Genomic DNA, 46,122 nt, shown 5'->3' with positions numbered 1-46,122 from the left:
GAGGACAAGGGTTACCACAAGAACCTCAAGCCGCGGCAGATCCAGATGATCGCGATCGGCGGTGCGATCGGTACCGGCCTGTTCCTGGGTGCCGGCGGCCGGCTCAACGCCGCGGGCCCGTCCCTGGTCATCGCGTACGCGGTGTGCGGGTTCTTCGCGTTCCTGATCCTGCGCGCCCTGGGCGAACTGGTCCTGCACCGGCCTTCCTCGGGCTCGTTCGTTTCCTACGCCCGTGAATTCTTCGGCGAAAAAGCCGCGTTCGTCTCCGGCTGGTTCTACTGGATCAACTGGGCCACCACCACCATCGTGGACATCACCGCCGCCGCCCTCTACATGCACTTCTTCGGCAACTACATCCCCTGGATGGCCGACGTCCCGCAGTGGGCCTGGGCACTGACCGCCCTCATCGTGGTCCTGGCACTGAACCTGGTCTCCGTGAAAGTCTTCGGCGAAATGGAATTCTGGTTCGCCCTGATCAAGGTCGCAGCCCTGGTCGCGTTCCTGATCATCGGCACCTACTTCGTCATCTTCGGCACCCCCGTCTCCGGCCAGCCGGTGGGCATCAGCCTCCTGTCCGATAACGGCGGGATCTTCCCCAACGGCCTGCTGCCCATGATCATCCTCATGCAGGGCGTCCTGTTCGCCTACGCCTCCATCGAACTCGTCGGAACCGCCGCCGGCGAAACCGAAAACCCCGAAAAAATCATGCCCAAGGCCATCAACTCCGTGGTCTTCCGCATCGCCGTGTTCTACGTCGGCTCCGTGATCCTGCTGGCCCTGCTGCTGCCCTTCACCTCCTACCAAAAAGGCGTCAGCCCCTTCGTGACGTTCTTCGGCTCCATCGGCGTCCAGGGCGTGGACGTCATCATGAACCTCGTCGTCCTCACCGCGGCCCTGTCCTCGCTGAACGCCGGGCTCTACTCCACCGGCCGGATCCTGCGCTCCATGTCCGTCAACGGCTCGGCCCCCAAGTTCGCCTCCCGCATGAACAAGGCAGGCGTCCCCTACGGCGGCATCGCCATCACCGCCGTCGTGTCCCTCCTCGGGGTTCCGCTGAACTACCTGGTCCCGGCCGACGCCTTCGAAATCGTGCTGAACATCGCCTCCGTGGGCATCATCATGACCTGGGCCACCATCGTGCTCTGCCAGATCCAGCTCAAGCGCTGGGCCGACAAAGGCTGGGTCCAACGCCCCTCCTTCCGCATGTTCGGCGCCCCCTACACCGGCTACCTCTCCCTGCTCTTCCTGGTAGGGGTCCTCATCATGGTCTTCATCGACTCACCCCTGACCATGCTCGTCACCGCCATCGCCTGCATCCTCATGGTCGCCGGCTGGTACGCCTGCCGCACCCGCATCCGCCAAATCGCCGAAACCCGCGACGGCTACACCGGCACATCGCCCGTCATCGCCAACCGGACCCCCATCGCCTGACACCGTCCTTGCACACCAACCCCGAGCTGAAGAAAGATCATGACACCAGAGCCGCAGCCCACCCTGACCGAAACCCAGACCCAGCCCGCCGCCGTCGCCGGTGGCCGGCCGGCACTCCAACCGGAGTCGCCGGACCATGGGCAGCCGCCCCTTAAATCCGCCGGGCACGTCATCGTCGATTCGCTGGTGGCCCACGGTGTGGAACGCACCTACGTGGTTCCCGGCGAGAGCTTCCTCGACGTGCTGGACGGCCTGCACAACTCCGACATCGAAACCATCGTGTGCCGGCACGAGGGCGGGGCCGCCTACATGGCGGAGGCGGACGGCAAGATGCAGCAGCGCCCGGGCGTAGCGATGGTCACCAGGGGCCCCGGTGCCGCAAACGCGCATGTTGGCCTCCACACGGCCTGGCAGGATTCCACCCCCATGCTGCTCTTCGTGGGGCTCATCCCGTTCGCCCACCGGGACCGGGAGGCCTTCCAGGAATTCGACATCAAATCCTGGTTCGACACCGGCGCCAAACGGGTCATGGTCCTTGACCACCCGGAGCGGGCCTCCGAAATCGTAGCCGAGGCCATGTTCGCGGCCATGAGCGGACGGCCGGGTCCGGTCGTCGTCGGCCTGCCGGAGGACATCATCCGGCAGCAGATCAGCCCCGCGCTGCATCCGCCGATCCCCGTGGCCGCCGGCGGCATGAACGGCACGGATTCAGCGGCCCTGCAGGCTGCCCTGGCCGGGTCCAGCAAACCGCTCTTTGTCACCGGCGGCAATGACTGGACGCCGGAGGCTGCCCGGCGGCTCACCACGTGGCTGGAGCGGCACAACATTCCAGCCGCTGCCGAATGGCGGACGCAGGGAACAGTTCCCTTCGATTCACCCTCCTACGTGGGGCCCATCGGTTACGGCCGGCCGCGCCCCACATACGACCTGCTGGAGGAGACCGACCTCCTGGTGTTCGTGGGGACAGTCCCGGGGGATGTGATCACCGACGGGTTCGTCTGCCGGCAGGACTGGAGCAAGAAGAACTTCCTGGTGACGGTGGACCCGTCACTGCGGGGCCGCTCCGGCCCCGTGTCGCGGCAGATCCTGGCCAAACCGGACGCGTTCGTCCGCGACCTCGAGGACATCAGCCTGCCGGTCAAGGAAGAGTGGAAAGCCTGGACGGCGAAAATGCGGGCCGAGCAGGAAGCTTTCGCGGCGCTGCCGCCGGCCTCGCCCGGTCCCGGCAAGGCCAGGATGGACACCCTGATGGCCAACCTGGTGCCCCGGCTTCCCGAGGATGCCATGGTGACGTTCGGGGCAGGTGAGCACACCAACTGGGCCCACCGGTATTTCCCCACCCGCCGCTACGCGTCCATGATCAGCGCCCGCAACGGCTCCATGGGGTACTCAGTGCCGTCCGCCATCGCAGCATCGCTGGCAGAACCACGACGGCGGGTGGTCACCATTGCCGGCGACGGCGAGTTCCTCATGAACGGGCAGGAACTGGCCACTGCCGCCCAGTATGGCGCCACGCCCCTGGTGGTGGTCATGGACAACCAGGAGTACGGCACCATCCGGACGCACCAGGAGCGGCACTACCCCCAGCGGGTGTCCGGTACCCAGCTGAAGAACCCGGATTTTGCGCTGATGGCCAGGGCTTTCGGCGGCTTTGGCATCACCGTCACCGCGGACTGGGAAGTGCCGGCCGCCCTGGACGCAGCACTGGCAGCCATCGACCGGGACGGGATGTTCGCGCTGATCCACCTGCTCGTGGAGCAGCGCGTCAAGGCGTACTAGACCCACAGGGGAAGGCTGGCATGCAGGTGCCGGCCTTCCCTGTTGGGCCTCTCCGCTACAGCCGGTCCGTGCGGTCCTCGCCGCCCTTGTGGCCGGACCCGCGCAGGTTCTCCTGGACCTTCCCGAACAGGTCCTTGATGGTGGACTCAGCGTTGGAAATAACATCCACCGGAACGAAGACCTCATGCGTCACCGGCAGGTCGTATTCATCCTTCAGGTGGGTACCGTTCCCCACTCCGGTCAGGGACAAATAGACCATGGCCTCAGTCCGCGCGATCCCGGCAAGCTTTCCGAACACGACGGTGAACTCGTTCGGCTGGAAGCTGATGGTCTGGCCGATGTGGCTGCGGCCCAGTTCCCCGGCGGGAACGGTCTTTTCCGACTGGCTTCCGGTGTAGTCCATGAACTTCTCCTTCGATCGCCAACATGTACGCAGGCAGTCTAACCCTGCCCCTTCACGCCGTCACGGGCCCTGGCTGGAGGCCTGCACAAAGGTGTCCGCACGACGGTGGCCATTCCTCTATTGAGCCGCGCCCCTGCCCGACTGTTTGATGGCATCACAGGGCGGCAACGGCCGCCCGGCCAGCCCCGTGCAAAGGAACGAACCGTGACTTCAATGACGAGCCGCGTAAAAAGCCCCGTCCGCTGGGACGCCGTCGAACCCGGCGACTCCGTGGACCTGAAGAGGAATGGCCGCACCGTGTACAGCGGCGTCGTGGATACCAGGACGGACGACGGCGACGTTGTCTGGGTGACCGCCCCGGCAGGAGGCCGCCGCCTGTTCCATATCGCCGACGGCTACGACCTGGCGGGGGTGCCGGCATGATGGATTGCCCGGACGATTGCCACTACTGCAGCGGCCCGGAGACGGACTGACCGGGCGGTCCACTACTGGACGTGCGGACCGGACTGCCGCAACCTTCGCGACGTCCGGATCATCACGATCCGGGCATCAAATTGCCCCTGTGGCAGGTGGCATCGTTGACGCGGGCAACCGGTACAGCGAAGGTGGTGCCATGAGGTCTCAGAAAATGTCCCAGGGGTTTGCCATGACGACGGCGGCCGCAGCGGCAGCGCTGCTGTTCACCGCGTGCGGTCCAAGCCAGCCGCAGTCCCAAACCACCACTTCTCCCGCCACCGGGCAGTCCAGCCAGTCCCCCTCCTCGTCGGCATCAACGCCGCCGGCCTCCCCGGCCCCTGCCACGTCAACGCCTGCCACGGCGGATTCCCCCGCGCCCGCGACCACCGCCGGTGCTCCTGGCCTGTGCAAGGCGGCAGGGCTCACGGCGGCAACCGACGCTTCCGGTGGTGGCGCGGCAGGCAGCGTCTACATGAAGCTGAACCTCACCAACAAGGGCTCGGAGCCATGCATCCTGCGGGGTTTCCCGGGAGTCTCGCTGGTGGCTGACGCTGCGGGTGCCCCGATTGGTGCGCCCGCCACCCGGGACGAGTCAGCCGCCGTCGTCGACGTCCTGCTCGCTCCTGGCCAGACCGGCACCGCCGTGTTGCGCTACACCCAGGCCGGCAATTACATGGACTGCTCGCCAGTGGATGCTGCCGGCTACCGGATCTATCCGCCGGAGGACACGGACTCGCTGTTCCTGCCGCAGCCCACCAGGGCCTGCAGCAACGCCAACATCACCCTGCTCAGCATCGGGGCTTTCCAGCCCGCCTAATGACGGGCATTCCAGTCCGGAACAATCCAGAACAATCGACTTCCAGAACAATCCGTCCCCGGGCTCCCCACGCCCCGGAAAGTACTGAAGGCGGNCCGCCTTCAGTACTGTTGTGCCGCCGTCGGCCTTTCCTTATGGGCCGTCAGCGTGTGGTGCATGGTTACCTCGTTGCCGTGCTGGTGCGTCCGGCGGCAGCGGTGCCGCGGGACAGGACAAGGCCGAGGCCGATCATGGCGACGCCAAGGATGAAGTGCAGCCAGTTGTCGGCAGTATTGACCGGGACGAAGTTGCCTGCGCTGTCCTGGCCGATGAGCAGGCCGTACAGCCACAGCACCAAGTAGATGGCACCGCCCGCCACCAGATAGTTCTTCGACGCTGCCGCGCTGCGCGCCATGGCGATGCCGGCGATGCCGAACAGCAGGTGGACGATGTTGTGCAGGATTGACACCTGGAAAACGCCCAGCAGCAGGGCTCCGGATCCGTGCCCGGCAAATCCGAGGGATTCGTAGTTGGAGGTAATGCCTGGAATGAATCCCAGGATGCCTACAAGGAGGAAGACCACGCCCACGGCGAGGGTGGCTTTTTGGATATTGGTCCGGCCTACAGTGCGCCCGCCGGAATTCATGGTCGTCATGATTTCTCCTGCATGTGTCGTGGTGCGTTTTTGGCTGCCGGGCGATGCGTGACCGATAGTGCCTGACCGTAGACTTAAACCCCGACATCATAAGTATACTTATCAAATCCGCCGCGGATAGAAGGGGTCCATAACGGACCCATCACAAAACGGCCCTTCACAGGGCCCTGGACCGGAGGCAGGTTGGACTGGCATGGCGTCGATTTGGCTGGACCACAGGGATCCCTTCACGTCAGATCCGTTTGAACCGGATTCCAAATACGACACAGTAGTGGCCGGCGCCGGCCTGACCGGCCTGGTCACCGCCCTGCTGCTGGCCAGGTCCGGGCAAAGCGTGCTGGTGCTTGAAGCCCGCCATCCGGGCGCGGTCACCACGGGCAATACCACCGCGAAAGTCACCCTGCTGCAGGGGACCTTCCTGTCCCAGCTCGCCCGGCAGTATTCGCAGAAACAGGTGCAGGCCTACGTGGATGGGAACCGGGAGGGCCAGGCATGGCTGCTGCGCTACCTCGAGGAGCAGGACGTGCCGTTCCAGCGCCGGGACGCCTACACGTACGCTGCCTCAGCCCAGGGTACGGAGAAGTTGCGGGAAGAGGTCAGCGCCGCCGGCACGGCGGGTCTTGAGGTGGACTATGTGCGCGACGCGGGGCTGCCGTTTCCCGTCCACGGCGCCGTGCGCATGCGGGACCAGGCCCAAATCAACCCCATGGACGTCCTTGATGCACTGGTGGCGGACATCCGCAGCCGGGGTGGACGTGTCGTCGGAGGCGTCCGGCTCCGCGATGTGACCGGAGACGCCCCCTCGGCCGTGCGGACCAACCGGGGCAGCGTGAGGGCGGACAAGGTGGTCCTGGCCACCGGCATCCCGGTCCTTGACCGTGGCCTGTATTTCGCCAAGCTGACACCAAGCCGATCCTATGCGGCCGCGCTTGAACTGCAGGAGGACCAGGCCCCGCCACCGGGCATGTACATCTCCGTTGAGCAGCCCACCCACTCCCTCCGCGACTACCAGCTGGATGGACGGAGCCTGCTGCTGGTTGGCGGGCACGGCCACCACGTGGGCCGGACGGACTCTGAAAAGGCCCACCTCGCCGGCCTGCTGGACTGGGCCAGACAGCATTTCCCCGGTGCTGCCGCCACGCACACCTGGTCGGCGCAGGACTACATGCCCACCAACCTCATGCCGTTTTTCGGCAAGCTCCCGCGGGGCAAGGGCCAGATCTACTTCGGCACCGGCTACAACAAGTGGGGCATGACCAACGCCGTCGCGGCCGCCCTGGGCATCTCGGCGGACATCCTGGGCGGCCAGGTCCCGTGGGCAGACACCATCCACCACCGGATCACGTCGCCGTCCGGCGCCTTGTCCGCCGTGGCACTCAACGCCGGGGTGGCAGCGAGGCTGGCCTCTGACTGGGGGAAAGTGAGCGCCGAGGGCCGGAAGATTGACGGATTCAAGCGGGGGACGGACAGTTCCACCGCTCCTGTGCAACCCGCTCCGGCGGCCGCTGTTCCGCCCGAAGGCCAGGGCAGGGTCTACCGCGAGGGGAACCGGCCGGTGGCGGTGTCCACGGTCGGCGGAAGCACCTGCCGGTTGTCTGCGGTCTGCACCCACCTGGGCGGGATTTTGCATTGGAACGACAACGAAATGACGTGGGACTGTCCGCTGCATGGCTCCCGGTTCAGCAATGAGGGCACGTTGCTGGAGGGCCCCGCAACCAAGGACTTGCCGGAGGTCAACACTGCCTAGACAGGGGGCGGCCCGAACTGGGTGTCGGTGCCGTGGGGCATGATGGAGGCATGAACCAGGAACAGCGTCCTGCCGGCGGGAGCGCCTCGGTTACGGCTGCGCCCATGGGCCAGTTCAGCCGGCCCACCCGGGACTGGTTCCTGGGCGCATTTGCGGAGCCGACGCCTGCACAGGCGGGTGCCTGGAACGCCATCTCCTCCGGTTCCCATGCGCTGGTGGTGGCTCCCACAGGTTCCGGCAAGACCCTCGCGGCCTTCCTGTGGGCGCTGGACCGGCTGCTGGTCGCGTCGTCACACGCCCCTGTGGCTGCCGCTGAGGAGCCGCCCGCGAAAGGCAAGCGCACGCGGGCACCCAAGCGCAAAACCCGCGTTCTCTACATTTCGCCGCTGAAGGCTTTGGGCGTGGACGTGGAGCGGAACCTGCGGTCCCCGCTGATCGGCATCACGCAGACCGCCAAGCGGCTTGGGCTTCCCGCCCCGCTGATAACTGTCGGGGTCCGGTCCGGGGATACTCCCGCGGCTGAGCGCCGCGGGCTGCTGAGCAACCCGCCGGACATCCTCATCACCACGCCCGAATCGCTGTTCCTCATGCTCACGTCAAAGGCCCGGGAGACCCTGGCCGAGGTGGACACCATCATCATTGACGAGGTCCACGCCGTGGCCGGCACCAAGCGTGGAGCACACCTTGCTGTATCACTGGAACGGCTGGACGCGCTGCTGCCCAAACCTGCGCAGCGCATCGGGCTTTCCGCCACGGTGGAACCCCGGGATCTCGTGGCCCAGTTCCTTGCCGGCTCGGCCCCGGTGGAGATCGTTGCTCCGCCGGCCAGGAAGAACTGGGACCTGACGGTTTCCGTGCCGGTGGAGGACATGTCGGACCTGCAGGGCGCGGCCGGGGCGTTCGATTCCGGTCCCGCGTCCGGGCTTCAGCCGCAGGCGTCCATCTGGCCGCATGTGGAGGAAAAGATCGTGGACCTGGTGCTGGCCAACCAGTCCACCATCGTCTTCGCCAACTCCCGACGCCTCGCCGAACGCCTCACGGCCAGGTTGAACGAAATCTACGCAGAGCGGCAATTGATCGCCGTGGGCGGTGGCTGGGACGAGTCCGGTACGGAAGGGCAGGCGGCCGCACCCGGCGCGGCGGGGGGACCGGCGTCGGGCATTCCCGCCTCAACCGCCACCCCGGCACACATGATGGCCCAGGCCGGAAGCTCGGCGGGGGCGGACCCGGTGCTGGCCCGCGCCCACCACGGTTCCGTGTCAAAAGACCAGCGCGCGCTCATCGAGGACGACCTCAAGTCCGGGCGGCTGCGGTGCGTGGTGGCAACGTCATCCCTGGAACTGGGCATCGACATGGGCGCCGTGGACCTGGTGGTCCAGGTGGAGTCGCCGCCCTCGGTGGCCAGTGGCCTGCAGCGGGTAGGCCGCGCCGGGCACCAGGTGGGCGAAATCTCCCAGGGCGTCCTCTTCCCCAAGCACCGGGCAGACCTGGTCCACACGGCCATCACGGTGGAGCGGATGCTGGACGGCAAGATCGAGCGGCTCAGCATCCCTGCGAACCCGCTGGACATTCTGGCCCAGCAGACCGTGGCCGCCACCGCCTTGGGCAGCATCGACGTCGAGGAATGGTTCAGCACCGTACGGCGCTCGGCGCCCTTCGCGTCCCTCCCCCGGTCGGCGTTCGAAGCCACCCTGGACCTGCTGGCGGGCCGCTACCCATCCGACGAATTCGCAGAGCTCCGGCCAAGGATCATCTGGGACCGCAACGCCGGCACCATCGAGGGCCGGCCCGGAGCCCAGCGGCTGGCCGTGACGTCCGGCGGCACCATCCCGGACCGCGGCCTGTTCGGCGTCTACATCATCGGCACAGAACAGGAGGGGTCCGCTTCCCCCGCCGAGGACGGCAAATCGGCGCGCGCACCCAAGGGCGGCCGCCGGGTGGGCGAGCTGGACGAGGAAATGGTCTACGAGTCCCGGGTTGGTGATGTCTTTGCCCTGGGTGCCACCAGCTGGAAAATCGAGGACATCACGCACGACCGCGTCCTGGTCTCCCCGGCGTTCGGCCAACCCGGCAAGCTGCCGTTCTGGAAGGGTGATTCACTGGGCCGGCCGGTGGACCTGGGCCGGGCGCTGGGCGCGTTTGTCCGCGAACTGTCCGCGTCCGACGCCGGCCCTGCCATCGAGCGCTGCAAAGCCAGCGGCCTGGACGACTACGCCTCCAACAACCTCATCCAGTACCTGGGCGAGCAGAAGCAGGCCACCGAGGTGGTCCCGAGCGACACCACACTGGTGGTGGAGCGGTTCCACGACGAACTTGGCGACTGGCGCGTCATCCTGCACAGCCCGTTCGGCATGCCGGTGCACGCACCCTGGGCCTTGGCTGTGGGGCAGCGGCTCCACCAGCGCTACGGGCTGGACGGCTCAGCCATGGCCGCCGACGACGGCATCGTGCTTCGGGTGCCCATGATGGAGGACGAACCACCCGGCGCTGAGCTGTTCCTCTTCGACCCCGAGGAACTGGAGCAGATCGTCACCGCCGAGGTGGGTGGCAGCGCCCTGTTCGCCTCGCGCTTCCGGGAGTGCGCCGCCCGTGCGCTGCTGCTGCCCCGTCAAACGCCGGGCAAGCGCCAGCCGCTCTGGCAGCAGCGCCAGCGGTCGGCCCAGCTGCTGGACGTGGCCAGGAAGTACCCCACATTCCCCGTCGTGCTGGAAACTGTGCGGGAATGCCTGCAGGATGTCTACGATCTGCCGGCACTGAAGGACATCGCCGCGTCCGTGGAGCGGCGCGAACTGCGGATCGTGCAGACCACCACGCAGCAGCCCTCGCCGTTCGCCAAGTCCCTTCTCTTTGGCTACGTGGCCCAGTTCCTCTACGAGGGCGATTCCCCGCTCGCGGAACGGCGGGCCGCCGCCCTGGCGCTGGACTCCACCCTCCTCAACGAGCTGCTGGGCCGGGTGGAACTGCGCGAACTCCTGGACGCCAAGGTCATCGACGCCACCGAACGCGAACTGCAGAGGCTGGCCCCGGACCGGCGTGCACGCGGAGTGGAAGGCGTGGCGGACCTGCTGCGGCTGCTGGGGCCCTTGGATCCGGAAGAGGCCGCTTTGCGGTTGGAACCTGCAGAACCCCGGTTGGTTGAGCCCACGGAAACCTTGGTCAATGGGTCCGCCGAACCGGTGGGTGAGCCCGTGGAGTCCATGCCCGTGGAGACCACACCTGGCGCTTCCGCCACCGTGGCGGAAGCCGCAGCCCACCTGGCCGCCCTCCAACGCGCCAACCGCGCCATCAAAGTCAACATCGGCGGCGTTGAACGCTTCGCGGCCGTGGAGGACGCAGCCCGTCTCCGCGACGCCATCGGTGTGCCGCTGCCCATGGGTGTTCCGCTGGCGTTCATCGAACCGGTCGCCGACCCGCTGGGCGACCTCGTCTCCCGGTACGCCCGCACCCACGGCCCCTTCACCGCAGCCGAGGCGGCCGGGCGGCTGGGCCTCGGCGTCGCCGTTGTGGGCACCGCCTTGAAACGCCTCGCGGCGGACGGGCGGGTGGTGGAAGGCGAGTTCCGGCCCCACGTCACACCGCCGGAGGCACAGCCGCAGGAAGCGGCGCCCAAGGCTGCACCGGGTGACGCCCCAGTGGACGGGAATAGCCAGGCGGATGCGGGGGCAGATCCGGCCACCGGCGCCTCCGTGGCCGACGTTCCGCACACCATCGCCAGCGAATGGTGCGACGCCGAAGTGCTGCGCAAGCTTCGGCGCCGTTCGCTGGCCGCCCTCCGCGCAGAAGTCGAACCCGTGGACGCAGCCGCCTACGGACGCTTCCTGCCGGCGTGGCAGCACGTCAGAACCCCGGGCGGAGGCCGCGGCCAGCCAACCCTGCGCGGACTCGACGGCATCATCACCGCCATCGACCAGCTCTCGGGTGTGCCCGTTCCGGCCTCGGCGTGGGAACCGCTTGTGCTGGCCACCCGGGTCTCCAACTACCAGCCCGCCATGCTCGACGAGCTCATGGCAGCCGGCGAGATCCTGTGGTCCGGGGCCGGGGCGCTGCCCGGAAACGACGGCTGGATCAGCCTGCACCTGGCGGACTCCGCGGAACTGACGCTGAATCCGGCGCCCGAGTTCGAACCGGGGGACGCCAGCCGGCGGCTGCTGGACCACCTGCGGAACAACGGCGGCGGGTATTTCTTCCGGCAACTGACCGAGGTGGCCGGCGGCATGGACGCTGTCCTCAGCGACCAGGAAGTGGCCACGGCACTGTGGGACCTTGCCTGGGCCGGCAGGATCACCGGGGACACGTTCGCCCCCGTCCGGGCACTGATTGCCGGTGGCCACACAGCCCACCGCCAGGTGGCCCGCGCCCCCCGGGCCAGGGCGCCGAGGCTCAGCCGGTTGGGCCGTTCCCATGGCACGGGATTGATGGGGTCCCCCGGCCTGGGCGGGGGCCGGTACGGGGCACAGGGGGCCACTACCCCGCCCACTGCCGCGGGCCGCTGGTCTGCCCTGCCCGAACCTGAGCTCGATGCCACAATCCACGCCCGCGCCACCGCCGAACTGCTGCTGGACCGCTACGGCGTGGTGACCAGGGGCTCCGTTATGGCGGAACAGATTCTGGGCGGCTTCGGGCTGATGTACAAGGTACTGGCCCGGCTTGAGGAAGCAGGCCGCTGCCGCCGCGGCTACTTCATCGAGCACCTTGGCGCCGCCCAGTTCGCCGTTCCCGCCACCGTGGACCGGCTACGTTCCTACTCCGAGGACACGCAGCTGGCCAAGGCCGAACCTGTGGCCCTGGCACTGGCCGCCACCGATCCCGCCAACCCGTACGGCGCGGCGCTCCCCTGGCCCGCTGGGCAGGACGACGCCGGCACGGGCCACCGTCCCGGCCGGAAGGCGGGTGCACTGGTGGTCCTGGTGGACGGCGCACTGGTCCTGTACGTGGAGCGCGGCGGAAAGACACTCCTGGCGTTCAGCGACGACCACGCCGTCCTGGCGGCGGCGGGTGCGGCATTGGTGGGCGTGGTGGCCCGGGGAGCCGTGGACAAACTGATTATGGAAAAAGTGAACGGACACGGCATCCTGGACACCCCGGTTGCCGCCGCGCTCAGCGCCGCCGGCGCCTATTCCACCCCAAAGGGATTGAGGATCCGTGCCTGAGGGCGATTCCGTCTGGCGGGCCGCCCACCAGCTGCACGAGGCCCTGGCCGGACAGACGTTGCTGGCCTCCGACTTCCGCGTGCCGCGGTTCGCCACCCTGAACCTGGCGGGCTGGACCGTTGCCGAGGTCATTCCGAGGGGCAAGCACCTGCTGATGCGGGTGGTCAGCCCGGACGACAAGAGGTTGACCATCCACTCGCACCTGAAGATGGAGGGAGCCTGGCAGGTCTATCCACCGGGTGGGCGGTGGCGCAAGCCGGGTTTTACCGCCCGCTGCGTGCTCCGGACCGCCGCCGCCGATGCGGTCGGGTTCTCCCTCGGCATCCTGGAAGTGGTGGCCACTGCCAACGAGGACTCCATCGTGGGTTTCCTCGGTCCGGATCTCCTGGGCCCGGACTGGGACCTGGACGAAGCCGAACGCCGCATCCGCTCGCGCCCCGAGGTCCCGGTAGGGGTGGCGCTGCTGGACCAGCGGAACCTGGCCGGCATCGGCAACATCTACCGCTGCGAAGCATGCTTTCTCTCCGGGGTGCACCCCGCCACACCGGTTTCCGCCGTGCCGGACGTCCGCACCATGATGACCGATGCCAAGCAGCTCCTGGAGGTCAACCTGGGCCCCGGCCGCCGCGTCACCATCCTCAACGCCCGGGGCATGCCCGTGGGCAGGATGGCGGGCCGGCCCGGCTACTGGGTCTACGGGCGGGAACGCCAGCCCTGCCTCAAATGCGGCACACCCATCCAGCGCGGACTCCTGGGCAAACCGAACGGTGAAGAGGAGCGGGACATCTACTTCTGCCCCACATGCCAGCCGGCCCCGGCCTGAAACGCACCGGGGCGGCTGGACGTCAACAGGTGGCGGGAGCCGCGTTGTTTGCGGTCTTCGGCACCGCAGCCGGAACCGTAAAGCGTGGCAGCAGCACGTGGACCAGGGGGCCGATGGCCAAGGCGTAGATCACCGTGCCCACACCCACCGATCCTCCCAGCAGCCAGCCGACGGCCAGCACGGTCACCTCGATCAGCGTGCGCGACAACCGAACGGACCAACCCGTGCGCCGGGCCAGCCCGGTCATCAGCCCGTCCCGGGCCCCGGGACCGAAACGCGCGCCGATGTAGCAGGCGGAGGCGATGCCATTGAGCACGATGGCCCCGACCAGGAGTCCGAACTGGCCGGCGATCTGGGACACGGCCGGGATCAGCGCCAGCCCAATGTCAGCAAACACGCCCACCAGCACGGCGTTGCAGAGGGTCCCAAAACCAGGCCACTGCCGGAGGGGGATCCACAGCAGCAGGACCAGGAAGCTCACGATGATGACCACCACGCCGATGCTGAGGCCGGCCCGGTTGGCAAGGCCCTGGTGGAACACATCCCACGGGTCCAGGCCAAGCCCGGCGCGGATGAACATGGCCAGGGAGATGCCGTACATGGCAAGGCCAAGAAAGAGCTGGAGGAGTCTGCGGGTCATCATGGAGACAACCTTTCCACGAAACTGGCATTCGAAAACATAGCCAGTTTGAGATACTGGCTACATGTCCACCACCGTGAGCGCCACCGCCCTGTCCCGCCTGCTGGGCACATGGAACAACGGCACCGGGCCCGCCTACCGCGAGTTGGCGGACGTGGTCCGGCTCCTGATCCTTGACGGCCGGGTAGCCCTGGACAGCGCCCTCCCCAGCGAGAGGTCCCTGTGCGCAGCCCTCGGCATCAGCCGGACTACCGTCACCGCGGCGTATTCGAGCCTGCGCGACCAGGGCTTCCTTTACAGCCGCCCAGGCAGCAGGGCCAGGACCTGCATTCCGCAACTGGCCCGGCCCGGCCGGACCCGCTTCGCCGGAGACGGTTCGACGGGCCCGGGGGTAGGCGAAGCCGGCAGCACGCCGGGCGGACCACTGCCCGGCGCACCCGTCCGCGAGCGCCGGCAGGCTGGTCCGGAACCCGCCACCAGGACTCCCGCGCCCATCAGCACCCTTTCCGCACCGGGACTGGTGTCCCCGGAAGGCCTGATCGACCTGGCCTATGCGTCATTGCCCGCCAGCGGGGAACTTGTCCACCGGGCGTTTGCCGCTGCCGTAACCGAGCTCCCGGCCCTCCTTCCGGGGTTCGGCTACGACGCCGTCGGCCTGCTCCCGCTGCGCCAGGCAATCGCCGACCGGTACACCGCCGCCGGTGTCCCCACCGATCCGGCAAACATTCTGGTCACCTCGGGCGCACAGCACGCCCTGACCCTGGTCATCAGGACCCTGACCGACCGGCAGGACCGCGTCCTGGTGGAGCATCCGAGCTATCCCAATGCGCTGGATGCCATTCACGCCGCCGGATGCCGCCCGGTACCGGTGGCGTTCACCGACCACGGGTGGGACATGCCCGCCCTGGAGACGGCCCTGGCCCAGCAACGGCCCCGGATGGCCTACCTGGTACCGGACTTCCACAATCCCACCGGAATGGTCATGCCGGATCCGCAACGCCGGCGGCTGCTCAGGGCGGCTGCCGCCTCCGGAACAGTGCCCGTGGTTGACGAGACCCTCCGGGAGCTGAACCTGGACGGCATCGGCACCACCCACATGGCCGGTTTCAGCCCGTCGGTCATCACCATCGGCTCACTCAGCAAATCCCACTGGGGCGGCCTGCGGACGGGCTGGATCCGGGCGTCGCGGCCCATGATCCAGCGGCTGGCCGCTACCCGCACCACCGTGGACCTTGGCGGACCCATCATGGAGCAGCTTGCGGCGGCACACCTGGTCCGCGCCCTCGATGAACCACTGCCGGCCCGGCTGGACATGCTCCGCCGGAACCGGGCCGCACTGCTCGGACTGCTGGCTATGCACCTGCCGGAATGGGAGGTGCAGCCGCCTGCCGGCGGGTTGTCCGTCTGGTGCCGGCTGCCCGCACCCTCAAGCACTGCCCTGGCCGCGCTGGCCCCCGAGTACGGCATCCGGCTGGCTGCGGGCCCGCGGTTCGGCATCGGCGGAGCGTTCGAACGCCATCTGAGGGTGCCGTTCACCCTGCCGCCGGAGAAGCTGGAAGCCGCCGTCCTGGGCCTGCGGGCAGCCCAGGACCGGCTTGATGCGGCCCCCCAGCTGCGCAGGACCCTGAAGAAGGCCCCAGCCATGGCCATCGCCTGAGCTGGCGCCACTGGAATCGCCGGAGGTGTGCGTAACCGCCGGATAGGTACGGCGGCCCGGCACCGTTCCGGCCACTGGGGCGCTAAGCGGGAAGGAAGGGCTATCCGTACACGCGCTCCAGGAAGCCGCCCCAGGCCTTAGCAGTGGCCTCGGTGTCACCGGCGCCGCTGAAGTCGTGCACGGTCATGCCGACAGGTGCGCCAAACGCGTTGCGGCCGAAGAACCGGTAAAGGGCCTCCGCCGTACGCACACCCAGGAAGTTCTCGTTCGAGAAGTCCACCTCGCCGCTGAGCCGCCCCACGCCGTCGAGCTCCACATCCAGCGCAGCGCCCTGCCCGGCGGAACCGGCGCCCAACGCTTCGCGGAGCCGGGTGAAGCCGTCCGGGGCCTGGGACGCTCCGGGGCCCTGGATGTCGGTGAACACCACAGGCCGACCATCGAAGTACTTCAGGTACTGGCCCAGGGTGTGCAGGTAGAACCCGGTGTGGCGGCTGGCGCCGTCGTACTGCTGGTCCCAGTTGTCCGCGAAGATGCCGCTGTGGACGTAATGCAGCCGGGCGCGGCCCCCGTCCAGCGGCTCCAGCACGTGCTCGAGCTGGTTGAACCAACCGTCCGGACCGTCCATCCGGGAGACCAGGTGGTGGGGATACTCGTCCACTGTCCGGACCGCTGGCCACTGGTCCGTGGGGAACATCCAGCCGGGCGTCCCGTTGGTCACGGCCTCCCACACCCGTTCGGGGGTCGCGGGAAGCTCCGTGTCGGAGACGATTTCGAAGTTTCGTTTGTCGGTCATTGGTCCTGCTCCTTGCCTGCATTGGATGTGTTGGTTTGTTTGGAGGCGCCGGTTTCTTTGAGGGCCGGGTGCAGCGCCACCACCAGCCGGTGCCTGCGCCCCTGTGGTGACGTGCCGGCGTCGTGATACTTGTCCACCAGGTGCGTGACGGCCACGCCGAGCTCCTCGGCAAAGGCGGCACGGTCGGCGGCGGTGCGGAAGGTGATCTCGCCGTCGATGGCGAAAGTGGCCAGCTTTTGGCGGGCGACGGCTGCGCCGGCGATCAGTTTCCCGACCTCCTGGACCATGCGCCCGGCCAGTGCCAGCAGCCAAAACGCCGAAAAGCGGTCCGCGTACCGGCCCGGATCCGGCGCCACCGTGTTTAGCGCCAAAGGCGAAATGAGGTAGGAGGCGGCGGTAGCCTGCACCACGCGCTCGGTCACATTGCCCTTGCGGCGTTCCTCCACCAGTTCCACCAGGCCATGACGCTCCAGTGCCTTGAGATGGTAGTTCACCTTCTGCCGGGGCAGCCCGACGCGGACGGCCAGCTGGGTGGCGGAGGCCGGCTGGGCCAGTTCCCGCAGGATCCTGGCGCGGATGGGGTCCAGGGATGCTTCGGCGGCTGCCGGGTCCTCGATGACTGCAATGTCCTGCATGCCTCCAGTGTGCCTACCGACAACTTTTATTGTCAAGAACTTTTTTGTCGTCGGGCGCGGACCCGCCGGAAAGCGCCGGGATCGCCGGAACATTTCGGCGAGCTGGACGCGTTCCCACGATTCGGCGGCTGCAACCCCGGTAGCCAGGTGCGGCCACACCGCCGCCGGTAGAATGGACCGGTGATGCAATCCCCCCTCCCCGTGCGCGACGGCGTCAACGCCACCCGTCTGCGCCTCCCGGACGAGGGCCCGTGGGACACCGCAATGGACTACATGATGCACCGCTGGGGGCACATCGATCCGCAGGGCATCGAGGACCGGTTCGACGCCGGCGAGATCGTCGGCGAGGGCGGGGCTCCACTGGACCGCTCCACGCCCCTGCAGCAACACACCTTCATCTGGTACTACCGCACCCTCCCGCCGGAGACGCGCTTGCCTGTGGAGATCACCATCCTGCACCAGGACGAGCACCTGCTGGTGGTGGACAAGCCGCACTTCCTGCCCACCACGCCGGGCGGCACGTACATCCAGGAATCCGCCCTGGTCCGCCTCCGGAACCAGCTGGACCTGCCGGACCTGATTCCCATGCACCGGCTGGACCGCATGACGGCCGGCGTGCTGCTTTTCTCCACCAATCCGCAAACCAGGGGCAAGTACCAGGTGCTCTTCGAGAAGCGGCAGGTGCAGAAGGAATACGAGTGCGTGTCCGCCGCCGAGCCCGCGCCCGGGCATCCCGCCATCGAATTTCCCGTGGTGGTCCGCAACCGGATGACCAAGTCCCGCAGCTACCTGCTGGCAGAGGTGGTGGACGGCGACCCGAACGCTGAAACCAGGATCGAGCGGCTGGAAACGTTCGACGGCGGAACGGCGGCGGGTGCCTCAGGCACCGCCGTGAACGGCAACGGGCAGCGCCTGGCCAGGTACCGGTTGGAACCGCATACCGGCAAGACGCACCAGCTCCGCGTCCACATGGCCTCGCTGGGACTCGGGATCGTCAATGACGCGTTCTACCCGGACCTGCTGGACAAAGCCCCGGACGACTACGGCAAACCCCTCCAGCTCCTTGCCCGCGGGATCCGGTTCGTGGACCCGATCTCGGGCAACCCCGTGGAGTACCGCAGCACCCTGGAACTCAGCGAAGCGGTCCGAGCACGTCCCTGAACACCGCCTCCACCTCCGCTGTATGCAGCACGAATTCCACCAGCTCCAGGCCGCTGGCCGGATGCGATGCGCGGAAGCCTTCAAGGGCATCCAGTGCCGCCTGCGCCACGGCCGCCGGACTCCAGCCGTAGGCTCCGGCACCCACGGCGGGGAACGCGAGCGCGCCGGCTTCCAGGGTCTCGGCCAACCGGAGGCTTTCACTGAAGCAGGACACCAGCAGCGCCCGGTTGGTCTGTCCCGCATGGCGGTTGGGGCCCACGGTGTGGATCACCCAGCGGGCCGGCAGCCGGAACGCAGGTGTGGCCACAGCGGCACCGGTCTGCAGTCCGTGCGGCAACTCCCTGGCCCGCAGTTCCCGGCAGGCCGCCAGCAGTTCCGGCCCGGCTGCGCGGTGCAGGGCGCCGTCCACTCCCCCGCCGCCCAGCAGGGACGCGTTCGCGGCGTTGACCACCGCGTCCACCCGCCGCAACGTAATGTCACCCTGCAGAACCGAGACCCGCATGCCGCCAGTTTCCCAAGTGCGGTACCTTGTGGCAATGGACTTCGGCAGCGTTGACAGCTGGGGAGCGGCCCTTTACATCTGGGTTATCCCGCTGGTCATCGGCGACGCCATTTTTCCGCCCATCCCGTCCGAAATGGTGGTGATCACCGGCGGCGCGCTGTCCGCGGACGGCCGCGCGAACGTGTTCCTGGTGCTGGCGCTCGCCGCCCTGGCCTCCTGGCTGGGCGACATGGTGGTGTTCCAGCTTTTCCGGCGGCGGCTCAGCCACGTGCTGGACCGCTGGAAGTGGGGCCGCCGGGTCCACGCCGGGATCCATTCGGCGCTGGCCAAGGCAGGGCGTTCATCCACGTACGGGACCATCATCGGCGCCCGGTTCATCCCGGGTGGCCGGCTTGCGACGTCGGCCGCGTCCGGAATTGCGAACGTTTCCGTCCGGGGCTTCAGCCTGTGCGCCGGGCTGGGCGCGGTCCTATGGGCGTCCTGGCTGGTGGGCCTTGGCTACTTCACAGGGTCCGCCACGAGGCTGCCGTTCTGGGCCAGTTCACTCATTGGCGTTGCCGTGGGCCTGGTGATCGGCGCGGTGGTGGGGGTCCTGGTCACCCGGCGCCGCGGCAACCGCTCACCCGTGGAGGACGACCCCATCCCGGACGCAGGCTAGACAGGCAGCCACTTGCCGCGGCTGCGCCGCAGCACGCTGAGGGAAACCGTCAGCGCAACCCGTTCGACGGCGTCGCGCATCATGGCTGCCGACTCCACCGCCTGCCGGTTCTCGCCGCTGTACTCGCTCGCCTCCACGAGGAAGCGCAGGTTGAGTTGCGGCACACCGCCGGCGATCTGCAGCTGGTGCGCCTCCACGTGGTGCCGGGTACCCAGGGCCTCCACGGCCGCGTCCATCACGGCCTCCGGCGGATTGCCCGGCCGGAGCCCGGTGATCTTGAGGCGGGTCTGGAAGGAAGGCATGCGTTCAACCCTACCCAGACGCGCGCCCACTTGTGGCCGGCAAACGAGAAACGCCCGCTCACCGAGTGAGCGGGCGTTCGCGCAGAAGGGGCCTTATGTGAGCGGGGATTACCCGGTGTTGCGAAGGCCTGCCGCCACACCGTTGACCGTAATCAGCATGGCCCGCTGGAGGCGCTCATCGATTTCGGCTCCGCTGATTTCGCCTTCCGTGCGGATGCGGCGGAGCAGTTCCACCTGCAGGTAGCTGATGGGGTCCAGGTACTGGTCGCGGATCTCCAGGGAGCGCTTCAGCGTGGGCTGTGCGTCCAGGAGCAGGTTCTCGCCGGTCAGCTTCCGGACCTCTGCGACGGTGAGCTCGTACTCTTCCCGGATGGTCCGGAACAGGTGGTGCAGTTCCTCGGGGACCAGGGTGGAGACGTAGTAACCGGCGATGTCCATGTCCGTCTTGGCGAGCGTCATTTCCACGTTGGAGAGCACCGAGCGGAAGAAGTTCCACTGGTCCATCATTTCCACCAGCTGGGCGGAATGGCCGGCTTCACGCGCCGCCTTGAGCCCGGAGCCCACCCCGAACCAGCCGGGCACGATCTGCCGCGACTGGGTCCAGCCGAACACCCACGGAATGGCCCGCAGGCCACCCAGCCCGGCGCCGGAGTCCGGGCGCTTGGACGGGCGGGAGCCGATGTTCAGGGAACCGAGCTGCTCAACCGGCGTGGACGCCATGAAGTAGGCGGGCAGGTCCGGGTGGTCGATCAGCTTGCGGTAGCGGTCGAAGGCGGCGTCCGAGATGGCTTCCATGACGTGCCCGTAGCGCTCCCGCTGGTCCTCCGAGGTCCGCGGATCACGGTGCAGGGCCGAGCCCTGCAGCACCGCGGCCAGGGACAGCTCCAGGTTTTCCCGGGCCAGCTCCGGCAGCGAGTACTTGTCGGAGATGACTTCGCCCTGCTCGGTGAACTTGATTTCACCTTCCAGGACACCGTTAGGCTGGGCCAGGATGGCGTCGTAGGTGGGTCCGCCGCCGCGGCCCACCGAGCCGCCACGGCCGTGGAACAGGCGGACGCGCACGCCGTGCTTGGCGGCGACGTCACGCAGCTTGCGCTGGGTCTTGTGGATCTCCCACTGGCTGGTCATCACACCGGATTCCTTGTTGGAGTCCGAGTAGCCCAGCATGACTTCCTGGATATCGCCGCGCAGGCGCACCAGTTCACGGTAGGAGGGATCTGAGAGCAGCAGGTCGACGATTTCGGCGGAGGCCCGCAGTTCCTCCACCGTTTCCAGCAGCGGCGCGAAGCCGATCTTCGCGTACGGCTTGTCGCCGAAGAGGTTGATCAGACCGGCTTCACGGGCCAGGACGGCTGCGGCGAGCACATCGTCGGCCCCCCGGGTCATAGAGATGATGTAAGTCTCGATGACGTCGGGACCGTACATGCGCAGGGCCCGGCGGATCTCGCGGAAGACGTCGTACGTGCCGTCGGCGGCGCCGTCGAGCTTGATCGGGTGGCCGGACAGCGGGCGGCGGGAGGCAAGCTCGGAGCCGAGCACTTCGAAGCGTTCCTCACGGCTCAGCTCGGCGTAGCGCAGGCCAGGGCCGCCGATCCGGTCCATCAACTGGCCGACGGCGTCGTGGTGGTGGTCGGCGTGTTCGCGGATGTCCAAGGTGGCCAGGTGCAGCCCGAAAGAGGCGATGGCGCGACGGACGCGGGCCAGCGAGCCGTCCGCGGCCAGGGCAGCGGAGTGGTTCCGCAGCGAGAGCTCCAGCAGGTGCAGGTCGGCCAGGAGCTCGTCCGTTCCGCTGTAGTCACGGCCGTGCTCATGGTTGGAGTTCACGGCAACCCGCTTGCCGGTGTTGATGAGCTTGGCCTTGATGCAGGTGAGCTTCAGCCGGTACGGCTCCTGCGCGTTCAGCTCCAGGACCCGCTTGTCCAGGCCGGGCAGCTTCTTCAGGTCCTCGTCGATGGACGTGAGCAGTGCTTCGTCCGCCCCCGCCAGCGAGGTGGAGTTGGACAGGATGGAGATCAGCTCATCGATCATGCCGATGCTGATCCGGATGGCGCTTTGGTTCTGGATCTGCAGGATTTCGCGGGTGACGGCGGCGGTGACGTTCGGGTTGCCGTCGCGGTCGCCGCCGATCCAGGAGCCGAACCGGATGGGGGCGTCCTTGGAGGCGAGGGTTACTCCGTGTTCGCCGAGGAGTTCGGAGAATTCGGACAGCATTTCCGGCATGGCGTCGGTGAGGATGCCGCCCAGGTAGTAGATGGCATTCCTGGCCTCGTCGACCGGGGTGGGCCGGACCTGGCGCAGTTCGTCGGTCTGCCACATCTGGTCGATTATTTCGGCCAGCTGGCGGTCCTGCCTGCGCCGGCCCGTGGAACCCTCGACGGTGGGGCGGGACAGGACGTCGGAAAGTTTGCGGATCTTGTCCAGTACCGAGCGGCGGGAGGCCTCGGTGGGGTGGGCGGTGAAGATGGGGCGGACATCCAGTGCGTTGACCACTTCCTGGAGTACGTCCGGGCCGGCCTGCGTGGCGATCTCCGCCACTGTCTTGGCCAGCCAGCCGTCCTTCTCGGCACGCGTGCGCAGCCCGCGGACGCGGTGGACCTGCTCCGCGGCGTTGGCGAGGTGGAAGTAGAACGCGAAGGCACGCACCAGGTCGGTTGCCTGCTCGATGGGCAGGGAGCCGAGCAGCTCGCGGACCTGGGCGACGACGTCGTGCGCGCTCCAGGGCCCGGTGGCATGCGCGCCGCCGCGCGCAGCTTCCTTCGATTCCTTGGTGAGGAGCCGGACCTGCTCCACAAGGTCCAGCAGTTCCGGGCCGTGCTGGCGGACCAGGGACTCGCCCAGCAGCGTGGATACGCGCCGGACATCCGCGCGCAGTTCAGCGGCGAGGTCGGTTTCGGGCGGTGTTGCAGTGTGAGCCATGGAAGCAATCTTTCGAGGGTTTCGGGACTTGGCTCGTACACTGCGCTGGATACTGTGAGCCACGTTACTAGCTAAAGATGCTACCCCCGGTCCCGTTCAGCAGTGGAATCCGTCTCAAAAGATGTCGCGATACCCCACGTGGCGTTTGAGCGCGTCCACTTCAGCGCGGAGTTTCTCCACCTCGTTTTGCCAGGCTGCGGCCTCGGCCTTCCGGCGGCGGGCGTCCCGGGCCTGCACGGCGGCAGCCGCCAGCCCCACCGGAACCATGGCGGCCAGGGCCCACCCGGCGGCCGCGAAGAAACCCAGCGCCACGGGCAGGGCGGCCTGGAAGTCGATGAAATCGTTGGCCCTTCCCGCCAGGTCGGCCATCGCCGCGTTGAGCGGCTGCAGGAACTGGCCCACCACCGGCGTTCCGGAAAACGACGGCGGGTCAAGCCTGGCGTGCGCGTCCCCGCCCCAGCGCCCGTCGGCAAGGTGGTTCAGGACATAGATGCCGGCGCCAGTGTTCGCTGCCATAAAGACGGCGACGGCGGCCAGCGCTGCGAGGTCGGGCCGGCGTCGGCGCCAGAGCAGCACAGCCCCGCCTGCGGCAAGCGCCGCGAGCCAGGTCAGCGCTGCCAGCCATTCCCGGTTTACTCCTGCGAGGATGTCCACCCACCCATTCAACCCCGGCGGACCACCTTGAAGTTGAAGTCGGGGGTTCCCAGCGCGCCAAAGAGCCGCAGCCACAGCGGCAGCACCATTTCGGCACCGCGGGCACTGGTGATGTCGCCCAGGTCGATGATGTCCTTGTGGCCGAGCTCCGCCAGGAGTCCGGCCACGGTTTTCTTGGCGTCGGGGTCGTCGCCGGACAGGAACACGGAGTGCTCCCCGTCAGCCAGGCGCTGCGGGTCCACCATCAGCCCGGCGTTCATCGTGTTGAGCGTCTTCACCACCCGGGCTTCGGGAAACGCCCGCTGGATGCGCTCGGCGAGGCTCTCGGTGTTCACCGGGTTCAGCACCGGCGGCATGCCTTGCGTGGAGTCCAGCGGGTTGGAGACGTCCATGAGAATCTTCCTTGCCAGCCGTGCCTCGCCGGCCGCAGCCAGGGCCGCCAGTGATGCAGTTCCGTTCGTGGCGTTGACCACCAGTTCGCTGTCGGCTGCCGCTTCCGCGAACGTCGCCAGCCTGATGCCGGCGTGGCCTTCCAGCCATTGATTGAAGGGCGGGCCGCCCATGGCATCGGGGGCGCTGCGGGCGGCGGTTTCGCCGGGGTCCCGTGTACCCAGGACAACGTCGTGTCCCAGCCTGTTGAACGCTGCCGCCAGCGCCCGCCCTACGGTGCCCGTACCAAGAACTGCGATCCTCATGGCAGAACGCTACCCCCCGGGCCGGCCGGCAGGCAGTCCGCGGCGGCAAATACCCAGTGAGCCGTACCGGCAGGCGGAATGAACGGGAATGGGCCGCGGTTGTAGCGTGGGCAGACGCAACCGGAAGGAACCATGACCACTACCCCAGCCGCCGCCACGTCAACCGCGCGGGTGGAGCGCTGGCAGCGCTTCCGCGCCAACCGCAACAAGGCCTTGGCAGCCCCGCACGGCTGGCTCACCCTCACGTCGCTCCAGTGGCTCGAGGACTCGCCCACCGCCGTCGAACTTGTCCCCGGCCTGTGGTCCACGGACGGCACCGATTCAAGAGAAGGTACGACGGCGTTCCTCACCGCGGTTCCGTCCGACGAGCTCACGCTGCTGGAGTCGGGGGAAACAGTGGACGGCACCATCTCCGCGGTCCTGGCGGACGAGGAATCGCTGATGTGGGTGCAGTTCGGCGGCCCCGACGGGGACCAGGTGGTGGTGGAATTGGCCATGCGCGGCGGCAGATATGCGGTCCGGACCCGGGACGCGGCATCGCCGGTCTTTACGGAGTTCGACGGCGTGCCCACCTTTCCGTACAACCCGGACTGGGAAGTGGCGGGCCGGTTCGAGCCCTACCCCGCCCCGGTGGACGTGCCGATCGGGACCGCGAACCCGTTGGTTGACGGCGTGCACCGCTCCGTTGGCGAGGTAGTGTTCAGCTTCCCGGGCAGCAGGCACGAGTTCCGGCTCCAGGCGGAAGAGGAGAAGCTTGGCGCCCTGACCGTCACGTTCCATGACGAAACGAACGGCGACACCACGGACGATTGGCGCAAGCTCTCACTCCCCCGACCCCGGCCGGACGGCTCCGTGGTGCTGGACTTCAACCGGGCCATCAACTACCCCAGCGCCTTCACCCCCTACGGCACCTGCCCCATGCCGGTGAAGAACAACAGCCTCGACATCCGGGTGGAGGCCGGCGAGAAAGAGCCCTACCCCGCTTAGGAAATGGCTGAGATCCCGGTGATGGCCCGGCCCACGATCAGGGTGTTCACCTCGAACGAGCCCTCATAGGTGTAGATGGCCTCTGCGTCGGCGAAAATCTTGGCCATCCGGTAGTCGGTGACGATGCCGTTCCCGCCCAGGATGGAACGGCCCAGGGCCACGGTTTCCCGCATCCGGGCGCTGAGGTAGGACTTGGCCAGCGCCACCTGGGGCATGCCCGCCCCGCCGTTGTCCTGCAGCCTGGCGATCCCGGCCATCATGGACATGCTTGCCACGGTGTTGCCCAGCATGGTCACCAGCTGCTGCTGGATGAGCTGGAAATGCGCCAGCGGGCGGCCGAACTGGTGGCGTTCGACTGCGTACTGCCGGGCGACGTCGAAAGCGGCCAGCTGCTGGCCCACCGTTTGCCAGGCCACCATGATCCGGGAGCTTCGGAGCAGTTCCTTGGTGTCTTCGAAGCTGCTGATCCCGCTGAACCGGTCCGCTTCCGGAACCCGGACGTCCTGGAATACGATGTCGGCGTTCTGGACGGTGCGCAGGGCGATCTTGTTCTCGATCCTGCTCCGGCTGACCCCCGGCAGGGTGGCGTCCACGATGAAGCCCCGCACGGAACCGTCCGCCTCGTCCCGGGCCCACACCAGCATGTAGTCGCAGAACGTCCCGTTGCCGATCCACCGCTTGGCGCCGTTGAGCACCCAGGTGTCGCCGTCGCCGTCCGCTTCTCCCGTGCTGGAGGAGATCCGCCGGACCCTCGTCTCCAGCCCGCCGGCCACATCGGAACCATGCAGGGGTTCGGTCAGGGCGAAGGCACCGGTGGTGCGCAGCTCCGAAGCGTCGGCCAGGAGCCGCTCTTTCTGGTCCTTGCTGCCAAAGGTGTGCAGCGACTCGACGAAGAGGTCGTGGTGCACCAGGAAGAACGTGGCCAGGGAGGTGTCCACCCGGGTTATCTCCGCAATGACGAGCCCGGCGAAGAGGTGGCTGTAGCCGCGGTGGACGGGCGTGCTCAGTTCCAGGGCGGCGAGCTTGGGCAGGATGTGGGCGGGGAATTCGGCTTTGTTCCACCAGTCGCCGGCGTGGGGTGCCACCTCGGCGGCGAGGAAGTCGCGGAGTTCGGCCAGTTTGTTCCGTTCGTCCTGGCCCAGCATCGATTCGACGGCGAAAAAGTCCGGTGCCGGCAGCTGCGGCATGTCCGGCGCGCTCATTTCGGTCCCATCCGGATGGCGCCGTCCAGGCGGATGGTTTCACCGTTCAGCATGGCGTTGTCCACGATGTGCGCCACCAGGTTGGCGTACTCCGCGGGTTTTCCCAGCCGTGACGGGTGCGGAACCTGGGCGCCCAGGGAGTCCTGGGCCTCCTGCGGCAGGCCCGCCATCATGGGGGTTTCGAAGATTCCCGGCGCAATAGTGACCACCCGGACCAACGAGCGCGCCAGCTCGCGCGCGAGGGGCAGCGTCATGGCAGCCACCGCACCTTTGGACGCTGAGTAGGCGGGCTGTCCGATCTGCCCGTCGAAGGCAGCCACGGAGGCGGTATTGATGATGACGCCCCGTTCCGGGCCGCCCAGCGGGGTGGCGGCGGGCTCGGTGGCCACCATCGCTTCGGCTGCCAGCCGCAGGACGTTGAAAGTCCCGATCAGGTTGACCTGGACGACCTTGCTGAACGTTTCCAGGGGCAGCACGCCGTCCCGTCCCAGCACTTTCCCGGGAGTGGCAATTCCGGCGCAGTTCACCACGATCCGCAGCGGTCCCAGCCCTGAGGCGGTCCCGACGGCGGCGCGGACGTCGGCCTCGTCCGTCACGTCCGCCGGGGCGAAAGCGGCGGACTGGCCGGCTGCGGCGCGGGCGTTCAGTTCGTCCGCCAACGCCTGCCCGGCCGAGGACGGCAGGTCAAGGAGCACTACGGAGGCGCCGTCGTCGAACAGCCTCCGTGCCGTAGCTGCCCCCAGCCCGGAGGCGCCGCCTGTCACCAGTGCGACGCTGCCTGCGATGTCCATACATCCTCCTTGATGCGTGTTCCCATGCCACGGCGCGGCGTCGGGCAACAGTTAATGAATGTTAACTGAAATCGGGCACGCCCGCACTCTTTGGCGCCGCGGGCGGGAAACGCGGCAGGGTGCCCCGTTAGGGTGGACGGCATGACTTCCACGAGCGACCCGGACGACGGATGGCAGGAGAAGGCGAACCACGCGGCCCGGTCCGTGACCGCACTGTTTGGCCGGAGGCTCCTGTTCCTGCCGGGAACCCACTTGGGTGCCATCCTTTGGCAGGGCAAGCAGCCCAGGGCAGGCACCCAGGCTCCGGCGGGGCAGGGGCCTGCTCCCGGGGGTCAGGAACAGGACCCAGGGCAGGAACAGGGAGCAGCCGGATGGCCGCAGCGGTGGCTGGCGACCCTGCGGCGTGCCAGGCCTGCCGCAGCGCTGCTCCTGCCATGGCACTACTGGTGGCAGGCGCACTATGTGGACTGCCTGGTGGACACCGGCCGGCGGGAGCTTGGCGGAGGGGCCACTCCGGCGGCCCGGTTCAACGGACCGCAGCGGCCCAGCGCGGGGCGCCTGGCCTCACGCCTGGTCACCGGTATCAGGCTCCGCAACGCCCTGACCTTCGTCAACAACTACTACGACGACATGGCCTGGCTTGCCCTGGCCACCCTCCGGCTGGACAGCCTGGCCGAGGAGAGCCGGCGCCCGGGCCGCCGGCGCAACGCAGCGGTCAGGGCATCGCTCACGCTCCAGTTCGACGCCGCCTGCACGGACGACCTGGGCGGCGGCACGTTCTGGAGCAGGAAGCGGGACTTCAAGAACACCCCGGCCACGGCGCCGGTGGCCCTGTTTTACGCCCGCACCGGACAGCAAGCCAAGGCTCAGGCCCTGCTGGACTGGCTCGACGCCACTCTTTTCGACCCGGACCAGGAACTGTACCTGGACGGCGCGCGCCTCACCCCCGCCGGCGAGGTGGTGCTGGAGCGCGCCGTGTACACGTACAACCAGGGGCCGGTGCTGGGGGCACTCCTGGAAGTGGGCGGGGACGCGAACCTGGCCCGGGCCGCGGTGCTGGTGGAGTCCGTGCGGCGCAGGCTGACAATCCCGGCCGCCCCATCGAGGCAGGACGGTTCGATGCAGCGCAGCGTGCTCCGCTGCGACGGAACCGGCGACGGCGGCCTGTTCACCGGGATCCTCTGCCGCTACCTGGCGCTCGCTGCGGCGGACCCCCGGCTCCCCGGCTCCACGCGGGACACCGCTGCCCGTCTGGTGACGGACACCGCGGAGGCGTTCTGGACCGGCCGCCGCCCGGTGGGCAACGGCGAAGCAGGACCCCGGCTGGCGGGCAGGAGCATCTTCTCCATGCATGCCGCCCAACCGGCGGCCGCGACGTATCCGCCGGGGGCCGCCGTCGAGCTTTCCACCCAGCTCCAGGCCTGGATGACCCTGGAGGCCGCGGCGTCGGTCAGCGCGGCGGGCCGGCCTTGCGCCTAGCGGATGCCGGCCAGCGGAGTGACGGTGCCGCCCTTGAGCTGCACCCCGCCGTCCCCCGCCAGGCGCGCCTCCCGGTGGCCCGCCGGCGGGAATACGAGCGACGTCACCGTCTGCCCGGCCACGAAAACCTCCACCGAGGACCTGTCCACGAACACTGTCAGGCGCACGATGTCTCCGGCAGGCCGGGCCTCCACTGACCGGGCCGCCCGGTACGCATCGTCCGCGGCGGAGCCGGCCGGCCTGTCCTTGCCCCCGGCCACGGCGTCGCCGTCACGGACCACGAAGGCGCGGCCGGACGCGAAGTCATAACCGACCGTGGCGTAGGTGGTGCCCCCGCTCTGCAGGAGGAGCCGGGCGTCACCGGTCCCGCCGGCAGGTCTTTCCAGTTCGACGTCGGCCTTGAAGGCTCCGCTGTCAGGCACCGGAAGCGCCCTCCCGTCCCCCAGCCCGCCGCCTGGCACGTGGGCCGGCTCCCCCTCCAGCGACGTCAGCGCCGTGGTGGGGGACGACGCCAGCACAGGGCGGCCACTACCGGACTCCAGGCGGATGTCGCGGACCACCGATGCGGCCCCGTGCCAGTCCGTCGGGGGCAGTTGCCGTGCGTACGCCCAGTTGTTCATCCAGCCGATGGCGTGGCGGGACGCCTTGCGCTGGACATCGGGAAGCCGTGGGTCGTCCCAGGTGACGGCGGCGTAGAAGTCCGCTCCGCCGTCGAGCCATTGGTGCCCGCCCTCGGGGGTGAATGCCTTCCCGTCGAAACTGCCGGTCCAGTACGCCAGCCCGGTGGTGCGGCCCTCGGAGGAGCCGTTGGCGCTGGCGGCCAGGACCCAGGTGCGCTTGGCGGAGTCGCCGTCAACATCCATCTGGAAGAAGTCGGGGCATTCCAGGATGCCCAGGCCGTCCTGCCGGAATCCGGAAACATACGTCCATTGCTTCAGGTCCCTGGAGGTGTAGAAGCCGATCTTCGACCCTTCGGCGAGCAGCATCAGCCATTGGTTGTTGGCGTCGTCGCGCACAATCCTCGGGTCCCGCCAGTCCTCGGCGCCGGGATTCTCCATCACGGGGTTCTGCCCATAGCTTTGGAAGCTGTAGCCCTTGTCCGTGGAGTAGAACAGGGACTGGCGCTGGACGCCGTCATGCTGCTGGGTCAGGACAGCAATGACCGCCCCCTTGCCGAACCCTGCCGTGCCCTCCGTGTCCACCACCGCGGAGCCCGTCTCGATATCGCCCAGGCCGTTGCGGAATTTCTGGATGGCCACGCCCTCGTTCTTCCAGTGCACCAGGTCGGTGCTGGTGGCGTGGAACCATTCCGTGCCGTTCCCCTCCGGGTAGTCGGCGTTGTAAAGGTAGTAGTAGTGCCAGACCCCGTCCAGCAGGAAGGGCCGTTGGGGATCGTTCATCCAGCGCTGGTCGGGGCTGAGGTGGTAGGCGGGCCGGTAACCGGGACCCTGAGCCGGAGTCCCTTCCGAGGGGGCGGTTTCCGAGGGGGCGGCGGAGGAACCGGCAGGTCCGGGCCGGGCGCCTTCCTGCTGGTCTTCCTGCCCGCTTCCGGCAAGCACCAGCGAAACGGCCAGGGCCAGGACTGCCACCGCGGCCACCGCCGACCAAAGGATCGGGCGGCGCCGAAGGGCGGCAAGGAATGTTCCGGGAAGGGTGGAGGGCATGGTGGTGTCGATCCGTCGCTGAATGCACAAATGCCGTCCCCCGGATCGGGGAACGGCACCAGCGCAAGTGAACCATCGATTCTACCGGTTCGGCTCCCGGGACCCAACCGGATGACGTTACCCGGCCGCCTCCGGGTCCATGCCGGAGGGCCGCTTCTTTTGCGGATAAGGCGTCTCCCCCCTCGCCAGCATGTCCACGAAGCCTGCGATCCGGCGCTCGCGGGTGGCGGCCTGCTTTGCGGAGTTGGTCCGGTACACCAGGGCGAACAGGTTGGTTTTGGTGAGGACCTCGAACATCCCCTGCGCCGCCGGGTTGGCAGCGACGGCGGCGGCGAGGTCTGCCGGGACTTCCAGATCGGCCTGGCCGCCGTAGGCTGCGTCCCAGCGGCCGTCGGCCTTGGCAGCGGCAACGGCTGCCCGGCCGGCGTCGGTCATTTTTCCGGCTTCCTCCAGCCGGGCGATATGGCCAACGTTCCGGGCGGACCAGACGCTCCGGGGGCGCCGCGGGGTCATCCGCTGGAAGGAGCTTTCGTCGTCCCGGCGGCGCAGCTGTCCGTCGATCCAGCCAAAGCACAGGGCCTCGTCCAGGGCTGCCGGATAATCCAGGCTGGTCACCGACCCGCCCTTCTTGTGCAGGACCAGCCACACTCCGGGGCTGGTGCCGTGGTTCTCCTCCAGCCAGGCGCGCCAGGCAGCGGCATCGGGCACCAGCAGTTCCTCAAGGTCTTCGGCCATGGCCTAATTCTGCCGTTGAAAAGCCCGTTCACAAGCCCCGTGTGCAGCGCCGCGTCACGTGGCATCATTGCCCCTACAGACCCGTCCCCCAGCACCAAGGACAACGCCATGCTCCGAGTCCGCCCCGTCCATTCCACGTCCCGCACCGAGTCCTGGAAGCAGCTCCTCACGGCGTTGGGGATGGTCCAGACAGAGGACGACGGCGGGCGCCAGGTCTTCGATTCGGCGTCCGGACGGCTGGCGCTGCAGCCCGCAGAGGCAGGATCCGGGCAGGACGGCGGGACAGTATTTGCGGTTGAGGTGGGGGATGTTGCGGAATTTGCGCGCCGCACCAACCTGGCGGCCCACGAGGACGGAACGCAGGAAGACCGAACCGGACCGGCGGAGCTGGCTCCGGCCGGAGAGGAGACCTGCAGGATCACTGCGCCGGACGGCTTCAGCTTCGTGGCTGACAAGGCAGCCCATTTCGCCCAGTGCGCGGATGCCGACCCCTCGCTGGCCGTCGTCGGCGTCTGGTACACCGCTGACCCCGAGGCTGCGGCCCGGACGCTGCTGCATATTGGAGCGCGGCCGCGCCCGGTGCCGGACAATGATGAAACAGCCGACTTCACGGCCAAGAACGGCGGGGTCCTCCTGGTGCGCCCGGCGTCGGGGCCGTCCCGCGCGGGGCTGGGATTCGAGTACGGAGGCGGGCTGGAGCCCCTGCAGGAGCGGTTGGCCGCCGCAGGTTTCGCCACCAGCCTGACCGAAGAGGCCTTCGGCAGCACCCTGCATGTGGCCAATCCGGACGCCGGCAGCCCCAACGCGCCCGCCACCGTGTGGGTCTCCCAGCGCCGCCCCATGGGGTAGAACTTAAGCATGAACGTGCGCACACCTGACCCGAATCCCGGCTGGCTCTCTGAAGAAGACCTCTTTGAGGCACGGGGGCGCCTGCCCATGGTGTACGTGGAGGCAGTGCCGGTCCGGCTGGATCCGCTGGGGTACGTCAACGAGGTGGGCACGTTGCTGCAGGCGGACGCGGACGGAACCATGGTGCGTTCGCTGGTGTCCGGCCGGGTCATTTACCGTGAGACCATCCGCGCCGCCCTGCTGCGGCATATGGAAAAGGACCTCGGCCCCCTGGCGTTTCCGCAGCTCCCGCTCAGCCCTGTGCCATTCACCGTTGCCGAATACTTCCCCGCACCGTCCCAGACCGGCTTCACGGACGAGCGGCAACACGCCGTGTCCCTGGCCTACGTCATCCCGGTGACGGGTGAGTGCGAGCCCCGCCAGGACGCCCTGGAACTGACCTGGATGACCCCGCAGGAAGTCCTCAGCCCCGGCGTCCAAATGGAGTTTTCCGGCGGCCGCGGCGGCCTGATCCGGCAGGCCCTGGCGTTCGCAGGCGTGGGCTTCTAACCACCCCGCCGGGACGTGGGGGTCCCCGGTTTTGAGTGCCCGCCTTTGTAGACTGTAGGGCGGACCGCAAGAGAACCTAAGGACTCCCATGACCGAAACACCAGCCGCCAGGCACCACCGTGAACAGCAGGCTGGATCTCTGACCACCGGCAGCCACATCCTCCTCCCCGACGGCCGGCGCACCGCCGAAATCGACCAGGTGGAGCTCGAGCACGACGATTTCGGCTCCCCGGCACTGGTGCTGGCAAGCCTTTCCGGCGGCGGGACGTTGCGGGTGGCCATCGGCACAATGGTCACCGTGGTGGAGGGAACGCACGACGACGTCACCCAGCTTCCGCTGCCGGCAAACCTTCCGGAGACCGCGCCGCCCGTGGAGGCCGACGCACCCAACGACGGCCCGCCCAAAACAGCCACGGGGCAGGAGCAGCCCGGCGCCGGGACCGGGCCCATCGCTGTGGCGCCCGCCGTCGTCGTACCTCCGCTGCCGCCGGCCCCGCCTGCGGTGACCGGGCCCAGCGAGGAGGAACTTGCGCTTATCCCGGCACCGGCCGGCACTCCCGAATCCGTGGTGGAAGCCGCCGCCGAGGCGCACCCGGATGCCCAGGGCGTCCTGCTCCTGGCCGACCGGCTTTCCAAGGGCGTCAACTTCAAGTCCGGAAGCTGCCTGAAGGACCTCAGCGACCTGGCGCACGAACTGTTCATCACGCTCAAGGACCCCGACGGCGCCCTGTCGGTGGCGGACCTCCTCACGGTGCTGCCGTATGACGGCAATCCCGGCCGGTGGAGCTCGGTGGAAGCAGCCCTGGCGCTGGCCAGCTACATCTGCCGGCAGGACGGCCAGGATGAACGCGCCGAAGTCTACGAAAAACTGATCCGCACCCCCGAAAACCAGGAAACGGACCCGTTCAAGGCGCGGATGGCCGCCAGGGTGCGGCAGCGCTCGCTCAACGAACCCAACCTGTACGACAAGGAAATCTTCCGCTCGATCGACAACTCCAACCATGACGCCGAACGTGAATGGCGGCTGCTGCGGCTGGAATCCCTGCTGTTCCTGCGGGCCCACGGCGGCTCGGAGACCATCGGGATGTCCGAACTGGAGCGGCGCATCAGCAATGAGCTGGAGTCGGTCCGCGCCTGACCTCCGGGCGCTGTCCCCATACGGGGATTTCCCCCTACCCGGGCCCCTGTGCGGGGCGTACATTCGGGGCTATGACGAACAATCTCAGCGTAGTGATCAACGCCGACGCGCCGCAGGTCTGGACCATGCTGCGCGAACCGTCCAAGGTGGCACAGTGGCACGGCTGGCAGGCCGAGGACCTGGAATCCGAGATCAAGGAGATCTACTTCTCCAGCGACGTGGAGGAATCTGCGGACCACACCAGGCTCACGGTGCACGGCGGGGACACGTTTGAACTGCACCCGGTGCCCGAAGGAACCCGGGTCAGCGTTACCCGCGGGGCACTGGACCATGATTCCGAGTGGGCGGCCTGGGACGAGGACATCACCCAGGGGTGGCTGACCTTCCTGCAGCAGCTCCGCTTCGCCCTGGAACGCCACCCGCACGGCAAGCGCCATACCCTGTTCCTGCACCTGACGGACGGAAAGGGCTCCGCGATCGAAAAGCTGGGGCTTGCCAACCTTCCTGCACCCGGCGAGCCGTACCAGGTCACGCTGGACAGCGGCGAGGAGATCAGCGGCAAGGTCTGGTTCCGGACCAGCCACCAGGTGGGACTCACGGTGCACAGCTACGCCGAGCACGGCGAAGGGCTGCTGGTGGTGGCCGATCATCCCGCCATCAAGGATGTCCGGGCCGAGGGCGAGGGCTCGCTGGTCATCGCCTCCACCTACGAGCTGGGTGCGGGCAGGCTCGAGGCCATCAGGTCGTCCTGGGATTCCTGGCGGTCCAGCAACTACCCGGGGTCGGACCCCGCCAGCTGAGGGCCCCGGTGGTTTGTTAAGGCGGCCGGGTTTGCTGGCACACTGGTACCGTGCCAGCCAACCCCGCCTTCGCCCTGCCTGCTACCCGGTCACAGTTTTCCTTCACGGTGGGCACGCGCCTGGCGGAGTCCAACCCGCCCACGGACGCGCAAGTGGCCGGCAACGGCGGAGAGTTCCTGGGCCGGACCGGCACCATCACCACCCCGCACGGCGACATCCAGACGCCGGCGTTTATTGCCGTCGGCACCAAGGCCACCGTGAAAGCGGTGCTCCCGGAATCCATGGCGGGCCTGGGCGCCCAGGCATTGCTCGCCAACGCGTACCACCTGTACCTCCAGCCTGGCCCGGACATCCTGGATGAAGCCGGCGGCCTGGGTGCTTTCATGAACTGGCCCGGCCCCACCTTCACGGACTCCGGCGGGTTCCAGGTAATGAGCCTTGGGTCCGGCTTCAAAAAGGTCATCGACATGAAATCGGTGGACGCCTCCGGCCCGGACGATGCCGTTGCCCCCGGCAAGGAACGCCTGGCGCACATTGACGACGACGGGGTCTGGTTCAAGTCCCACCTCAACGGGGACCGCCACCGCTTCTCCCCCGAAATTTCCATGCAGGTCCAGCACCAGATCGGTGCGGACATCATGTTCGCCTTCGACGAGCTCACCACCTTGCAGAACTCCCGTCGCTACCAGGAGGAGTCCCTGGAACGCACCCGGCTGTGGGCGGAGCGCTGCCTCGAGGAGCACTTCCGCCTCACCGGGGAACGGGCGGGCAAACCGTACCAGGCCTTGTTCGGCGTGATCCAGGGTGCGCAGTATGAGGACCTGCGCCGGAAGGCCTGCCGGGACCTCGGTGCCATGCCGTTCGACGGGTTCGGCATCGGGGGGGCGCTGGAGAAGGAGAACCTGGGCACCATCGTGCGGTGGTGCAACGAGGAACTGCCGGAGGACAAGCCGCGACACCTGCTGGGTATTTCCGAGCCCGATGACATTTTCACGGCCATCGAAAACGGCGCCGACACCTTCGACTGCGTTTCCCCCACCCGGGTGGCCCGGAACTCGGCGTTCTACACCCCGTACGGCCGGTTCAACCTCTCGGGCGCCAAGTACAAGCGCGATTTCGGGCCGCTGCAGGACGGCTGCGACTGCTACGCTTGCGCCAACTACTCGCGGGCCTACATCCACCATCTTTTCAAGGCAAAGGAGATGGTCTCCGCTACCCTGATCTCCATCCACAACGAGCGGTTCGTGGTGAAGATGGTGGATGACGCCCGGCTGGCCATCGAAGCCGGTACCTTCTTTGACTTCAAGGCTGAAACCCTGGGCCGGTACTACTCCTGAGCGTCGCGCCCGGGGGCCTCCGCTATCCTGACCAAATGCTCATCGAGATCCAGGCCCCAGCAGGCCCTGCCGAAGCCCTCGTCGCCCGTCCGCCCACCGGAGAGGGCCCGTTCCCCGGTGTCATCCTGTATATGGACGCGTTCGGCCTGCGGCCCCGCCTCCAGGACATGGCCCAGCGCATCGCGGACTGGGGGTATGTGGTGCTGGCACCGAATGTTTTCTACCGGGAGGGAACGGTTGCGGAGCTGGCCCCTTCAATGGACATGACCACCCAGGAGGGCCGGGAAGCCGCGGGCAAGGCTGCATTCCCGCGGGTCGGCCGCCTGACACCGGACAAGGCCCTGCCGGACATCGATGCCTGGGTTTCGGCACTGGCAATGCTCGACGGCATCGCACCCGGCCCCATCGGGACCACCGGCTACTGCATGGGCGCCAGGCTCGCGGTCCGCACGGCCACCTCCCACCCGGACCTGGTGGCCGCGTGTGGCGGTTTCCACGGCGGTGGGCTGGCGACGGAGGACCCGGACAGCCCGCACTTGGGGCTGGGGAAGGCACGCGCGAGGTTCGTCTTCGGCCACGCGGACCACGACCGGAGCATGGCCCCCGACGCCGTCGCTCGCCTCGGCGAAGCGCTCAAGGACGCCGGGCTTGAGGCCTCCAACGGGATTTACGAAGGGGCGCCACACGGCTACACCATGGCGGACACCTCAGCCTTCAACCCCGAAGCAACGGAGCGGCACTTCCGCGAGTTGCGTTCCCTGCTGGACCGGTCCCTGAAGGGCTAACCCGGCGCCCGCCGTCGAACTCGCCGGAAACCTGCCGGATCGCCGGAAGGTTGCGGCGAACCGGACGGGTTCCGGCGATCCCGGGACTCGGGAGGGCCCTGGCCCGTTTTCCACATGACCACGGCGGCGCCTCCCGGAGCTGCCGTAGCGGCAGGATCCTGTCGGGATGACACCGCAACGGCCAGTCCCGCTCCCCGCGCTTCCGGGCACCGGCAACCTGTGGCGAACGGGACAACTGCACGAGAGGGGCCTCAATGCCCGGGCCATCAAGGCTCTGGTCCTCCACGGGCAGCTGGTCCGCCTCCGCCACGGATGCTACATCCGCGCCGAGCTGTGGGAGAAGCAGACGCGTCCCGTCCGCAGCAGGCAGCTGATTCGCGCCCATGCGCACGGGACGCTGACCACCTCGGCGGGCCGCTATGTGTACAGCCACACTTCGGCTGCCCGGCTGCACGGTTTATATCTATGGGATGTTGATGACGTGATCCACCTTCTGCTGCGGGGGAATCCTTCCAGCGAGCGGCTCGGCAAGGATGTCCAGGGCCACACCCGGCCTTGGACCGCACCGGAGGTGGTGACTCTCGCCGGCCTCCGGGTGACCTCGCTGGAGAGGACAGTCGTGGATTGCGCCATGATGCTGGGTTACCGGCAGGCACTGGTGCTGACGGACCATGCCCTCCGGCTCTGTGCTGATAAAGCCCTGATGGAACGCATGGCTGAGGGCCTGCAGGGACGCCGCGGCATCCGGACCCTCCGGCTGGCGCTCGCCAACGCAGATTCACGCTCCGAATCGGCCGGTGAGACACTCACGCGCGAACTCCTGATACGGCTGAAACTCCCCCTGCCGGAACCCCAGGTGGCGGTAGCTGCGCGTGCTGGCCGCTACCGGCTGGACTTCGCGTGGAAGGAGCAAAAGGTCGCACTCGAATTCGACGGGAAAACGAAGTACTTCGACTACAAGCCAACGGCCGAGGTGCTGTTTCAGGAACGGCAGCGCGAGAAGGAGCTCACCGAGAATGGTTGGACCCTTGTCCGTGTGACCTGGGCCGATCTTTTCCGCGAGCATGAGTTCAAAGCCCGTATCCTTGCCGCGCTGCGGCGGTAGCCATGCCGCCGGAGCGCCCAACCGCCGGAAAGATGCCAGATCGCCGGTTTTTTCCGGCGATCTGGCACCTTTCCGGCGTGTGGGGACTTGAGGCACCGGTTTGGCAGGGGTCCGACGGCGGGTGGCAGGATGGGCACATGACTTCCGCTTCCACTGACGCAACACTGTCCGCCGCCGGCCCCGCCGTCGTCCTCACCATCGCAGGCTCCGAAGCCACCGGTGGCGCGGGCGCCCATGCTGACCTGAAGACCTTCCAGGAGCTCGGCGTCTTTGGCATCGCCAACCTGACGTGCGTCGTCTCGTTCGATCCGAAGGACAGCTGGAACCACCGTTTCGTGCCGATGGACCAGCAGGTGATTGCCGACCAGCTGGAGGCGACGACGGCGGCGTACGGTCCGGCGTCGGGCGCGCCTTCGGTTCTGGACACGGTGAAGATCGGCATGCTGGGCAGCCCTGCCACGATCAGCACCGTAGCCGGGGCCCTGCAGGAAAACAGCTTCGCCAATGTGGTCCTGGATCCGGTGCTGATCTGCAAGGGCCAGGAGCCGGGCCACGCTCTGGATACGGACCAGGCCCTGAAGGCGCAGATCCTGCCGCTGGCCACGTTCGTCACCCCCAACCACTTCGAGGCGGAGTCGCTGTCCGGCCTGGAGATCACCGACGTCGAGTCCCTTAAGGCCGCGGCCGTCCGCATCCACGAACTCAGCGGCGCCGCTGTCCTGGCTAAGGGTGGGGTCCGGCTGGACGGCCCTGACGCCGTCGACGTCTTTTTCGATGGCGAGACCCTGGAAGTCCTGGCCGCCCCGAAGGTGGGCGAGGTAGCTGTCTCCGGCGCCGGCTGCTCGCTTGCCGCGGCCGTGACGGCGGAACTCGCCAAGGGCGCTACCCCGCTGGAAGCCGCACGGACTGCCAAGGACTTCGTCACCGCCGGCATCCGCAACCGCGTCGCCTCCGGTGCCCCGTTCGATGCCCTGTGGCAGGGCGGCGCCCGCTAGAAAGCGCGCCGCCCTGCCACCGCGCCTAGCGCCGCGGGATGTTCCGCAGGTTGCTGCGGGCCATGCTCACGGCCTCGCCTGCGCCGCGGTTCAGCACCACCTTGGACATCGCCGTGGCGAAGCCAATCACCTGGGAGCCGGAGATCTTCGGCGGGATGGAGAGGGCTTTGGGATCGGTGATGAGCTCCACCAGTGACGGTCCCGGGTGCGCGAACGCTTCCCGGTACGCCGTCTCGATCTGCGCGGGATCGGTGACCCGGACAGAGTGGAAGCCCAGCGCCTTGGCCACCTGCGCGTAGTTTGCGTCCGGCACGTCCACGCCGAAATCAGGGAGGCCGTCCACCAGCATCTCGAGCTTGACCATGCCCAGGGTGGAGTTGTTGAAGACCACCACGTTGACCGGCAGTTTGTAGGCGGCGGCGGTGATGAGCTCGCCCAGCAGCATGGACAGCCCGCCGTCACCGGACACCGAGATGACCTGCCGGCCGGGGTATGCCAGCTGGGCGCCGATGGCGTGCGGCAGGGCGTTGGCCATGGAGCCGTGCAGGAAGGACCCAATCAGGCGGCGGGTGCCCAGCGGGTTGATGTAGCGGGCGGTCCAGACGTTGCACATGCCGGTATCGGCGGTGAAGATGGCGTCCTCGGCCGCCACCTGGTCCAGCAGGGAGGCCGCGTATTCCGGGTGGATGGGCTGCTTCTTCTCCACCTTGCGGGTGTAGGCGCCCACGGCTTTGTTCATCAGCCGGTCGTGCTTCTTGAGCATCTGGTCCAGGAACCTGCGGCTCTTCTTGGCCTTCACCAGCGGCAGGAGCGCGCGCAGGGTGGGCAGCACGTCGCCGTGGACGGCAATGTCGACGTCGGTCCGGCGGCCCAGCCGCTGCGCCGCCCGGTCCACCTGCGCGGTCCTGGTGTCGGGCAGGAACTGGTCGTAGGGGAAGTCGGTCCCCAGCAGGATGAGCAGGTCGGCGTCCTCGATGCCTTCGGCTGCGGCCCCGTAGCCCAGGAGCCCGGTCATGCCGATGTCGAAAGGGTTGTCGTACTGGACAAAATCCTTGCCCCGCAGCGAATGGCCCACGGGCGCCTTGGCCAGTTCGGCGAGCGCCATCAGTTCCGCGTGCGAGCCCTCGACACCGGCCCCGGCGAAGATGGCCACCTTGCCGGCGTCGTTGATGGCGTCCGCGAGCGCCTGGACGCCTGCCAGGTCCGGGACCAGGCTGGCGGGCCGGAACGTGGCGGGCAGCGGGGTGGGTGCCACGGCTTCCAGGCCCGCGATGTCACCGGGCAGGGTCACGACGGCGACTCCCCCGAGGCCCAGCGCGTGCTGGATGGCGCTGTGCATGACGCGGGGCGCCTGCTCGGCGGTGCTGACGAGTTCCGAGTACACCGAGCATTCGTTGAACAGCCGGTCCGGGTGGGTTTCCTGGAAGAAGCTGCTGCCGATCTGCTTGCTGGGGATGTGCGAGGCGATGGCCAGCACGGGTGCCCCGGAGCGGTTGGCGTCATACAACCCGTTGATCAGGTGGAGGTTGCCGGGGCCGCAGGAGCCGGCGCACACCGCGAGCTTGCCGGTCAACTGTGCTTCGGCGGCCGCCGCGAACGCTGCCGCTTCTTCATGCCGGACGTGCACCCAGTCGATCCCGCCCTTCGCCGAGCCTCCTGTCTGGCGGACCGCGTCCACGATGGGGTTCAGGCTGTCGCCCACGATCCCGTAGATCCGCTGCACGCCGGCAGCCTGGAGTTGTTCGATGAGCTGGGTGGCAAGTTCCTTGGCCATGGGTGGCAGACTCCCGCGATTGTGGTGGTGTGCTGACATGGCCCAATATAGTCGGCCCGCCTTGGCTGGCTTCCTTGGCGGTTTCCCAGGCCGGCTCCTCTGGCGGAGTCGGCCGCTTAGTTCAGTGCGGCTTCCGGCACGGCCCCTACCTCGGCTGCGAGGGCTTCAGCGAGCAGGGTTGCCGTCCGAACAATAAACGCACGACGACGGGTGGTGCGGTCTGCGCTGCTGCCCGCCAGGAGGGTGTCGATCTGGGGCAGGACGGGCCAGCCGTCACACAGGGTGATGACGGTGATCAGCAGGTCTGCGGCGTCGGTCCGGTCGATCCCGGGCAGGACGTCCAGGACCTGGCCAACCTTGATGGCGCAATGGTCCGAACGGGTGGCCCGGCTTACCGTTTCGCCGCCCCGCTCCAGGCCCTCCCAGAACAGGAGCCTGGGCAGGACGCCATCGGTGGTATGCCGGTCAAAGAGGCGTCCGGCGTAGTCCCCGAACGCCGACGGCCCCCTGCCGGCAATGGGCACTTCCGTCATGACGCGGACCATTTCTGCGGCCAGGACGGCGTCGAACAGCTCGTCCTTCTTGCCGAAGTACTGGTAGATGCGCTCCTTGTTCACGCCGGCGGCAGCCGCAATCCGGTCCACCCGCGCGCCGGCGAGGCCCTTGGCGCTGAACTCCTCAGTTGCAGCAGCGAGCAGCAGCTCTTTGGTCCGCTCAGTGTTCCATGCCATGACATAAGTCTACCCAATTCCAACCAGGTAGTTGCAATTGCTTTCGCCGGCGTTTATTGTCGTTGCAAGTAAAAGCAACTAGCTAGTTGGAGTTTTCATGGCCACGGTTTCACATTCCGCATCCCCCGCCATTGCCGAGCCGGCCGCGCCCTCGTCGGAGACCCCGCCGCCGTCCGCGCCCTCGTCGGAGACCCCGGCGCTGGCAGCGCCGCCGTCGATCCATGTCCGCGCCGCCATTACCTGGCTGGCAATTTTTCCGCTTGTGGCGACCGGCATGATGGTGGCCGCTCCCCTGATGGAAAACTGGCACCCCATCTTCAGGGCGATGGCCCTGACCATGGTGGTGGTCCCCACCGCGGTCTATCTCGTGCTGCCCCGGCTGTTCGCCGCGCACGGCTTCCTGGCCGCCAGGCGGAGCATCCGCCGCTAGGACTCCCCCGCAACGCAAAAAGGAGGCGTACGACGGCGGCCCGGCAGCCGCCGTCGTACGCCTCCTTACTCATCAGGTGCTTTGGTGGGCCGCGGCGCTAAACGCCGAGCCGGTCGGTGTCTTTTCCTTCTCCCGAACTGGCCTGCTCCCAGGCGTGGCCCTGCTCGGCGTCGAGGTGCGTGGCCTTCTTGTTCTTCAGCGCAAAGATGTAGACCAGCAGCGAGATGCCGATCGCGATGGTGACGTAGGTGAAGAACAGTTCCTCCTGGCCTGCCTTCTGGAAGGCGGCGCCAATCAGCGGAACGGTGCCGCCGAACAGGGAGTTGGCGATCGCATAGCCCAGTCCTACGCCCAGGGCGCGGATGGAGGCAGGGAACAGTTCGGCCTTCACGAGGGCGTTAATCGACGTGTAACCGCCGACGATCAGCAGACCGCCCATCATCAGCAGGAACGCGGTGAACGGATCCTTGGTGCCGGCAAGGGTGGAGAGCAGCGGCCAGGTGAACAGGACACCCGTGATGCCGAACCAGAGCAGCAGCGGCTTGCGGCCCACCTTGTCCGAGATGATGCCGTAGACGGGCTGCAGGAGCATGAAGATGAACAGGGCCCAGAAGTTGATCACGGAGGTGTCGGTCTTGGCGATGCCGGAGGTATCGTTCATGAACTTCAGGATGAAGTTGGTGTAGGTGTAGAACGCCACGGTGCCGCCCAGGGTGATGCCGATGCAGACCAGCAGCGGCTTCCAGTAGCTGGTGAACAGCAGCTTCATGGTGCCGGGCTGGGCCTGACCGGCCACGGCGGGCGTCCTGGCCGCCTCGATCTGTTCGGCCGTGACGGTCTCCTCCATGGAGCGGCGGAGCCACAGGACAACGAGGGCCGCGACGCCACCGATGGCGAACGGGATGCGCCAGCCCCACTCACCCAGGTCGCCCTTGGGTATGACGTTCTGCAGGACCACCAGGACCAGGAGGGCCAGCATCTGGCCGCCGATCAGGGTGACGTACTGGAAGCTGGAGAAGAAGCCGCGGCGTTTGGAGGTTGCGGCCTCGGACATGTAGGTGGCGCTGGTGCCGTACTCGCCGCCAACGGAGAAGCCCTGGATAACGCGGACCAGCACCAGCAGGATCATGGCCCACAGGCCAATTTGCTGCTGTGTGGGCAGGATGGCGATCGCGAAGGAGCCTGCAGACATCATGGTCACGCTCAGCGTCAACGCGGCCTTGCGCCCCTTGCGGTCGGCGTAGCGGCCGAAGAACCAGGCACCGATGGGACGCATGAGGAACGACGTCGAGAAGACGGCCATGGCCTCAAGGCCCGCCTGCAGGTCGTCCTTGGAATTAAAGAAGTGCGACTGAAAGTAGGCGGCAAAGACGGTGTAGACGTAGAGGTCGTACCACTCCACGAGGTTGCCGGCCGAGCCCTTGAGGATGTTGCCCACCGCCCGACGGGTTTGGGCTGCCTCCGTTAGGGGCGCGGTATGTTGGGTGCTCATCGGTGAGTTCCTCCTTGTGGTGACATCGGCCTCCAACACCGGAGGGCCTCATCCACGGTATGGGTGATCCACCGCACAACCAATGCGGGCGGCACTTTCCTAACACTTCCTTAGGTTTCGCCTGGCCCGGCTTCCTGCACTGTTGGCCAGCCGCCGTCGGGCATAACCGTTCCCTAGGAGGTAATCTCCAAAGGCGGGGGATGAACCGCACACTGCAGCAAGGGAAATGGCCATGGACGTGCTGATCGTCGAGGACGACGACGCCATGGCCGGTGCCCTGACCGCCGCGGTGGAAAGCGCCGGGCTCCACGCGGAGCGGCTCTCCCGCGGGGCGGATGCGCTGCTCTCGCACCGGAACTTCCAGGTGATCCTGCTGGACCTGGGGCTGCCCGACATGGACGGGCTGGAGGTGCTGCGCAAGCTGCGGCAGGTCACCGATGTTCCCATTTTGATCCTGACCGCGCGCGACGACGAACGCAGCGTGGTGCTGGGGCTCCGCTCGGGCGCGGACGACTACCTGGTCAAGCCGGTGAAACTGGTGGAGCTGCTGGCGCGGATCGAAGCGGTGACGCGGCGGGCGGGACGGCAGCGCGGGACGGCCCGGGAGGACGTCATTGTGCTGGACGACCTGGCCATCGACCTGAACCGGCACACTGCATCAAGGTCAGGCATACCCCTCCCCCTGACTGCCACGGAGTTTGAGCTCCTGGCCCTGCTCGCACGCCACGCGGGTTCCGTAGTCACGCGCGAACAGATCCTGGACGCCCTCTGGGGTGATGCCTTCCTGGCGTCCTCCCGGTCTCTGGACGTCCACCTCACCGGGCTGCGGGCCAAACTGCAGAAGCCCGGCTTCATCATCAACGTCCGCGGCGTGGGCTACCGGGTGGAGGCGGCGTCCGGATGAGGCTGCGGGTGCTGGGCGTCCTCAGTGTGCTCTGCCTGGTGGTAGTCTTCCTGATTTCGGGGACCATCCTTGGTTCGGCGTCCCGGGAGCTCACGCAGGAGCTGCAGATCAACCGGGCGGCGTCCGTGAACCGGCTGGCGCAGGTGGCCTTTGATGCCGCCGGCGACGGGGACACGGCGCGGCTGCAGCAGGAAATGGATACGTACTCCGGACTCTACGGCGAGGGCATCGTGGTGCGCGTGCAGCAGCAAACCCTGGCGTCCGGCGGACTCGCGGCAGACCGGCCGGACGTGCAGAATGCCCTGTCCCTGGCCCGTCTGAACGTGAGCAACACATCCTTGGAACAGCTGGAGCCGCTGGGTTCCGGTTCCCGCGTCATCTTCCGGCCTTTTGGCAGCGCCAGCCAGGTCCTGGGCGCCGTGGTCCTGGACGTCCATGCCGACGCGGCGCAGCAGAAACTGCGGGAGCGCTGGCTCGGCGTGGGTGTTGCAGCCCTTGCCCTGGCCGCCGTGCTCCTGGTGGGGGCCGCCCGGGTCACGGGATGGGTCCTGCGGCCTGTCCTGCGGCTCGATTCGGCCGTGCATGAACTGGAGCGGACCGGGCGGACGGGAAGCCTGCCCGAGGACGGGCCGCCGGAACTTCGGCAACTGAGCCGGTCCTTCACGGCGATGGCCAACACCGTGAGCGCGAGCATGGCGGCGCAGCGGCAGTTGATCGCGGATGCGTCGCACCAGCTGCGGAACCCGGTGGGGGCGCTCCGGCTTCGGCTGGACCTGCTTCAGCTTGAACTGAAGACGGCGCGTGAACACGATGCCGCCGAACGGGCCATGACAGAGCTGGACCGGGTGGAGGAGATCCTGGACGGGGTGCTGAAGCTTGCGGCGGCGGAGCACCGGGCATCCGAAGGGTATCTGCGGGCAGCCGGCACCGGGGACCAGGCTCCTGTCCAGCCGATGGACCCGTTCCCCGTCCTCCAGGGGGAACTGGAGCGGGCGGCGCCGTTTGCGGAACAGGCGGGCTGCCGGCTGGTCCTGGCTCCCCCGCCGCAGCCCCCGGCCCTGATTGTGTGCCACCCTTCAGAGCTGGCCCAGATGACGGGCGAACTCCTCAACAACGCCATCAAGTATGCGCCAGGCGCGACCGTGACCGCAGCGGTCCGGCAGGAAGCCGGCGCCGTCGCGGTAGAAATTTCCGACGACGGCCCCGGACTTTCCGCTGCCGAGCGCGCCTCGGCTGCCACCAGGTTTTGGCGGTCACCACGGCACACCTCGATCCCGGGCACCGGGCTGGGCATGACCATCGTCGGCGAACTCGCAGCCGCCAACGGAGGCCGCCTGGAGCTGGCCGAAGCGGCTCCGCACGGGCTCGCGGCCCGGATCGAGTTTCCGGTTCCACCCGCCGGCCAGTTGGCATTGGGGCCCCGCGTGGGTGGTGCCGGTGCGTGATTCACTTGTCCCCGACGGTGCTGCCGTGCAGCCGCCGCGACGGTGGGTGCTGAAGTCCGCCGTCGCCGTCGGACTCGCAGCCTGCCTGCCGCCTGCCCTTGCTGCCTGTACCGGCGCGGACCGGCCGGAGGACCTAGTGGTGGCCGGCGGCGAACCGGGCGGTTTCTACCTGGAGTTCTCCACCCTGCTGGCGGCGGCCCTGGAACGCCACGGCGTAGCGGGTCATGCGCGGGCCGTCGCCACCGGCGGGAGCCTGGACAACATCGCTGAGCTGCGCGCGGGCCGGGCCGCCTTCGCCGTGGCCCTGGCCGATGCGGCCAGCCAGCCCGGCGGTGACTCCGCGGGGATCGCCGCCGTTGGCAAGGTGTACGAAAACTACGTCCACTGCGTAGTCCGGAAAGACAGCGGCATCCGGGACCTTGCCGGGCTGGCGGGACGCCGCGTAGCGGTGGGCCAACCCGGCTCCGGGACATCCCTGACCACTCCCCGGCTCCTCGAGGCGGCCGGTCTGGGCACCTCAGCGGATGCGGCCGCACCCGTGGCCGGAACAGCCGCCGTCGAGAATCTTGGCCTCAATGACGGGATCGCCGCGCTCAAGGCCGGAACCGTGGATGCCCTGTTCTGGTCCGGCGGTGTTCCCACGGCAGCGATTGCTTCCGCCACGCAGGACGTGGCGCTGGCGCTGCTGGACCTGTCATCGCTGCTGCCGGAGCTTCGCCGGCGGTACGGCGGGTTGTACGACCGCGTCCTGATTCCGGACGGCAGCTACCCGGGGGTTCCGGCCGTGTGGACCGTGGGCGCTCCCAACCTGCTCCTGTGCCGCCGCGATATGGACAGCACCACCGTGGAGCGGACCGTCCAGCTGCTGGTGCACTCTGCCGCCGAACTCATCCCACAGTCCAGCCTGGGTGTGCAGTTCCTCAGCGCGGAAAGCCTCATCAACACCGCCGGCGTTCCCCTGCACCCGGCCGCCGCGGACGCCTACCGGGCGCTGCACGGCTGACCCAACGCCCGCTCATCTCCTGCAGCAAACCTCCCAACGCCCCATCGCTTTTAGCGGCTTAAACCCCAACGCCC

At 67.9% G+C, this 46,122-nt stretch carries 41 protein-coding genes; 24 read left to right on the top strand and 17 right to left on the bottom strand.

Translation table 11 applies throughout. From position 1 onward, the window contains the following. Nucleotides 1–1,431: amino acid permease (locus ACTJK0_RS15595; RefSeq protein WP_440745797.1), on the top strand; the 1,431-nt coding region annotated here is incomplete at its 5' end. Between the two features lie 39 nt (nt 1,432–1,470). Next, on the top strand, nt 1,471–3,210 hold the full coding sequence (locus tag ACTJK0_RS15590) for a thiamine pyrophosphate-dependent enzyme (protein ID WP_440745796.1): 1,740 nt from the start codon (nt 1,471–1,473) through the stop codon (nt 3,208–3,210). A gap of 55 nt (nt 3,211–3,265) precedes the next feature. Here the strand turns inward: ACTJK0_RS15590 and ACTJK0_RS15585 are convergent, their stop codons facing one another. Continuing rightward, a complete protein-coding gene (locus ACTJK0_RS15585) occupies nt 3,266–3,613 on the bottom strand; it encodes a hypothetical protein (protein ID WP_440745795.1) in 348 nt (115 codons plus the stop codon). 213 nt (nt 3,614–3,826) lie between these two features. Between ACTJK0_RS15585 and ACTJK0_RS15580 the strand changes: the two genes are divergently transcribed. Both ACTJK0_RS15580 and ACTJK0_RS15575 read left to right on the top strand, forming a co-directional pair. Continuing rightward, complete coding sequence (locus ACTJK0_RS15580) at nt 3,827–4,036, top strand: hypothetical protein (RefSeq protein WP_440745802.1); 210 nt, start codon at nt 3,827–3,829, stop codon at nt 4,034–4,036. A 190-nt stretch (nt 4,037–4,226) separates the two neighbouring features. Then, nucleotides 4,227–4,886, top strand: a complete 660-nt coding sequence (locus ACTJK0_RS15575; protein ID WP_440745794.1) for a DUF4232 domain-containing protein — start codon at nt 4,227–4,229, stop codon at nt 4,884–4,886. A gap of 160 nt (nt 4,887–5,046) precedes the next feature. Here the strand turns inward: ACTJK0_RS15575 and ACTJK0_RS15570 are convergent, their stop codons facing one another. Continuing rightward, entirely contained in the window at nt 5,047–5,520 is a 474-nt protein-coding gene (locus tag ACTJK0_RS15570; RefSeq protein WP_440745793.1) for a DUF4383 domain-containing protein, read from the bottom strand. Nucleotides 5,521–5,713: 193 nt separating this feature from the next. On the opposite strand from ACTJK0_RS15570, the gene ACTJK0_RS15565 reads away from it, so the two are divergent. From ACTJK0_RS15565 to ACTJK0_RS15555, 3 genes are read left to right on the top strand one after another with little or no spacing between them, the layout of a single operon-like run. Further along, the gene (locus tag ACTJK0_RS15565) at nt 5,714–7,267 is read left to right on the top strand and encodes an FAD-dependent oxidoreductase (RefSeq protein WP_440745792.1); all 1,554 of its coding nucleotides are present in this window, start codon (nt 5,714–5,716) and stop codon (nt 7,265–7,267) included. 50 nt (nt 7,268–7,317) lie between these two features. After that, nucleotides 7,318–12,417 (top strand): Lhr family ATP-dependent helicase, encoded by a 5,100-nt coding sequence (locus tag ACTJK0_RS15560; RefSeq protein ID WP_440745791.1) that lies wholly within the window; start codon nt 7,318–7,320, stop codon nt 12,415–12,417. After that, nucleotides 12,410–13,240, top strand: coding sequence for an Fpg/Nei family DNA glycosylase (locus tag ACTJK0_RS15555; RefSeq protein ID WP_440745790.1), 831 nt, complete (start codon nt 12,410–12,412; stop codon nt 13,238–13,240). The genes ACTJK0_RS15560 and ACTJK0_RS15555 overlap by 8 nt, the downstream gene beginning before the upstream one ends. A 22-nt stretch (nt 13,241–13,262) precedes the next feature. Here ACTJK0_RS15555 and yczE read toward each other — a convergent pair whose 3' ends face one another. After that, nucleotides 13,263–13,883 carry a membrane protein YczE gene (gene yczE, locus ACTJK0_RS15550; RefSeq protein ID WP_440745789.1) on the bottom strand — a complete coding sequence of 207 codons (621 nt, stop codon included), beginning with the start codon at nt 13,881–13,883 and terminating at the stop codon, nt 13,263–13,265. A 61-nt stretch (nt 13,884–13,944) separates the two neighbouring features. Here yczE and yczR point away from each other — a divergent pair, with 61 nt between their 5' ends. After that, nucleotides 13,945–15,537 (top strand): MocR-like transcription factor YczR, encoded by a 1,593-nt coding sequence (gene yczR, locus ACTJK0_RS15545; protein WP_440745788.1) that lies wholly within the window; start codon nt 13,945–13,947, stop codon nt 15,535–15,537. 100 nt (nt 15,538–15,637) lie between these two features. Here the strand turns inward: yczR and ACTJK0_RS15540 are convergent, their stop codons facing one another. Together ACTJK0_RS15540 and ACTJK0_RS15535 are read right to left on the bottom strand one after the other, a co-directional pair. Then, a complete protein-coding gene (locus tag ACTJK0_RS15540; RefSeq protein ID WP_440745787.1) occupies nt 15,638–16,330 on the bottom strand; it encodes an SRPBCC family protein in 693 nt (230 codons plus the stop codon). Then, nucleotides 16,327–16,965: an ArsR/SmtB family transcription factor gene (locus tag ACTJK0_RS15535; protein ID WP_440745786.1), complete on the bottom strand. Its 639-nt coding sequence runs from the start codon at nt 16,963–16,965 to the stop codon at nt 16,327–16,329. Before ACTJK0_RS15535 ends, ACTJK0_RS15540 begins: the two co-directional genes overlap by 4 nt. A gap of 183 nt (nt 16,966–17,148) precedes the next feature. Here ACTJK0_RS15535 and ACTJK0_RS15530 point away from each other — a divergent pair, with 183 nt between their 5' ends. Further along, nucleotides 17,149–18,126, top strand: a complete 978-nt coding sequence (locus ACTJK0_RS15530) for an RluA family pseudouridine synthase (RefSeq protein WP_440745801.1) — start codon at nt 17,149–17,151, stop codon at nt 18,124–18,126. On the opposite strand, the gene ACTJK0_RS15525 is transcribed toward ACTJK0_RS15530, so the two are convergent. Continuing rightward, entirely contained in the window at nt 18,098–18,628 is a 531-nt protein-coding gene (locus ACTJK0_RS15525) for an O-acetyl-ADP-ribose deacetylase (RefSeq protein WP_440745785.1), read from the bottom strand. The genes ACTJK0_RS15530 and ACTJK0_RS15525 overlap by 29 nt on opposite strands. Nucleotides 18,629–18,662: 34 nt before the next feature. On the opposite strand from ACTJK0_RS15525, the gene ACTJK0_RS15520 reads away from it, so the two are divergent. Further along, nucleotides 18,663–19,286 carry a DedA family protein gene (locus tag ACTJK0_RS15520; RefSeq protein ID WP_440745784.1) on the top strand — a complete coding sequence of 208 codons (624 nt, stop codon included), beginning with the start codon at nt 18,663–18,665 and terminating at the stop codon, nt 19,284–19,286. Here ACTJK0_RS15520 and ACTJK0_RS15515 read toward each other — a convergent pair. The 4 genes from ACTJK0_RS15515 to ACTJK0_RS15500 all read right to left on the bottom strand — a co-directional run bounded on the left by ACTJK0_RS15515 (nt 19,283) and on the right by ACTJK0_RS15500 (nt 23,853). Then, nucleotides 19,283–19,588 carry a hypothetical protein gene (locus ACTJK0_RS15515; RefSeq protein ID WP_440745783.1) on the bottom strand — a complete coding sequence of 102 codons (306 nt, stop codon included), beginning with the start codon at nt 19,586–19,588 and terminating at the stop codon, nt 19,283–19,285. The two genes, ACTJK0_RS15520 and ACTJK0_RS15515, sit on opposite strands and share 4 nt — an antisense overlap. A gap of 108 nt (nt 19,589–19,696) precedes the next feature. Beyond that, nucleotides 19,697–22,504, bottom strand: a complete 2,808-nt coding sequence (gene ppc / locus ACTJK0_RS15510; RefSeq protein ID WP_440745782.1) for a phosphoenolpyruvate carboxylase — start codon at nt 22,502–22,504, stop codon at nt 19,697–19,699. Between the two features lie 114 nt (nt 22,505–22,618). Then, a complete protein-coding gene (locus tag ACTJK0_RS15505) occupies nt 22,619–23,158 on the bottom strand; it encodes a hypothetical protein (protein ID WP_440745781.1) in 540 nt (179 codons plus the stop codon). Nucleotides 23,159–23,166: 8 nt separating this feature from the next. Further along, nucleotides 23,167–23,853 (bottom strand): NADPH-dependent F420 reductase, encoded by a 687-nt coding sequence (locus tag ACTJK0_RS15500; protein WP_440745780.1) that lies wholly within the window; start codon nt 23,851–23,853, stop codon nt 23,167–23,169. Between the two features lie 132 nt (nt 23,854–23,985). Between ACTJK0_RS15500 and ACTJK0_RS15495 the strand changes: the two genes are divergently transcribed. Next, complete coding sequence (locus ACTJK0_RS15495; RefSeq protein ID WP_440745779.1) at nt 23,986–24,840, top strand: DUF1684 domain-containing protein; 855 nt, start codon at nt 23,986–23,988, stop codon at nt 24,838–24,840. Here ACTJK0_RS15495 and ACTJK0_RS15490 read toward each other — a convergent pair. Then, the gene (locus ACTJK0_RS15490; RefSeq protein WP_440745778.1) at nt 24,837–26,042 is read right to left on the bottom strand and encodes an acyl-CoA dehydrogenase family protein; all 1,206 of its coding nucleotides are present in this window, start codon (nt 26,040–26,042) and stop codon (nt 24,837–24,839) included. The genes ACTJK0_RS15495 and ACTJK0_RS15490 overlap by 4 nt on opposite strands. Beyond that, entirely contained in the window at nt 26,039–26,833 is a 795-nt protein-coding gene (locus tag ACTJK0_RS15485; protein ID WP_440745777.1) for an SDR family NAD(P)-dependent oxidoreductase, read from the bottom strand. The genes ACTJK0_RS15490 and ACTJK0_RS15485 overlap by 4 nt, the downstream gene beginning before the upstream one ends. A gap of 141 nt (nt 26,834–26,974) precedes the next feature. Between ACTJK0_RS15485 and ACTJK0_RS15480 the strand changes: the two genes are divergently transcribed. Then, nucleotides 26,975–28,312 carry a glycoside hydrolase family 76 protein gene (locus ACTJK0_RS15480; protein WP_440745776.1) on the top strand — a complete coding sequence of 446 codons (1,338 nt, stop codon included), beginning with the start codon at nt 26,975–26,977 and terminating at the stop codon, nt 28,310–28,312. Here the strand turns inward: ACTJK0_RS15480 and ACTJK0_RS15475 are convergent. Next, nucleotides 28,309–29,976 (bottom strand): glycoside hydrolase family 32 protein, encoded by a 1,668-nt coding sequence (locus ACTJK0_RS15475; protein WP_440745775.1) that lies wholly within the window; start codon nt 29,974–29,976, stop codon nt 28,309–28,311. The genes ACTJK0_RS15480 and ACTJK0_RS15475 overlap by 4 nt on opposite strands. A gap of 117 nt (nt 29,977–30,093) precedes the next feature. Then, on the bottom strand, nt 30,094–30,711 hold the full coding sequence (locus ACTJK0_RS15470) for a YdeI/OmpD-associated family protein (RefSeq protein WP_440745774.1): 618 nt from the start codon (nt 30,709–30,711) through the stop codon (nt 30,094–30,096). A gap of 108 nt (nt 30,712–30,819) precedes the next feature. Between ACTJK0_RS15470 and ACTJK0_RS15465 the strand changes: the two genes are divergently transcribed. From ACTJK0_RS15465 to ACTJK0_RS15430, 8 genes are all read left to right on the top strand, one after another. Continuing rightward, on the top strand, nt 30,820–31,560 hold the full coding sequence (locus tag ACTJK0_RS15465; protein ID WP_440745773.1) for a VOC family protein: 741 nt from the start codon (nt 30,820–30,822) through the stop codon (nt 31,558–31,560). A 9-nt stretch (nt 31,561–31,569) separates the two neighbouring features. After that, nucleotides 31,570–32,109, top strand: a complete 540-nt coding sequence (locus tag ACTJK0_RS15460; RefSeq protein ID WP_110544343.1) for an NUDIX hydrolase family protein — start codon at nt 31,570–31,572, stop codon at nt 32,107–32,109. Nucleotides 32,110–32,197: 88 nt separating this feature from the next. Then, the gene (locus ACTJK0_RS15455) at nt 32,198–33,247 is read left to right on the top strand and encodes a DUF6707 family protein (RefSeq protein WP_440745772.1); all 1,050 of its coding nucleotides are present in this window, start codon (nt 32,198–32,200) and stop codon (nt 33,245–33,247) included. A gap of 71 nt (nt 33,248–33,318) precedes the next feature. After that, nucleotides 33,319–34,047: an SRPBCC family protein gene (locus ACTJK0_RS15450; RefSeq protein ID WP_440745771.1), complete on the top strand. Its 729-nt coding sequence runs from the start codon at nt 33,319–33,321 to the stop codon at nt 34,045–34,047. 50 nt (nt 34,048–34,097) lie between these two features. After that, nucleotides 34,098–35,384, top strand: coding sequence for a tRNA guanosine(34) transglycosylase Tgt (gene tgt, locus ACTJK0_RS15445; protein ID WP_440745770.1), 1,287 nt, complete (start codon nt 34,098–34,100; stop codon nt 35,382–35,384). Nucleotides 35,385–35,419: 35 nt separating this feature from the next. Continuing rightward, nucleotides 35,420–36,169 (top strand): dienelactone hydrolase family protein, encoded by a 750-nt coding sequence (locus ACTJK0_RS15440; protein WP_440745769.1) that lies wholly within the window; start codon nt 35,420–35,422, stop codon nt 36,167–36,169. A gap of 166 nt (nt 36,170–36,335) precedes the next feature. After that, nucleotides 36,336–37,274 (top strand): type IV toxin-antitoxin system AbiEi family antitoxin domain-containing protein, encoded by a 939-nt coding sequence (locus tag ACTJK0_RS15435; RefSeq protein WP_440745768.1) that lies wholly within the window; start codon nt 36,336–36,338, stop codon nt 37,272–37,274. A 137-nt stretch (nt 37,275–37,411) separates the two neighbouring features. Then, nucleotides 37,412–38,269 (top strand): hydroxymethylpyrimidine/phosphomethylpyrimidine kinase, encoded by an 858-nt coding sequence (locus tag ACTJK0_RS15430; RefSeq protein WP_440745767.1) that lies wholly within the window; start codon nt 37,412–37,414, stop codon nt 38,267–38,269. Between the two features lie 25 nt (nt 38,270–38,294). Here ACTJK0_RS15430 and ACTJK0_RS15425 read toward each other — a convergent pair whose 3' ends face one another. Further along, nucleotides 38,295–40,043, bottom strand: coding sequence for a pyruvate dehydrogenase (locus ACTJK0_RS15425; RefSeq protein WP_440745766.1), 1,749 nt, complete (start codon nt 40,041–40,043; stop codon nt 38,295–38,297). A gap of 116 nt (nt 40,044–40,159) precedes the next feature. Beyond that, nucleotides 40,160–40,774 (bottom strand): TetR family transcriptional regulator, encoded by a 615-nt coding sequence (locus ACTJK0_RS15420; RefSeq protein WP_110544327.1) that lies wholly within the window; start codon nt 40,772–40,774, stop codon nt 40,160–40,162. Nucleotides 40,775–40,871: 97 nt separating this feature from the next. Between ACTJK0_RS15420 and ACTJK0_RS15415 the strand changes: the two genes are divergently transcribed. Continuing rightward, a complete protein-coding gene (locus tag ACTJK0_RS15415; RefSeq protein ID WP_440745765.1) occupies nt 40,872–41,204 on the top strand; it encodes a hypothetical protein in 333 nt (110 codons plus the stop codon). Between the two features lie 97 nt (nt 41,205–41,301). On the opposite strand, the gene ACTJK0_RS15410 is transcribed toward ACTJK0_RS15415, so the two are convergent. Further along, nucleotides 41,302–42,696, bottom strand: a complete 1,395-nt coding sequence (locus ACTJK0_RS15410; protein WP_440745764.1) for an MFS transporter — start codon at nt 42,694–42,696, stop codon at nt 41,302–41,304. Nucleotides 42,697–42,928: 232 nt separating this feature from the next. Here ACTJK0_RS15410 and ACTJK0_RS15405 point away from each other — a divergent pair, with 232 nt between their 5' ends. From ACTJK0_RS15405 to ACTJK0_RS15395, 3 genes are read left to right on the top strand one after another with little or no spacing between them, the layout of a single operon-like run. Next, nucleotides 42,929–43,600: a response regulator transcription factor gene (locus ACTJK0_RS15405; protein WP_110544396.1), complete on the top strand. Its 672-nt coding sequence runs from the start codon at nt 42,929–42,931 to the stop codon at nt 43,598–43,600. After that, nucleotides 43,597–45,045: a sensor histidine kinase gene (locus tag ACTJK0_RS15400; protein ID WP_440745763.1), complete on the top strand. Its 1,449-nt coding sequence runs from the start codon at nt 43,597–43,599 to the stop codon at nt 45,043–45,045. Before ACTJK0_RS15405 ends, ACTJK0_RS15400 begins: the two co-directional genes overlap by 4 nt. Further along, entirely contained in the window at nt 45,029–46,048 is a 1,020-nt protein-coding gene (locus tag ACTJK0_RS15395; RefSeq protein WP_440745762.1) for a TAXI family TRAP transporter solute-binding subunit, read from the top strand. The genes ACTJK0_RS15400 and ACTJK0_RS15395 overlap by 17 nt, the downstream gene beginning before the upstream one ends. Nucleotides 46,049–46,122: the final 74 nt, after the last annotated feature.

The organism is Paenarthrobacter sp. 22069 (assembly GCF_052046035.1).
In the GTDB taxonomy this organism is placed as follows: domain Bacteria; phylum Actinomycetota; class Actinomycetes; order Actinomycetales; family Micrococcaceae; genus Arthrobacter.
Note: the sequence above shows the minus strand (reverse complement) of the source record. Positions and strands in the feature narration are given on the sequence as shown.

What these genes read in the sequence shown, in the direction of transcription:
- ACTJK0_RS15590 (WP_440745796.1), top strand. Translation starts at nt 1,471, where the DNA reads ATGACACCAGAGCCGCAGCCCACCCTGACCGAAACCCAGACCCAGCCC.
- ACTJK0_RS15585 (WP_440745795.1), bottom strand. Translation starts at nt 3,613, where the DNA reads ATGGACTACACCGGAAGCCAGTCGGAAAAGACCGTTCCCGCCGGGGAA.
- ACTJK0_RS15580 (WP_440745802.1), top strand. Translation starts at nt 3,827, where the DNA reads ATGACGAGCCGCGTAAAAAGCCCCGTCCGCTGGGACGCCGTCGAACCC.
- ACTJK0_RS15575 (WP_440745794.1), top strand. Translation starts at nt 4,227, where the DNA reads ATGAGGTCTCAGAAAATGTCCCAGGGGTTTGCCATGACGACGGCGGCC.
- ACTJK0_RS15570 (WP_440745793.1), bottom strand. Translation starts at nt 5,520, where the DNA reads ATGACGACCATGAATTCCGGCGGGCGCACTGTAGGCCGGACCAATATC.
- ACTJK0_RS15565 (WP_440745792.1), top strand. Translation starts at nt 5,714, where the DNA reads ATGGCGTCGATTTGGCTGGACCACAGGGATCCCTTCACGTCAGATCCG.
- ACTJK0_RS15560 (WP_440745791.1), top strand. Translation starts at nt 7,318, where the DNA reads ATGAACCAGGAACAGCGTCCTGCCGGCGGGAGCGCCTCGGTTACGGCT.
- yczE (WP_440745789.1), bottom strand. Translation starts at nt 13,883, where the DNA reads ATGATGACCCGCAGACTCCTCCAGCTCTTTCTTGGCCTTGCCATGTAC.
- yczR (WP_440745788.1), top strand. Translation starts at nt 13,945, where the DNA reads ATGTCCACCACCGTGAGCGCCACCGCCCTGTCCCGCCTGCTGGGCACA.
- ACTJK0_RS15540 (WP_440745787.1), bottom strand. Translation starts at nt 16,330, where the DNA reads ATGACCGACAAACGAAACTTCGAAATCGTCTCCGACACGGAGCTTCCC.
- ACTJK0_RS15535 (WP_440745786.1), bottom strand. Translation starts at nt 16,965, where the DNA reads ATGCAGGACATTGCAGTCATCGAGGACCCGGCAGCCGCCGAAGCATCC.
- ACTJK0_RS15530 (WP_440745801.1), top strand. Translation starts at nt 17,149, where the DNA reads ATGCAATCCCCCCTCCCCGTGCGCGACGGCGTCAACGCCACCCGTCTG.
- ACTJK0_RS15525 (WP_440745785.1), bottom strand. Translation starts at nt 18,628, where the DNA reads ATGCGGGTCTCGGTTCTGCAGGGTGACATTACGTTGCGGCGGGTGGAC.
- ACTJK0_RS15520 (WP_440745784.1), top strand. Translation starts at nt 18,663, where the DNA reads ATGGACTTCGGCAGCGTTGACAGCTGGGGAGCGGCCCTTTACATCTGG.
- ACTJK0_RS15515 (WP_440745783.1), bottom strand. Translation starts at nt 19,588, where the DNA reads ATGCCTTCCTTCCAGACCCGCCTCAAGATCACCGGGCTCCGGCCGGGC.
- ppc (WP_440745782.1), bottom strand. Translation starts at nt 22,504, where the DNA reads ATGGCTCACACTGCAACACCGCCCGAAACCGACCTCGCCGCTGAACTG.
- ACTJK0_RS15500 (WP_440745780.1), bottom strand. Translation starts at nt 23,853, where the DNA reads ATGAGGATCGCAGTTCTTGGTACGGGCACCGTAGGGCGGGCGCTGGCG.
- ACTJK0_RS15495 (WP_440745779.1), top strand. Translation starts at nt 23,986, where the DNA reads ATGACCACTACCCCAGCCGCCGCCACGTCAACCGCGCGGGTGGAGCGC.
- ACTJK0_RS15490 (WP_440745778.1), bottom strand. Translation starts at nt 26,042, where the DNA reads ATGAGCGCGCCGGACATGCCGCAGCTGCCGGCACCGGACTTTTTCGCC.
- ACTJK0_RS15485 (WP_440745777.1), bottom strand. Translation starts at nt 26,833, where the DNA reads ATGGACATCGCAGGCAGCGTCGCACTGGTGACAGGCGGCGCCTCCGGG.
- ACTJK0_RS15480 (WP_440745776.1), top strand. Translation starts at nt 26,975, where the DNA reads ATGACTTCCACGAGCGACCCGGACGACGGATGGCAGGAGAAGGCGAAC.
- ACTJK0_RS15475 (WP_440745775.1), bottom strand. Translation starts at nt 29,976, where the DNA reads ATGCCCTCCACCCTTCCCGGAACATTCCTTGCCGCCCTTCGGCGCCGC.
- ACTJK0_RS15470 (WP_440745774.1), bottom strand. Translation starts at nt 30,711, where the DNA reads ATGGCCGAAGACCTTGAGGAACTGCTGGTGCCCGATGCCGCTGCCTGG.
- ACTJK0_RS15465 (WP_440745773.1), top strand. Translation starts at nt 30,820, where the DNA reads ATGCTCCGAGTCCGCCCCGTCCATTCCACGTCCCGCACCGAGTCCTGG.
- ACTJK0_RS15460 (WP_110544343.1), top strand. Translation starts at nt 31,570, where the DNA reads ATGAACGTGCGCACACCTGACCCGAATCCCGGCTGGCTCTCTGAAGAA.
- ACTJK0_RS15455 (WP_440745772.1), top strand. Translation starts at nt 32,198, where the DNA reads ATGACCGAAACACCAGCCGCCAGGCACCACCGTGAACAGCAGGCTGGA.
- ACTJK0_RS15450 (WP_440745771.1), top strand. Translation starts at nt 33,319, where the DNA reads ATGACGAACAATCTCAGCGTAGTGATCAACGCCGACGCGCCGCAGGTC.
- ACTJK0_RS15440 (WP_440745769.1), top strand. Translation starts at nt 35,420, where the DNA reads ATGCTCATCGAGATCCAGGCCCCAGCAGGCCCTGCCGAAGCCCTCGTC.
- ACTJK0_RS15435 (WP_440745768.1), top strand. Translation starts at nt 36,336, where the DNA reads ATGACACCGCAACGGCCAGTCCCGCTCCCCGCGCTTCCGGGCACCGGC.
- ACTJK0_RS15430 (WP_440745767.1), top strand. Translation starts at nt 37,412, where the DNA reads ATGACTTCCGCTTCCACTGACGCAACACTGTCCGCCGCCGGCCCCGCC.
- ACTJK0_RS15425 (WP_440745766.1), bottom strand. Translation starts at nt 40,043, where the DNA reads ATGGCCAAGGAACTTGCCACCCAGCTCATCGAACAACTCCAGGCTGCC.
- ACTJK0_RS15420 (WP_110544327.1), bottom strand. Translation starts at nt 40,774, where the DNA reads ATGGCATGGAACACTGAGCGGACCAAAGAGCTGCTGCTCGCTGCTGCA.
- ACTJK0_RS15415 (WP_440745765.1), top strand. Translation starts at nt 40,872, where the DNA reads ATGGCCACGGTTTCACATTCCGCATCCCCCGCCATTGCCGAGCCGGCC.
- ACTJK0_RS15410 (WP_440745764.1), bottom strand. Translation starts at nt 42,696, where the DNA reads ATGAGCACCCAACATACCGCGCCCCTAACGGAGGCAGCCCAAACCCGT.
- ACTJK0_RS15405 (WP_110544396.1), top strand. Translation starts at nt 42,929, where the DNA reads ATGGACGTGCTGATCGTCGAGGACGACGACGCCATGGCCGGTGCCCTG.
- ACTJK0_RS15400 (WP_440745763.1), top strand. Translation starts at nt 43,597, where the DNA reads ATGAGGCTGCGGGTGCTGGGCGTCCTCAGTGTGCTCTGCCTGGTGGTA.